The sequence below is a fragment of the Gracilimonas qinghaiensis genome (genome assembly GCF_046602855.1).
In the GTDB taxonomy this organism is placed as follows: domain Bacteria; phylum Bacteroidota; class Rhodothermia; order Balneolales; family Balneolaceae; genus Gracilimonas.
This window is the reverse complement of record NZ_JBKINJ010000001.1, coordinates 2,129,060-2,175,000: the sequence shown is the minus strand read 5'-3', so window position 1 is coordinate 2,175,000 and position 45,941 is coordinate 2,129,060. Positions and strand designations below refer to the sequence as shown.

The 45,941-nt window shown below is 41.9% G+C and carries 39 protein-coding genes and 1 tRNA gene (1 of these 40 cut by a window edge); 29 read left to right on the top strand and 11 right to left on the bottom strand.

Going from position 1 to position 45,941, the window contains the following annotated elements:
- Nucleotides 1-38: 38 nt before the first annotated feature.
- The 10 genes from ACKGJO_RS09645 to ACKGJO_RS09600 all read left to right on the top strand — a co-directional run bounded on the left by ACKGJO_RS09645 (nt 39) and on the right by ACKGJO_RS09600 (nt 7,293).
- Nucleotides 39-770 carry a polyprenol monophosphomannose synthase gene (locus ACKGJO_RS09645; protein ID WP_411323214.1) on the top strand — a complete coding sequence of 244 codons (732 nt, stop codon included), beginning with the start codon at nt 39-41 and terminating at the stop codon, nt 768-770.
- Between the two features lie 68 nt (nt 771-838).
- The gene (locus tag ACKGJO_RS09640) at nt 839-1,795 is read left to right on the top strand and encodes an acetyl-CoA carboxylase carboxyltransferase subunit alpha (RefSeq protein WP_411323213.1); all 957 of its coding nucleotides are present in this window, start codon (nt 839-841) and stop codon (nt 1,793-1,795) included.
- Between the two features lie 3 nt (nt 1,796-1,798).
- Nucleotides 1,799-2,221, top strand: coding sequence for an acyl-CoA thioesterase (locus ACKGJO_RS09635; protein ID WP_411323212.1), 423 nt, complete (start codon nt 1,799-1,801; stop codon nt 2,219-2,221).
- A gap of 11 nt (nt 2,222-2,232) precedes the next feature.
- Nucleotides 2,233-2,709 (top strand): DUF2085 domain-containing protein, encoded by a 477-nt coding sequence (locus ACKGJO_RS09630; protein ID WP_411323211.1) that lies wholly within the window; start codon nt 2,233-2,235, stop codon nt 2,707-2,709.
- Nucleotides 2,702-3,259: a DUF4199 domain-containing protein gene (locus tag ACKGJO_RS09625; RefSeq protein WP_411323210.1), complete on the top strand. Its 558-nt coding sequence runs from the start codon at nt 2,702-2,704 to the stop codon at nt 3,257-3,259. The genes ACKGJO_RS09630 and ACKGJO_RS09625 overlap by 8 nt, the downstream gene beginning before the upstream one ends.
- A 9-nt stretch (nt 3,260-3,268) precedes the next feature.
- Nucleotides 3,269-4,213: a CPBP family intramembrane glutamic endopeptidase gene (locus ACKGJO_RS09620; protein ID WP_411323209.1), complete on the top strand. Its 945-nt coding sequence runs from the start codon at nt 3,269-3,271 to the stop codon at nt 4,211-4,213.
- Entirely contained in the window at nt 4,210-4,503 is a 294-nt protein-coding gene (locus ACKGJO_RS09615; protein ID WP_411323208.1) for a hypothetical protein, read from the top strand. The genes ACKGJO_RS09620 and ACKGJO_RS09615 overlap by 4 nt, the downstream gene beginning before the upstream one ends.
- A gap of 3 nt (nt 4,504-4,506) precedes the next feature.
- Entirely contained in the window at nt 4,507-5,328 is an 822-nt protein-coding gene (locus tag ACKGJO_RS09610; protein WP_411323207.1) for a phosphatidate cytidylyltransferase, read from the top strand.
- The gene (locus ACKGJO_RS09605) at nt 5,315-6,346 is read left to right on the top strand and encodes a dipeptide epimerase (RefSeq protein WP_411323206.1); all 1,032 of its coding nucleotides are present in this window, start codon (nt 5,315-5,317) and stop codon (nt 6,344-6,346) included. The genes ACKGJO_RS09610 and ACKGJO_RS09605 overlap by 14 nt, the downstream gene beginning before the upstream one ends.
- Nucleotides 6,347-6,396: 50 nt before the next feature.
- Nucleotides 6,397-7,293 (top strand): TIGR01777 family oxidoreductase, encoded by an 897-nt coding sequence (locus ACKGJO_RS09600; RefSeq protein ID WP_411323205.1) that lies wholly within the window; start codon nt 6,397-6,399, stop codon nt 7,291-7,293.
- Between the two features lie 9 nt (nt 7,294-7,302).
- On the opposite strand, the gene ACKGJO_RS09595 is transcribed toward ACKGJO_RS09600, so the two are convergent.
- Complete coding sequence (locus tag ACKGJO_RS09595; RefSeq protein ID WP_411323286.1) at nt 7,303-9,954, bottom strand: PQQ-binding-like beta-propeller repeat protein; 2,652 nt, start codon at nt 9,952-9,954, stop codon at nt 7,303-7,305.
- Between the two features lie 105 nt (nt 9,955-10,059).
- Between ACKGJO_RS09595 and ACKGJO_RS09590 the strand changes: the two genes are divergently transcribed.
- The 10 genes from ACKGJO_RS09590 to tsaD all read left to right on the top strand — a co-directional run bounded on the left by ACKGJO_RS09590 (nt 10,060) and on the right by tsaD (nt 26,323).
- Complete coding sequence (locus ACKGJO_RS09590; protein ID WP_411323204.1) at nt 10,060-12,162, top strand: BatA domain-containing protein; 2,103 nt, start codon at nt 10,060-10,062, stop codon at nt 12,160-12,162.
- Nucleotides 12,163-12,172: 10 nt separating this feature from the next.
- Nucleotides 12,173-12,757 carry a hypothetical protein gene (locus ACKGJO_RS09585; protein ID WP_411323203.1) on the top strand — a complete coding sequence of 195 codons (585 nt, stop codon included), beginning with the start codon at nt 12,173-12,175 and terminating at the stop codon, nt 12,755-12,757.
- Between the two features lie 13 nt (nt 12,758-12,770).
- Complete coding sequence (gene hflX / locus ACKGJO_RS09580; RefSeq protein WP_411323202.1) at nt 12,771-14,060, top strand: GTPase HflX; 1,290 nt, start codon at nt 12,771-12,773, stop codon at nt 14,058-14,060.
- Nucleotides 14,061-14,062: 2 nt separating this feature from the next.
- Nucleotides 14,063-14,728 (top strand): CBS domain-containing protein, encoded by a 666-nt coding sequence (locus ACKGJO_RS09575; protein ID WP_411323201.1) that lies wholly within the window; start codon nt 14,063-14,065, stop codon nt 14,726-14,728.
- 37 nt (nt 14,729-14,765) lie between these two features.
- The gene (locus ACKGJO_RS09570; protein WP_411323200.1) at nt 14,766-17,762 is read left to right on the top strand and encodes a tetratricopeptide repeat protein; all 2,997 of its coding nucleotides are present in this window, start codon (nt 14,766-14,768) and stop codon (nt 17,760-17,762) included.
- Nucleotides 17,759-19,045, top strand: a complete 1,287-nt coding sequence (aroA, locus tag ACKGJO_RS09565; protein WP_411323199.1) for a 3-phosphoshikimate 1-carboxyvinyltransferase — start codon at nt 17,759-17,761, stop codon at nt 19,043-19,045. The genes ACKGJO_RS09570 and aroA overlap by 4 nt, the downstream gene beginning before the upstream one ends.
- Before the next feature lie 229 nt (nt 19,046-19,274).
- Nucleotides 19,275-19,709: an Hsp20/alpha crystallin family protein gene (locus tag ACKGJO_RS09560; RefSeq protein ID WP_411323198.1), complete on the top strand. Its 435-nt coding sequence runs from the start codon at nt 19,275-19,277 to the stop codon at nt 19,707-19,709.
- A 143-nt stretch (nt 19,710-19,852) separates the two neighbouring features.
- A complete protein-coding gene (gene dnaK, locus ACKGJO_RS09555) occupies nt 19,853-21,802 on the top strand; it encodes a molecular chaperone DnaK (RefSeq protein ID WP_411323197.1) in 1,950 nt (649 codons plus the stop codon).
- Nucleotides 21,803-22,145: 343 nt separating this feature from the next.
- Nucleotides 22,146-25,223 (top strand): basic secretory protein-like protein, encoded by a 3,078-nt coding sequence (locus tag ACKGJO_RS09550; RefSeq protein ID WP_411323196.1) that lies wholly within the window; start codon nt 22,146-22,148, stop codon nt 25,221-25,223.
- 113 nt (nt 25,224-25,336) lie between these two features.
- Nucleotides 25,337-26,323, top strand: coding sequence for a tRNA (adenosine(37)-N6)-threonylcarbamoyltransferase complex transferase subunit TsaD (tsaD, locus tag ACKGJO_RS09545; RefSeq protein WP_411323195.1), 987 nt, complete (start codon nt 25,337-25,339; stop codon nt 26,321-26,323).
- A 67-nt stretch (nt 26,324-26,390) separates the two neighbouring features.
- Here the strand turns inward: tsaD and rnhA are convergent, their stop codons facing one another.
- Entirely contained in the window at nt 26,391-26,834 is a 444-nt protein-coding gene (gene rnhA, locus ACKGJO_RS09540; protein WP_411323194.1) for a ribonuclease HI, read from the bottom strand.
- Nucleotides 26,824-27,666, bottom strand: coding sequence for an orotidine-5'-phosphate decarboxylase (gene pyrF / locus ACKGJO_RS09535; protein ID WP_411323193.1), 843 nt, complete (start codon nt 27,664-27,666; stop codon nt 26,824-26,826). Before pyrF ends, rnhA begins: the two co-directional genes overlap by 11 nt.
- A gap of 416 nt (nt 27,667-28,082) precedes the next feature.
- On the opposite strand from pyrF, the gene ACKGJO_RS09530 reads away from it, so the two are divergent.
- Nucleotides 28,083-31,415, top strand: a complete 3,333-nt coding sequence (locus ACKGJO_RS09530; RefSeq protein ID WP_411323192.1) for an amidohydrolase family protein — start codon at nt 28,083-28,085, stop codon at nt 31,413-31,415.
- A gap of 293 nt (nt 31,416-31,708) precedes the next feature.
- Here the strand turns inward: ACKGJO_RS09530 and feoB are convergent, their stop codons facing one another.
- The 6 genes from feoB to ACKGJO_RS09500 all read right to left on the bottom strand — a co-directional run bounded on the left by feoB (nt 31,709) and on the right by ACKGJO_RS09500 (nt 37,821).
- The gene (gene feoB / locus ACKGJO_RS09525) at nt 31,709-33,823 is read right to left on the bottom strand and encodes a ferrous iron transport protein B (protein WP_411323191.1); all 2,115 of its coding nucleotides are present in this window, start codon (nt 33,821-33,823) and stop codon (nt 31,709-31,711) included.
- A 228-nt stretch (nt 33,824-34,051) separates the two neighbouring features.
- Nucleotides 34,052-34,276 carry a FeoA family protein gene (locus ACKGJO_RS09520; RefSeq protein WP_411323190.1) on the bottom strand — a complete coding sequence of 75 codons (225 nt, stop codon included), beginning with the start codon at nt 34,274-34,276 and terminating at the stop codon, nt 34,052-34,054.
- Between the two features lie 130 nt (nt 34,277-34,406).
- A complete protein-coding gene (locus tag ACKGJO_RS09515; RefSeq protein ID WP_411323189.1) occupies nt 34,407-35,087 on the bottom strand; it encodes a hypothetical protein in 681 nt (226 codons plus the stop codon).
- A gap of 10 nt (nt 35,088-35,097) precedes the next feature.
- Nucleotides 35,098-36,438, bottom strand: coding sequence for a pyridoxal phosphate-dependent decarboxylase family protein (locus tag ACKGJO_RS09510; RefSeq protein ID WP_411323188.1), 1,341 nt, complete (start codon nt 36,436-36,438; stop codon nt 35,098-35,100).
- Nucleotides 36,438-37,313: a DUF3078 domain-containing protein gene (locus tag ACKGJO_RS09505; protein ID WP_411323187.1), complete on the bottom strand. Its 876-nt coding sequence runs from the start codon at nt 37,311-37,313 to the stop codon at nt 36,438-36,440. The genes ACKGJO_RS09510 and ACKGJO_RS09505 overlap by 1 nt, the downstream gene beginning before the upstream one ends.
- A 13-nt stretch (nt 37,314-37,326) precedes the next feature.
- Nucleotides 37,327-37,821, bottom strand: coding sequence for a phosphoribosyltransferase family protein (locus ACKGJO_RS09500; RefSeq protein ID WP_411323186.1), 495 nt, complete (start codon nt 37,819-37,821; stop codon nt 37,327-37,329).
- 123 nt (nt 37,822-37,944) lie between these two features.
- Between ACKGJO_RS09500 and ACKGJO_RS09495 the strand changes: the two genes are divergently transcribed.
- The 7 genes from ACKGJO_RS09495 to ACKGJO_RS09465 all read left to right on the top strand — a co-directional run bounded on the left by ACKGJO_RS09495 (nt 37,945) and on the right by ACKGJO_RS09465 (nt 44,172).
- The gene (locus ACKGJO_RS09495; protein ID WP_411323185.1) at nt 37,945-38,256 is read left to right on the top strand and encodes a YtxH domain-containing protein; all 312 of its coding nucleotides are present in this window, start codon (nt 37,945-37,947) and stop codon (nt 38,254-38,256) included.
- On the top strand, nt 38,249-39,412 hold the full coding sequence (locus tag ACKGJO_RS09490) for a DUF2851 family protein (RefSeq protein WP_411323184.1): 1,164 nt from the start codon (nt 38,249-38,251) through the stop codon (nt 39,410-39,412). Before ACKGJO_RS09495 ends, ACKGJO_RS09490 begins: the two co-directional genes overlap by 8 nt.
- A gap of 48 nt (nt 39,413-39,460) precedes the next feature.
- Nucleotides 39,461-39,531 (top strand) — tRNA-Gln (locus ACKGJO_RS09485).
- A gap of 103 nt (nt 39,532-39,634) precedes the next feature.
- Nucleotides 39,635-40,567 (top strand): ribose-phosphate diphosphokinase, encoded by a 933-nt coding sequence (locus ACKGJO_RS09480; protein ID WP_411323183.1) that lies wholly within the window; start codon nt 39,635-39,637, stop codon nt 40,565-40,567.
- Between the two features lie 19 nt (nt 40,568-40,586).
- Complete coding sequence (locus ACKGJO_RS09475; RefSeq protein ID WP_411323182.1) at nt 40,587-41,297, top strand: 50S ribosomal protein L25; 711 nt, start codon at nt 40,587-40,589, stop codon at nt 41,295-41,297.
- A gap of 40 nt (nt 41,298-41,337) precedes the next feature.
- Nucleotides 41,338-41,895: an aminoacyl-tRNA hydrolase gene (gene pth / locus ACKGJO_RS09470; RefSeq protein WP_411323181.1), complete on the top strand. Its 558-nt coding sequence runs from the start codon at nt 41,338-41,340 to the stop codon at nt 41,893-41,895.
- 51 nt (nt 41,896-41,946) lie between these two features.
- The gene (locus ACKGJO_RS09465) at nt 41,947-44,172 is read left to right on the top strand and encodes a sodium-translocating pyrophosphatase (RefSeq protein WP_411323180.1); all 2,226 of its coding nucleotides are present in this window, start codon (nt 41,947-41,949) and stop codon (nt 44,170-44,172) included.
- 65 nt (nt 44,173-44,237) lie between these two features.
- Here ACKGJO_RS09465 and ACKGJO_RS09460 read toward each other — a convergent pair whose 3' ends face one another.
- The gene (locus ACKGJO_RS09460) at nt 44,238-44,501 is read right to left on the bottom strand and encodes a hypothetical protein (RefSeq protein ID WP_411323179.1); all 264 of its coding nucleotides are present in this window, start codon (nt 44,499-44,501) and stop codon (nt 44,238-44,240) included.
- Between the two features lie 152 nt (nt 44,502-44,653).
- Here ACKGJO_RS09460 and ACKGJO_RS09455 point away from each other — a divergent pair, with 152 nt between their 5' ends.
- Nucleotides 44,654-45,238, top strand: coding sequence for a DJ-1/PfpI family protein (locus ACKGJO_RS09455; RefSeq protein WP_411323178.1), 585 nt, complete (start codon nt 44,654-44,656; stop codon nt 45,236-45,238).
- A gap of 63 nt (nt 45,239-45,301) precedes the next feature.
- Here ACKGJO_RS09455 and amaB read toward each other — a convergent pair whose 3' ends face one another.
- Nucleotides 45,302-45,941, bottom strand: partial view of an L-piperidine-6-carboxylate dehydrogenase gene (gene amaB / locus ACKGJO_RS09450; RefSeq protein WP_411323177.1) — the end only. The gene runs 869 nt beyond the window's last position; the window shows 640 of its 1,509 coding nt (coding positions 870-1,509); its start codon lies beyond the right edge, outside the window; it ends in the stop codon at nt 45,302-45,304.

Genomic DNA, 45,941 nt, shown 5'->3' with positions numbered 1-45,941 from the left:
AATACAATTATGACCTTAATAAAAGGAAGGGATAGTAAATGATGAAAAATGAATCATTGATTATTGTACCAACATATAACGAATCTCATAACATTGAGCGGCTAATTGACCGCTTAATGGACCTGAAAACCCGTGTGGACGTACTTGTAATTGATGATGGTTCTCCGGATGGGACCGCTGATCATGTTCGTAAGTCAATAGAAAAGTACCCTGACCGAATACAAATTATTGAAAGAGAAGGAAAACTGGGCCTGGGAACTGCATACGTCCGCGGTTTCAGATACGCACTTAGTAAAGGTTATTCATATGTGTGTGAGATGGATGCAGACTTTTCACATGATCCGGATGATGTTGACAGGCTTATTGACGAGGTTCGGTCAGGCAATACCGATGTTGCTGTTGGGTCAAGATATGCGAACGGCATCAGTATCATAAATTGGCCACTTAGCAGGTTGATACTTTCTTATGCGGCCAATATATATGCTCGAACCATAACAGGGTTACCGATCTTTGATACAACTGCCGGGTTTAAATGTATTCATCGAAAAGTGCTTGAAAATATTTCTATCGATCGAATAAAGTCAAATGGGTATGCATTTCAGATAGAACTTCACTTTAGGGCCTGGAAAGCCGGTTTTAAACTGAAAGAGGTCTCTATTGTTTTCAGAGAACGTCAGGAGGGAGTCTCAAAAATGTCTAAGGCCATTGTAAGAGAGGCAATTTGGAGAGTGTGGTCCCTAAAATTAAAAAGTATTTTCGGAAGACTTTGATTAATTCTGAATTCTCACCTCTACATAAGATTATGTATATTAACAGTGATTAATCATTAAAAGCAGCTATGCAATATTTAGATTTTGAACAGCCCATTGCTGAACTAGAAAATAAGATAGAAGAGTTGAAAAAACTCTCAAACGTTAGTGATGGTGTACTTGATAAAGAAATTGAAAGTCTTAATAAGAGAGTTTCCAAACTCCGGTCATCCATTTTTGAAAATCTAACAAGATGGCAAAGGGTTCAATTGGCTCGACACCCGGATCGTCCTTATACACTGGATTATATCTACAAGGTGACTGAAAATTTTGTGGAGTTACATGGTGATCGCTATCATTCTGATGACAAAGCCATTGTAGGTGGTTTTGCAACAGTTGAAGGACAGTCTGTGATGATCATTGGTCACCAAAAAGGGCGTGATACAAATAGTCGTAAGTATCGTAATTTTGGAATGGCCAACCCTGAAGGATATCGAAAAGCTTATCGGTTGATGAAGCTGGCTGAAAAATTTGATATTCCTATTATAACTTTACTCGACACTCCAGGGGCTTTCCCGGGATTGGAAGCTGAAGAAAGAGGACAGGCTGAAGCTATTGCTAAAAACCTCAAGATGATGGCTATGCTTAAAGTGCCTTTTATCACAATTGTTATCGGTGAAGGAGCCAGCGGTGGAGCAATTGGTATCGGTATGGGAAATGAAGTTTATATGATGGAAAATACCTGGTACTCAGTGATCTCTCCCGAGTCTTGCTCATCCATTCTCTGGAAAACATGGGACTATAAAGAGCAAGCCGCTGCCGTACTTAAATTAACGGCACCTGATCTAAAAGATCTCAAGGTCATAGATGGTGTTATTCCTGAGCCTCTAGGTGGTGCACATCGTGACCACGACGCGGCAGCTGACGAAGTAAAGCAGCAGATACTAAAAAGCCTGAAGCGATTGAAAAAACTGAAACCGGAAAAGCTTATCGAGCAGCGTATTGAGAAGTATGCAAGCATGGGTGAGTGGAAAACGGTGAAGTGACCCGTGAAATTTCCTGATAAGCCTCCCATCATTGAATACAAACATGAACTCAGAAGTCGCTATGGCGAGACTGATAGAATGGGTTATGTGTATTATGGCCGGTATCTGGAGTACTTTGAAGTGGCACGTACTGAAATGATCCGCTCTTATGGTCTTTCATACCGGGAGCTGGAAGAGTCAGGTGTCATGCTTCCTGTAATTCACACAGAGATCGAGTATAAGATGCCGATCCTATACGATGAAAAAATGAAGATAAAAGTTATGGTATTTGATACACCGGCGGTTCGTCTTCAAACTTTCTATGAGGTAACTACGTCGGCCACTGATGATGTGCATATTTATGGCGAGGTATCCCTTTGCTTTATGAATGCAGAAACCCGCCGACCATGCAGGGCTCCGGAAAGTTTTATTAACAGCATCACTTAATTTAATTGACTGTGAATAAAACTCACACCCAAAACGGAGGGCTTTATCTTTCTGTTACAGGAGCATCCGTATTATTATTCGTACTGGCTTTGGGACCGGGACTTTACGGCAGCGAATATTCTCATCTTTTTAGCTGGCAGTACAAAGGATTTGATCTTTTGTGCCATCAAATGCCGGACCGTTCTTATCATATAGCAGGCGTTCCAATGGCGGTTTGCAGTCGCTGTATTGGTATTTACGGTGCTTTTGTGGTGGGTTGGTTAGCTTTGCCTATTTTCTCAAAAGTAAGTATTTCCCACAAAACTAGAATTGGCTGGTTAATTGGACTTATTATTTTAAATTTGGTTGACGTAACAGGTAACTTTTTCGAGATGTGGTCGAATACACTTACTACAAGGTTGGTGTTAGGGACATTACTCGGATTATCAGTGGCGGTACTTTTTAACGATGAATTTTTCTCACACAAAAAACGGATCGAATATGGATAATGAACAAAATGCACCAAGTTACTGGAACTCGGTTCTGATCGGGGCACTTACGGTCGCTCTTATAACCGGTGGGCTCGGTATCATTCTCATGTACTACGTAGCAGGGGCTGAACCATCAATGACACTAATGGTGGTTTCAGGACTAACATTGCCATTGACCTGCCTTTTGGGGTTAGTGGGTGGTTTAATTTCTACAAGACATTATGCTAAAACCTATGATATAACTTTTTCAATAGGGCAGGGAGCCATGATTGGTTTATTAACCGGTGCGATTGCTGCAATATTTGCAACGCTGATAAGTCAACTCTGGATGATGATAGATCCTGCTCTGATGGAAAACTTTTATGAAAATATGATCTATTCAATGGAGCAGGTGGGTTTACCACAGGCGCAGTTAAACGATACTATCGACACTATGCAGCAAACCAGAGAGCAACAACAATCATTAAGTGGAATTGTTACAGGATTACTGACAAATGCTGTGATACTTGGAATTGTGAACGCGCTAACAGGAATGGTTGGGGCGAAAATATTTGCCTCCGAAGATTAAATAAATTTGATGGAACAAAATTTAAGTTCAGACCCTGATACTAAGGAAAATCCGAATATTCAGCATAATATACCGTGGGTAGAGAGGAATGGCTTTGCCCATTGGGCCGTGGCATTTGGATGGGTATTGATCGCCCTTATAGCCTTTAATATAGTGGGCGCTATTGTTGGTGTTGCAGGAATACTTCTAACTTCAGAAAACCTGGATCCTGAATCGATGATGCAGGAACTTTCCTCCAACTTTGATATTCTTTTCTTGGCTAATTCATCGGGTCAGATCTTTATTATGGCATTGGCTACCATGTTATTGGTAAAATTGCATGCTGTAAAGGGGAAAAGGCTGGAGTTTCTGCGCTTAAAACTTTCAGCCAACGTATGGCATGTAACAATTGTAGGGGCCATCTTATTTGTAGTGGCTCAGCCGACTATTCTATTTTTAGGATGGCTGAATTCGTTTGTGCCGGTTCCTGATGTGATGGCTGAAATGCAGGAAACCATGGCAGAAATGATAACCACTTTTCTGAAATCAGATAATGCACTTATTCTTGGAGTAATCCATATTGGTTTTGTTCCTGCTATCTGCGAAGAGATCATGTATCGGGGATATGTACAGCGCGCACTGGAAAAAAGCTGGGGAATTATCGCTGCAATTTTGATTTCGGGGGCCTTGTTTGGCGCTTATCACTTACAAATATCCAATTTTATTCCCCTTGCAACACTAGGGGTTTTCCTGGCTTATCTTACCTATGTATCTGATAGTTTGATTCCGGCTATGGTAGCTCATTTTGTGAATAACGGTGGACAGGTGATCGCCAGTAGTTATTACCCTGAGATGCTGGATCAAAAGATATCACCCGAAATGGATATACCGATCTTTTTGGTGGTCATAAGCGTGGCAGCTACAACATTTTTATTATACTACCTACATCAGATAAAAATAAAAGGAGCTGAATGATGGGTTTTTTTTCTGAATCCCCTAAACCGAATGATATTGATAACTGGGTTTGTGTGATGGAAGCAAGCACTGACCTTGAAGTGGAAATGGCCAAAAACTATTTGTCAAACCTTAAAATTCCGTCAAATATCCTCTCTAAAAGAGATTCAGCCTATAGTTTGACGGTGGGTGAAATGGCTTTGGTTTATTTGTATGTACCATTAGAATACAAAGATAAAGCGGTAAAAGCTTTAAAGGATCTTGAAAAGGAAAGTGCGGATTTTAATCCAGAAAATGACTCAGAGGAGTAAGGTTTGAGTGAACTTGCCAAACGTATACTGTTCGCAGTTCCGGCAGCAATCCTGTTCATATATCTTACGTGGATCGGCGGTTGGTACTTTAAGATATTTGTCATTTTGATCGGATACTTCATACAGCAGGAAGTCATGAGATTAATGGATGGGGCAGGGCAGCCAACCGATCAATATTTTCCGTACACGATAGGCTTGTGGGTCATGCTTTATCCGGTGTTACCATATGTTTTCGAGATCGGTTTAAGTATCTTTCTTCTCTTTGTTGCAGTACAAACGTTCCGAGACAATGAGGATAGCATCAGTCAGTTAAGCAGTTCATTCTTTGCAGGACTTTATGCACCTCTCGGTTTGTTAAGCCTGATGCTGATACGTGATACCGGCTCAAATGAGACAGGTTTCGTGCTTACGATCGCTACTATGTTAATGATCTGGGGTGGGGATGTATTCGCTTACTTTGGAGGTAAGAATTTTGGCAAAAATAAACTGGCACCAACTATAAGTCCCAATAAGACATGGGAAGGATTTTTCTTTGGATACCTGGGATGTTTTGTTGGATTGTTGATCGCATTGAAAACCATCCCGATCGAAACTGCACTTACTCTTACGTTGGCATTGCCGCTGGTGCTTTTGGTGGGGACTTTTGGTCCTTTTGGAGACTTGATCGAAAGTAAGATAAAAAGGAAAGCGGGTGTAAAAGACTCATCTAATCTGCTTCCGGGGCATGGCGGATTTTTCGATCGATTTGATGCAGTTATTCTAGCTGCTCCGGCAGTTTATGTTTATATAAAGCTCATTCAGGACTTTGACTATGTTACATTTTGAAGTTTCGTGGGAAGTAATACCGCTTAAATTAAAAGAGGTATTCACTATTGCACGAGGGTCAAAATCTGAGGTGCAAAACGTTTTTCTAAAGATCACCAAAGATGGAATAACCGGATATGGTGAAGCTGGTCCTAACACTCGATATGGGGAAACTGATGAAAAGGTCGTCAATTTCTTTGAATCCTTGCCCAATGACTTTTTTGATGCTCTGACAGATGTTTCCGAAATCAAACCAAAACTAGATAGCCTGAAACTATTAGATATCTTTTCAGCAAGGGCGGCTGTTGAAATGGCTTGGTTAGATTGGTGGGCAAAATCCAGATCCAGACCTTTATGGAAATTGTGGGGTTATCACTCTCCAGTTTGTCCAGTTTCTTCGTACACCATTGGGATAGATTCTATTGAAAAGATGCAGCAAAAAGTGAGGGCAGCTGATAGGTATCCCGTGTATAAGATCAAATTGGGAACTGAGAATGATCATGACATTATTAAGGCTATTCGAGAGATAACGGATAAGCCGCTGCGGGTAGATGCAAATGAAGGCTGGGTTACATTGGAGAAGGCTAAGCAAGAAATTAAGTTTCTTGAATCACAAAATGTGGAATTGATCGAACAACCTATGCCTGCCTCAGAACTTGAGTTGATGAAAGAGTTAAAACAATGGTCGGTATTGCCATTAGCTGCTGATGAAAGTTTTACTGGCACCGAGAATCTGAAAGAAATCGCTGCAGCTTTTGATGTCATAAATATTAAACTGATGAAGATGGGTAGCCTGAATGAGGCAAGGCTGGTCATAAAGGAGGCTAAACAATTAGGTTTAAAGGTCATGATCGGTTGTATGATCGAAAGTTCGCTTGCTAATGCAGCCGGGGCATTATTAGGTCTGGATGCGGATTATGTTGACCTTGACGGGCATTTATTGATATCTAATGATGTTTGTAAAGGTTTGATTATAGATGATTATATGAGGGTCGTTTTATCTGATGGTCCCGGATTTGGAGTTGAATGTGAATGCTAAGAAGATGAAATGTGGTTATACATATACTAATTATAAATAAATAATACGCTATGAATATATTAATTACAGGCGGTACCGGTTTTGTTGGCAATGAATTAAGAAGGATGCTTCTTAAAGAAGGTCATAATCTGGTTATTGTGACCAGAAGTCCAAAAAAATACGAAGATGAGAATGCGCAAAATCAGAAGTTTGTTTCTTGGGAAGATGATCTTGTTGTTGAAATCGAAAAAATGGATGCGGTGATCAATCTTGCTGGGGAGAGTATCTTTGGTCAGCGTTGGACGGAAGAGGTTAAAAAGCGCATCATGGACAGTCGTATTAGAAGCACGGAGCGCTTGGTTGAAGCCATGGAAAAAGCTGGGAACAGGCCTGAAGTCTTTGTTTCGGCATCTGCCTCAGGATACTATGGCGACAGAGGTGACGAGGTGCTCACAGAAAGTGAGTCGCCTTCGGATGATTTTCTTGCCCGCGTGTGCGTACAGTGGGAGAAAGCTTCCCATAAGGCAGAAGAGATAGGAGTTAGGGTTGTAAACCCAAGGATTGGAATTGTACTTGAAAAAGGCGGGGGTGCATTGGAGAAGATGATTCCTGCTTTTCAGTTTTTTTTAGGAGGCCCTATTGGCAATGGAGAACAATATATGAGTTGGGTACACCGCACAGATCTCTGTAAAGCCATCGTATTTCCCCTACATAATGAAGAAATGAGTGGTCCCTATAACGTGAATTCACCAAACCCGGTCACGATGAATGAATTTTCTAAGATATTAGGAGACGTGATGGGAAGGCCTTCAATCTTTCGTGTTCCAAAATTTGCATTGAATATAATTCTTGGAGAAGCTGCAAAGCCGGTAACGGATAGCATTAGAATGCAACCTAAAAAATTACAGGTGGCCGGATTTGAATTCCGGTTTCAAGAATTGGAAGAGGCACTTGCCGATATACTTTAGTTCTTGTTGTTATTGTGCTTCAGCTTGGTCCGTTTCCTGCTTATTAATGGTCCAGGAGCGTAAACCTTCTCTGGTTTGTGCAATCAACTCTTTAAGGCCGTCACCGTTTATATCCGTTATGAGAACATGCTTCATGCCAGATGTAGGGAGGCTGAAAAGTCGCTTATCTGTTAATATCTCCCAAGCAAATAGTCTTCCGAATTCAGCCAGTGCAAGAACCTCCCTGTTCAGGTCAGCATTAATATCTGTTATGATAGGAGAGAATGTTGATGATGCAGGTTGGCCCAGGCTTTTTGTATATCTGAGTTTTCCAGCTTCATTATACAGGAAAATAGAGCCATTTGTGCTTTCAGTTATGATCAAGTCTTCATTATAAAACCCGGTTGAATCTTTGAGCAATACATTGGGTTGTACCTTCAGTGATGATATTTCATTATTGGATACATATAGTGATCGAATGCCAAGTGAATCTTCAGAGATAATTGATGCGAGTGAATCCGCAAAGATCGGATCCGTGCCAATGGAATAGATATAACCATCAGACGCACCAGCTAATACTTGATTCTTATAGTGTAAGGGAGACCCCGTGAAAGGAGCGTTTATGAAAAGCGGGTAACCCGGCCTCGCATTACCATTGCGCAACCAGCTATGAAGTGTGTTTTCAGAAAATGCCCATAATGACCATAAGTCATCAACCAAACTAAAAGAAGGTCTCGTATTAACCACTGCATTTGTATTTTGAGGCCAGCCTCTGACGTTATCCCCCCTGCCGTCCAATACATGAATTTTGCGGTCTTGAGTGGCTACAACGATCTCCGGAACTCCATTTCTGAGAACATCCTGAACCAGTATTGGAGCAGAGATCTGTTCTTCCAATTCTATAGGGAAGCGGGGTAGTAGGTTTCCGTTTTCATTCCATGCAAAGATCTTGGATCCTGCTGCCTGAAGAACGATCTGTTGATTATTACCGTACCAGTCATATAATGTGGGGCTGCCAATAGGTTCTAACCCGTCTGTAGATGTTTCCATGACGATGGTTCCATCCATAGCTAAAGCCAATACACGTCCATTTTGAGTGGATACCACAATCTCATCTGCCGAACTACCTACAAGATCACCCAAAACTGGTGTCCCACTCAGTTCAGAATTAGATAAAGGTACCACCCATAATTCTTCGTAGGGAACACTGACACCTTCTTTGGAAAAAGTATTTAACTTAAGGTCAACTGTGCTGCTGCTCGCTGTAAATGTCATGGCCGTGAGGTCAAAACGGCTGAGTATTCCACCGGCGGTAGTTTCAGATTTCAGGTAGGGAGTGATGTATTGGAGGAATTCGTTAGAATCTGTCCATACAAAACCACTCACGGCTTCAGGCATATTATCTTTCATAGAGGAGTATATATCCTCGTAATAAATAACACGACGACGGATTCGGTCAGAGTTAACGCTTTCAGCTAAGCCTTTTCTCTTTGCGATCACAGCAACATCACTTGAAAAGGTAAGGTAAAAGTCACGGAGGTTACTTAACTCGGAACCGATCAATTCTCCCAAAACACGACTGCTGACCTGATAAGTGTTGTCCTGACGATCAATGAAGCCTCCGGTGTTTAACTCAAACATTTCCTGCCTAAATTTACTCAGGTTGCTGATCTTTCTCATAAACAGATACTCACCCTCCTCTAGTAGCCCGGATTCCGGAAAAGATTCAAAGGCGAATTCAGAAGATAAAGTGTTGGCGATCTCTTGATAACGATCCACATCATTCAAAAGCAGAGAATCCAAAGATGTCATAAAAGAGTCTTTCGGTTTGGCTGGAACGGTGGTAGCGGGCAAACGCATGATGGCAAAAGTAGCTACGTTACTGGCTATGTGTCTGTCGAGAGTGATTGGTTTGTTTTCAAATGAAAAGGCGTCCACTAAAATCGAGCGATTATCCAGCAAAGGAATGGTACCTGTCAATTCTACATTAGCCGTGGTGTCTTCAATAAATTGTGTATTAATGATAGCAGGAGCGGTTCCACTAAAGGAATTCATGAGTCCCGGACGACTGCTTACCTGCGCATATTGCTCGATCCATTTATCAAGCTTAGGGGTATTTAGCACTAATGAACTCTTTGGTGGTTCACTGTTTAGTTTGATCGCAGGCGATTCTCCAACATAACTTCGAATGGCATTTTCTATGAGTAAACTGGATTTGGATAGAATGAGATTATCATGAATCTGAGCTGCGTACAATTCATCTCTGTTAAAGAACAAACGATGAATCGTCATTTCATGAAAGCGATAATTATTCTGTGTGAAAGGCTGATAATAATTTGAAGCCCAATTCTTTAAATTGTTATCACTGAAGTCGATAATGTAAAGCAGTTCTGAGTCTGTGGATGTTACAGGATTTAAAACAAGTGCTTTTATTATAAGCTGTGTATTTAGGTTATCTCCCAGGCCGGCCACCTGCTGAATACCTGATGGAGTCATGTCATCAAGATATGATGCATATTCTTTGGCAATAATATCCTGTACATTTACGGCCTCATCCGGGACGACCACAAAAGTGGAATTCTCAGGAATCAGTTTATACCATTCATTGGTTGGTATGGTAGAACATGCAGAAACAAAACTTAAAATGAAAAAAGTAATTAAGATCTTTGTAAGGCGTTGCATCAATAAGAAAAAATAAGCTGTTTTAGATATTATGTAATGGCTAATTGCAATAACCATAAAAAGTTCCAGTCAGAAAAAACAAAGGTAACATTTTTTGAGCGCTAAATGAGTTTTCTAAATCCATTTTTTTTATTGGCCTTGATAGCCGTGGGCCTGCCACTGGTTATTCACCTCCTGAATTTGAGGAAGCCACAGAAAGTATCATTTTCTGCACTGTCTTTCTTCCGTGAGTTGAAGAACACGACAATAAAGCGGATCAGGATCAAAAAATACCTGTTACTCTTTCTGCGTTTGGCAGCCATTGCGTGTTTCGCCTTTGTTTTGGCCAGGCCGTTTCTTCCGCCGGGTTACTCTTCGGGAAATGCAGGTCAGGCTCCTGCTCTTAACGGAATACTGATCGACAATAGTATCAGTATGTCCAGAATCGGGAGGCAGGGGCCACTCTTTGAGTATGCAAAAGAGATCGTTGGATCCATTCAGGAATCAGCAAGGGATGATGATCGCTTTATTATACAGTTTTCGAATGGGGATGAAGCTACCGGTAATATACTCAGCAGTACAAATGTGGATCGGTTGCTGGCAGATAAAAAAGTGTCTGAATCCGGGAATTTTATTGATTCCCGGCTAAGGATGCTAATGGAAGCCCTTGATAACGCACCATATGAAAATAAGAATTTGTTTTTGATCACTGACACTCAGCGTTCCCAGGTTGAGCCTTTGCAAGGTATTGAATTTGATGAGATAACTATGACCGTGATCGATGTAGGTGATGTCGGGGTTCAAAATACCTATTTGAACGAGATCAATAGTTCTACAAGTATGTTGGGAGCAGGAATGCCATTTAATATTGAGATCGAATTAGCAAATGAAGGGCAGGTCAGTGCAATCAATCAATTTGTTACTATGGAATTTGAAGGTGAAAATGTGGGCCAATTTTCTGTTTCTCTTGAACCTGAAGAACGTAAGACCTTTAGCTTTGATGTGACGCCCGGTCAAGCAGGATCGGCAAGCGGAAAGGTATTTATTGAAGGAGACGAGTTTCAGGCTGATAATATCAATTATTTTACGGTTCAGGTACCGGAAAAAAGAAACGTTTTATTGATACGTAATTCCAATTTCAGAAATAATCGGGTTTCATATACCGCTACAATGCTTCAGGCAGCAGGTGAAAATCATGCACAACTCAGTTATAAAGAAATTGAGCTCGATGAACTGGAAAGTGAAAATCTTACAAATTATGATAGTGTTATCCTGGATGGATTGAATTTGATTCCGGAATACAGCTTTAACCTGCTTGAAGGATTTGTTCAAAATGGAGGGGGACTTGTTTTCTTTCCCTCTGAGAATGGAGACATGATCAACTATAATTTATTTTTTGAAGGATTCAAAGCAGGGGAATTTGCCGGTGTTCTCGGTGATTATGCTTCTTTCCAATCGGTAGCAGAGGCCAATGAGATCCTTCAGGAGCATCCGGTGTTTGAGTCACTTTTCGAACAGGATGATAATGAAGAATTAAGTATCAATACTCCCTCCGTTTTCTATTATCTAAAATTCATAAGCACAGGAACAGGAGTTCATTTTGATCTTTTTACACTGAATAATGGCGACCCGTTGATACATGAAAAACGTTTTGGTGAAGGTGCACTTATCATCTCATCGATCGGCAATGATCCGGGTTGGTCAAATTTTCCGGTTCAACCAGTATATGCTCCGTTCTACTACAGGTTGCTTTTGTATGCTGCCTCTTCAGATAAAGGTGGATTTGTTGGACATACACTCGGGAAGCCTTTTAGCTGGGTTGGAAATATAAATGCCGATGAAGCCGTTATTGAAACAGGCTCGGATCAAATAAGACCTTACGTCGATGTTGTTCCCTCCGGAGTACGACTCCGTTACTCTGCTGAAGAATGGGTTCCGGGATGGGTCACAATTAAGGATGGTGTAAGAGACATTACTCTTTCAGTAAACTTAGATAAATCTGAGAGTACGTTCAATTCCCTAAACAAAGATCAGATGGAAGATTTACTTGATAAGACTAACATTTTATGGGTTGAAGCCGCTGATATTGGTGGAAGTGAATTGCAAAACCAAATTGCCTCAACAGGTTTTGGTCGAGAGATCTGGAGCTGGTTTATGATCGCGGGCTTGCTATTTTTAGTAGCGGAATCCGTGGTGTCAAGATGGTATAAGGCTGAGTCGTTGGATTAAAATTATGGAAATGAATGAAGTCCTAAACATATTTTTCAGGGCAGTGATCTTGTTCTTTACGGTTGCCTCAACCTTGATGGCCGGTTATTCACTTCAGAATAAATTAAGATTGAGAAAGGTGCGCCTGAGCTGGAGAGCCGGAAAGCTGAACGGTTACCCACTCTTTGCGACAGTTTTTCTGGTGCTTATACTGACACTTGTGTCAATTATATTGGCAAATGGATATTCTACCCGGTATGGCATTCTATTTGCATACATATGGATCGGATGCATGTGGTTCATTTCAAGTTATCTTGCTTCAAAATATTATATAACAGACTACGGCATCGTGAAAAATATAAACGATCCCTCACAGACCATTCCGTGGTTTCAAGTACTTGATTATGTAGAACGAGATGGAAAGAATGGAGCAGAATATTTGTTTAATTATTCGGAAATGGATAAAAGCTTATGTGAAGGATATCAGCAGCTAAAGCTGTTTGTACCTTCCAGGCAGCACGAAGCAGTCAAAAAAATTGTATCTTTAAAATTAGGAAATAAGATAGAAGGACATTCCATTCCGGACATTGATCTCAAGAGAATTCAGGAAGAATAAGTAGGTATCACATTTGTTAGACGACGTAAAAAATTCAGATATACAACGAGAACGGGTTGCTTTAGTAGGTCTTTATGGGCCGGAAACAACCAGATTTCAGGCTGAGGAATATTTAGACGAGCTTGAACTTCTCACAGATACAGCAGGCGGTATAACCGTAGAAAAAATCCTGCAAAACAAAACCCATCCTGATCCATCAACTTACATTGGTAAGGGAAAGCTCACAGAGCTTAAACGGATCATGGGTGAAAGGAAAATCGATACCGTCATTTTTGATGACGACTTGTCTCCTACACAATTGAGAAATATTGAGCAAGTAACCGATGCAAAGGTTTTAGATAGAAGCTCCCTTATACTTGATATCTTTGCTTCCAGGGCTAAGACAGCAGCTGCTAAAACTCAGGTTGAACTTGCTCAGCTGCAATATTTACTACCCAGACTGACGCGATACTGGACTCACTTGTCGCGTCAAACAGGTGGAATCGGAACTAAAGGGCCCGGTGAAACGCAGATCGAAACAGACCGGCGCTTGATAGGTCGGCGTATCTCTGTGCTGAAAGAAAAGCTGGATAAATTGAGCAAACAGCGTACTACCCAGCGCAAAGGCCGGGAAGATATGACAAGGATATCTTTAGTAGGTTATACTAATGCCGGCAAATCAACTTTGATGAATGCCCTCACTGAAACGGGTGTGTTCGCAGAAGATAGATTATTTGCTACGCTGGATTCTACAGTAAGGCGCCATGAGCTTGAAAATCATTCTGTTTTATTGTCAGATACAGTAGGATTTATCCGAAAACTGCCACATAATCTGGTAGAAAGTTTTAAATCCACTTTGGATGAGGTTAGGGAGGCTGACATTCTGCTACATGTAGTTGATGCGTCTTCGAAAATGGCAGATGAATACATTGAGGTAGTTGAAGAAACACTCGAGGAAATTGAAGCTACCAATAAACGCACTATCCTGGTATTTAATAAAGTGGACAAAATGGATGCACATCAGGTAGCGGATATGAAGCAGAGGTATCCAAATGCTATATTTGTATCAGCAGAACAGAGAATTGGGCTGAAAGAGCTGGAAAGAAGTATAGAAGATATGATAGAACTTGAATATGATAACCACACGCTTCAAATTCCGGTTTCAAAATACAAAGCAGTTGCTTTTATTCATGAAAACGCGACAGTTGAAAACGAGTCATATGAAGGGACCGATGTAGAAATGACATTTAGCATGTCTGAAAAAGATTTTAAGCAATTATCCCATTTGTTGGATACTATTGGGACCAATGGCGAAGTTGTATAAATATGCTAGTAAAAGAGATTTTAAATACCGATATATCACCACTCAAACTCACAGATAATGTGGCCACAGCTTTAATGAAAATTGAGTTGTTGCATTCAAATAAGTTCTGTGTAGTTGATGAAGAGGATAAGGTGATTGGTATGGCTTCACTTGAAAAACTGATAGAGGTTGTGGATGAAGAGTCTACACTTGATGAGGTGGAATTGGATAAACCATTAACAGTTCCGAAAGATCAGCATTTATTTGAAGCATCCAGGGTTATGTTGGCAAAGGAATTGTTTTTGATTCCCGTCGTAGATGAGGAAATGTATTTTCAGGGCATGATCAAAAAAAGAGATCTTTTATCTGCTCTTGGAGATGCTTTCAATCTTTCTAGCTTTGGATCCGTTATTGCTGTTGAGATGGCTCAGGGCGATTTTACTCTGGCTGATCTTGTCAGGATCATTGAAATGGAGGGAGTAAAAATTCTGGGTGTTGCAGTCCAACAGCCGAGAGCTGAAAATCCATCTTATAGAATTTCATTTAAATTGAATATAGAGGATTCCTCTGCTATAAGTTCGAGTTTGCGCCGTTTTGGATATACTATTATTTCAGAAGCGAACAGCAAAGCACTTGAAAATAATTTTTCTGACAGGGCGGATGAACTTATTCGCTATCTTGACATATAATAAGTAACCATTAACCCAATTTAGTTAATCGAGTTTCATGCTCTCCGTTCCAAAAAGCAGTTTCCTTACCTTTCTGTGTATTATAATAGTAACAGCCAGCTTAAACGCTCAGGATATACAAAGTCCTAACTCTGACCTGTATCAAACAGGGGTTGACCTCTACGAAAAGGGATTATTTGAAGAGGCTGCTGAAAAGCTTGAACAGTTCACACTTAGTTATCCTGAGCATGAACTCACAGTGTCTGCTGATTATTTTTTAACAAGGGCTAAAACAGGTATCGATTCTGCAAATATTGAAACTTACTACCAGAAATTTGTTATAGAGCACACGGGGCATGAATTGTCTGAAAGGTTATTGAGAGATCTTGGTCACCGTTTTACAAACAAAGGGGATTACGAAACAGCTATAAGGTATTACCAAAATGCCGTTGACTCGTGGATGAGTAACAAAGATGGTGCCGAAACCATGTATTGGATAGCAGAAGCTGCAGCTGAAAATGAAGATTATGCGGATTCCAGGGTATATTTTATGGAACTTGCCAACAACTACCCGAGATCAGAGTGGGCTCCCAAAGCCTTATATGCCCGAGGTAGATTGTATCTCAGCCAGGGGCAATATAATGCAGCCTCCCTTGCATTTGAAGTGCTTAAAGAACGATATCCCAATAATGAGATCACCCGGCGGGTAGGTACAGCACTGGGTGAATCCTACTATCAGCAAGGCAAATATGAAGAGGCAATTGATGCTCTTCAATCAGCTTTGCCTTATCTGGATGATGAATCTCTCAGTAAGGCTATCTTTTTGATCGCTGAGAGTCAGAATTACCTTGGATTGTATGATGAGGCCTCCAAAACCTATCTCAGATATATCAACCTTACAAAAGGCACACCTGAAGAAAGAATTGCTCATTATGGATTAGGTTGGGTTTATCACAAACAAGAAATTTACCATTGGGCAGCTGAATCTTTCGGGCGTGCTTCTGTTGGCGAAGATGAATTGGCAAGAAAAGCGCAATACTATAAAGCCGTGAATGAAAAATTAGGTGGGCAATACGGGAAGTCGATCAACTCATTTAGAGATTTTGGTGATCGTTTCAAAATCGGACTCTGGGTTGAGAAGGCTTACTATGAATGGTCGATCTCAGCTTTTGAGGCTTCCCGCTACGCTGAATCTATTGAGGTACTGCTGGAATTGGTTCGCAGCGAGGTAGAGCTGGAAGAACCGGGTAAGATTTATACGATGCTGGGGCAGGCCTTTTTTGCCAACGCAGAATACACCAGAGCTATTCAGGCATTTGAAGAAGCTGAAAAAGTAGCGGATATTGATCCCGCATTAAAAAGGCAAGCAACGTTTCAGAAAGCTTGGATTCTCTACAGAAATCAAGCCTATGAACAGGCTCAGCCATTGTTTGAAACAGTTTATACAGAATCACCAAACTCAGAAACCGGCCGGGAAGCATTGTTCTGGAGTGCTGATAGTCATTATAAAATGAATCAGTTTAATAATGCAGCTCAGCGTTTCAGGATCTACACTCAAAATTATCCGGATTCTGATATGATGGGTGCAGCTTTATATTCTTTGGGATGGAGCCATTTTCAAATGGATCAGTATGAACAGGCGGTGGATCCACTCCGTAACTTTCTTGAAAATTATGAAGCCCCCGAAACTGCACTCTTTCCGTATGATACCGATGTTCAACTCCGTATAGGTGATGCCTATTATGCACTGGGCAGATACCGTGATGCCATTGAAAGTTATAATCGAGCCATTGGTGCAGAGCCGGGTGGGGATTACGCCATGTTCCAGGTGGCCAACAGTTATTACCGTGCCGGCAGAACTTTTGAGGCAGTTTCAAACTTTAGAAAGACGTTACGAATCTATCCATATAGCCGGTTAAGGGAGCAAGCACAATACAATATCGCCTATATCTACCTGAATACGAATAATTATTCGCAGGCAATTGAAGAATTCCAGACCGTGATCAACAAATATCCCGGAACAGAGTGGGCAGCACGTTCACAGTACAATATCGGAGATGCCTTTTATAATGCCGGAGAATATGAACGTGCGATAGCAGCATATCAAAAAGTATTGGAGGAATACCCAAGAAGCGATTATATAATTGAGGCGATCGATGGTATTCAGTTTGCTCAGTTATCAGCTGGAAGAACTGACAGCAGTTCTGCCATTCTTGAAGACTTCCTGAGTGATAATCCGGCGAGTCAAACAGCTGACCAGCTTCGCTATCGACAGGCACTTAACGTATTTCAGAGGGGTGACTACGAAAATGCAATCAATGAATTTCGCCAATATCTGAGGGTAACAAACTCAGAAGACTTGATGCCGGAAGCTTATTCAAATCTTGCAGAATCCTACCGACAAACCGGTCAGATTGATAAGGCTATAGAGACGTACAGAACTATTGTGAATGAATTTCCTGAGCAGGAGATGGCTTCTTCAGCACTTACTTCATTAGGTATGTTGAATTATGAAAAAGGCGCCTATGCTGAATCTCACGCCAACTATGCGGAATTATATGAGAGTTCTCCGCGGTTCAGACAGGATGCTTTAGTTGGAATGGGTCGGGCAAGCCTTGCACGCGATCAAGTTGCCAAAGCGAAAGAAGAATTTGAGTCAGCATTTGAGATTAATCCAAACAGTGAATCGGCTAAAGTAGGATTGGGTAAAGTAGCGATTCAACAAAGTGATTTTGAAACTGCAACATCATATCTTCAGCCCATTGCTGAGAAAAGTACGACTGAGGTGGGGGCCGAAGCGCAGTTCTATCTAGGTGAGATTCTGCAAAAGCAGGAACAGTACAACGCAGCAATTGAAGAATACGGAAAAGTTAGAGTTCTTTTTGAAGCCTTTGATACCTGGGTATCACGTTCGATGTATAATAGCGCTGAATGTCATCTTAGAATAGGTAACAGAGGTGAGGCTGTGACTCTTTTGAATTCCCTCATCGACAGATATCCCGGAACTGAAGCTGAACAAAGAGCACAGGCTCTTTTAGATCAGGCAGACCTATGATCAAATCTGTTAGTGGAGCAGGCTCATTAAAAGGGACACTGAGGCTCCCCCCTGATAAATCCATATCTCAAAGAGCAGCAATATTTTCATTGTTGTATGAGGGTGAATCCAGGATAGGAAATTACTCACAAGCCCAGGATCCACAAAGCACGCTACGTTGTGTTCAGCAGCTTGGTGCAAAGGTTAAAGAAGACTCTGGAATTTTGATCGTTGAAGGGAAAAGCAGAGCCGGAATCGTTGAACCTAAACAAGACCTGGATTGTGGGAACTCGGGTACAGCCATGCGTTTACTTTCAGGTGTATTGGTAGGAGCCGGTATCTCAGCTAAATTGATCGGTGATGCCTCATTATGTGGCAGAACCATGACGCGCATCATTGAACCCCTTGAAGCCATGGGAGCGCATATACTGGCAAGAAACTTAGCTTACGCCCCACTGTTCATTAATCGTATCGATTCGTTGAGGCCAATGGATTTTGAATTACCTGTACCAAGTGCACAGCTGAAATCGTGCATCTTACTAGCAGGTTTGTTTGGTGAAGAGAAAACACGAGTCATCGAAAAGCTGCCAAGCCGAGATCATACTGAGCGACTTCTGGATCTGGATCAAAAAAAAGAGAAGGGAGAAAAGATAATTTCCGCCAGCCTGGCTGATGAAATCCCTGAACAGAGTTACACTATTCCCGGTGATTTTTCTGCGGCCGCGTTTTGGTTGGTTGCGGGTGTTATTCAAGAAGACGCAGAGATCCTGATCGAAAATGTGGGATTGAATCCCACAAGAAATGCCCTCTTGGATATTCTAGGCGATATGGGAGCAGACATCACTATTGAAAACGAACGGATGGAAGGGGCTGAACCGGTCGGGAATATTATTGTGAAAGGTTCTGATCTAAAAGCCATTCAAATAGCCCCTGAGATTATTCCTAACTGTATTGATGAATTACCTATCCTCTCGGTTGCGATGTTATTTGCTGAAGGAACCTCTACCATCTCCGGCGCCGGGGAACTCCGCCACAAAGAAACGGATCGCATCATGGCCATATCCAAAATGCTGAAAGCCGTAGGTGCCAATTTCGAAGAGCAGAAGGACGGCCTCATCATTCATGGTGATCCTGAATTCACTTTCCAATCTGCTGAATTCGACTCTTTTCACGACCATCGTATTGCTATGGCCTCTGCTGTATTATCCCTGAAAGGGAAAGAAGATAGCATGATCAAGGACGCGGAATCTGCTGCGGTTTCCTATCCCGCCTTCTGGGAAGATCTTCACCAGTTAACAGGGTGATAATTCCACAAGGATCCATGTTCAAACTCCCAACTATTTAAAACCACTTCTCAGCGTGACAATGTGTTAATGTGCTCACGTACTAACGAAGGTAGATTAACACTTCAGCACATAAACACTTTCCGCTTCCTGACAATACGTCGGTCATTACGTCATTATTTATAGGCGCTTCTATAGTTGGCATTGGTATTGCTTATCTAAATGTGAATTTGAACAAACCATCACGCACATGGGAGATTTTACAGAATTTGGTATCGAAATTGAGCGGCACCTGTCCAAACTGGGAAAAGACATTCAGCAGTTTGTTGAAAAGGTAGTGCCATTGGCCAATGAAGACAAAGATTTTGCTCCTGATTGCGATATCCTGGAAAGTGGAGATGAGTATAAGATCATGCTTGATCTGCCCGGATTATCGAAAAAAGAAATTGGGATTTCCCTGAAGAACAATGTGCTGACGGTGAAGGGAGAACGTGAAATTGAAGCCGGCGATGGTGAAGAATTCAAGCGGCAGGAACGGCGTCGCGGTGCATTTGCCCGTGCGTTTGCGGTTCCACAAAATGTGAATTCAGCTGAAGTGTCAGCCAGTTTCAGGAATGGCGTTCTAACGATCGGTATGCCTAAATCAGAGGCTTTGAAGGACTCACAGTCCATTCCGGTTAAATAACATATTGATTATCGATATTCGCTACGACGCAGAGCGTTCATAGTGAGTATGATAAATGATCAAGACTCGTACCTGACGCTCTGCGTCGGTACGAAAAAGACAAGAATATTAGAATTAACAAAAAGTAAAAATAGATCAGACCAATGGGAAAAATCATAGGAATTGACTTAGGAACAACCAACTCATGTGTAGCCGTAATGGAAGGCGGTGAGCCGGTGGTTATTCAGAACAGTGAGGGTGGGCGAACTACTCCTTCTGTTGTGGCTTTCTCCAAAGACGGAGAACGACTGGTAGGTGCCCCTGCAAAACGTCAGGCAATCACTAATCCGGATAAAACCGTAGCCTCTGTGAAGCGATTCATGGGACGCATGTTTAATGAAGTAAAAGACGAAACCAAACAGGTTTCTTATAAAGTGGTGAAAGGCGATGACGGCACAGCACGTGTGCAGATCGAAGACCGCAAATATGCACCACAGGAAATTTCAGCAATGGTGCTTCAGAAGATGAAGCAAACCGCTGAAGAATATTTGGGCGAAAAAGTAACGGAGGCTGTAATTACAGTTCCTGCTTACTTTAACGATGCTCAGCGTAAAGCAACACAGGAAGCCGGAAAAATTGCTGGTCTTGAAGTGAAGCGTATCATCAACGAACCAACCGCTGCTTCTTTAGCATACGGATTGGATAAGAAAGATGATGATCAAACTATCGCAGTGTATGACTTGGGTGGTGGTACATTTGACGTATCCATCCTCGAACTCGGTGACGGTGTTTTTGAAGTGAAGTCTACTCACGGTGATACTCACCTTGGTGGCGATGACTTTGACCAGCGTATCATTGATTTTCTTGCAGATGAATTTAAGAAAGATGAAGGCATTGACCTTCGCAAAGATCCGATGGCCATGCAGCGACTGAAAGATGCCGCTGAGAAAGCAAAGATCGAGCTTTCGAGCTCACAGAAGACCAACATTAACCTGCCTTTTGTAACGGCAACTGATTCAGGGCCAAAACACCTGAATATCGATCTGAGCCGTGCAAAATTTGAGCAGTTGGTTGACGATCTGGTAAAACGATCTATCGATCCTTGTAAGAAAGCCCTGGATGATGCCGGAATGAGTAAGTCTGACATTGATCAGGTAATTCTTGTAGGTGGTTCAACCCGGATCCCAAAAATTCAGGAAGAAGTAAAAGCTTTCTTTGGCAAAGACCCAAGTAAAGGGGTGAATCCTGATGAAGTTGTTGCCGTAGGTGCTGCTATTCAGGGTGGTGTGATGTCAGGTGATGTAGAAGATGTAGTTCTTCTCGATGTGACTCCACTTACTCTAGGTATCGAGACCATGGGTGGCGTAATGACTCCATTGATCGAGTCTAACAGCACGATTCCGACCAGCAAATCACAAACATTTTCTACCGCAGCTGATAATCAGTCTAGCGTAGAAATTCATGTATTGCAGGGTGAAAGAGCCAAAGCTCAGGATAACAGAACCCTTGGTAGGTTCCACTTAGATGGTATTCCACCGGCTCCTCGCGGAGTGCCTCAGATCGAAGTTACATTCGATATTGATGCAAATGGTGTATTGAATATCACAGCGAAAGATAAGGGAACCGGAAAAGAGCAAAGTATTCGAATCGAATCCTCTTCAGGTTTAAGTGACGAAGAGATCGAAAAAATGAAGAAAGCTGCCGAAGAGCACGCAGAAGAAGACAAACAGATCAAAGAGCGTGTAGAGAAATTGAATCAGGCAGACAGCCTGGTGTTCTCAACCAAGAAGCAGCTTGATGAATACGGAGATAAAATCTCTGACGAGAATAAGAAAGCTATCGAAGAGGCGGTTGAAAACCTCGAGAAAGCCCATAAGGAAGAAAACCTCGATGAAATCGATGAAGCTATCGAAGCCGTGAATAAGGCTTGGTCAGGTGCTTCTGAAGAGATCTATAAAGCTACTCAGGAAGATGCTGCTGCCGGCGGAGCCACAGGTGCTGACGGTGCCGGTGCTCAACAAGGACAACAGGGAGCCTCTGATGACGCAGAAGGCGGTGACGATGCCGTTGATGCCGACTACGAGGTAGTCGATGAAGAAGACGAAAATAAGTAAGCTGAGTTTTTTCACTTACTAAAGATAAAATTAAGATCCCGCTTCGGTTTATCCGGGGCGGGATCTTTTATTTGAAGAACCTTTCTCTAAGCCTGTAAAGTCGTATGTCAGAAATGCGACTTTACAGGTTTTTTATGTTTTGAATCAAATGTAAAGTAATCCTAAATAATATTAGCATAGAGGGCAAATAAAGACAATCGTTAGATTGATCCTTTTGATCAAATATTTAATTCAATAATTATTATAGTTGATAATTATCAGCAGTATATAAGGAACTTAATAAACTTAAATTTTTTTATGTAGATATGGATTAGCAAAAATCAGAAGTTTTATCATTACCTCGATGTTAATAAAGAAATTGTTTCTTAGTCTATTAGTTATAGCTTCAACACTGATCCCTTTTGCTTTAGAGGCACAGTATTTTGGAAGATACCCGGTTCAGTATGAGGACTTCGATTTCCAAGTCTTGGAAACGGATCATTTTGACATTTATCATTATCCTCAGGAAGCTAAAGCGGTAAAAGATTTAGGACGGCTTTCTGAAAGATGGTATATACGATATTCGGCTATGCTGAATCATAGTTATTCCTCATCAAATCCGCTGATCATTTACGCGAATCATGCTGATTTTCAACAGAATAAAATAGTACCAAGAGTGGGAGTAAGTACGGGTGGTGTAACTGAAGGTCGCCGTAATCGGTTGGTAATGCCTTTTGCGGAAGCCAACCAAAGCACAAATCATGTATTGGGCCATGAGTTGGTACATGCTTTTCAATATGATATTGCTCGTAAAGATGAAATTGGTGGAATTGGGGCTACCAGCCAGATGCCGCTTTGGTTTATTGAGGGGATGGCAGAATACTTGTCAGTTGGTCCGGAGGATAGCCATACAGCTATGTGGTTGCGCGATGCTATTCAAAATGATGATCTTCCAACCATTCAAGATTTGTCTAACTCACGAGAATACTTCCCATATCGATATGGCCACTCCGTTTGGACTTTTGTTGCCGGCCAATGGGGAGATGAGATCGTATCAAAATTGTATGTAAATTCAGCAAAGAATGGAATTAGAACTGGCATAAGTCAAACGCTGGGTATTTCGAGAGATTCTCTATCAACTTTATGGCAGCAAGCTATCCGCGAAAAGTATGAAGATGATATTCAGGCACGGACCAACCCCACGAATGTGGGTAAACTGGTACTTGGGGAAGAAAAAAATACAGGAACCATTAATGTATCCCCGTCTCTTAGTCCGGACGGTGAATACATAGCCTTTATTTCAGAGAAGAATATTTTTTCAATTGAACTTTTCCTAGCCAATGCGGAGACAGGGAAGATCATTCGGAAGCTGACTTCTACCAGTTTAGATCCGCATTTAAGTGCTCTGCGATTTGTAGAATCCTCCGGAAGTTGGTCACCCGATGGTGAGAAATTTGCTGCAGTTGTTTTTGCTGAGGGAGATAATCAGATAGTAATCATTAATGTGGATAACGGTAAAATAAACCGTAGGCTTAAGTTTGGTGATGTAGATGCTATCACAAATCCTTCTTGGTCGCCGAATGGTGAAAAAATAGCTTTTTCAGGTTCAGATGGGGGTTATACGGACTTATACCTTTACGATCTTGAAAATGACTCCCTCCAGAATTTAACCGATGACGGATACTCGGATCTTCAGCCAACTTGGTCGCCGGATGGTGAAAAAATAGCTTTTGTCACAGATCGTGGACCAGATACCAATTTTGATGAACTGATATTTGGGGAAACGAAGATCGCAGAGATGGAAGTAGAAACAGGTGAAATTAGGCTGATACCCACATTTGAAAATGCCAAACATATTAGCCCGCAGTATAGCGCAGATGGAAATTCGATCTATTATGTATCTGACTTTCAGGGCTTTAGCGATGTTTACCGATATGATATAATTCAGGGAGTCAGGTATCAGGTAACTAATGTATCAACCGGAATTTCCGGCATAAGTAAGTTATCTCCAGTAATTACTGTAGCTGCTAATACCGGTGATTTAATGGCTACGGTATTCAATGAGTCAAACTACAGTGTGTATAGTATTAGTGAGAAGAAAAAAGAAGGGGAGATCGTTGATGAACGTCCCGGAGTTGAAACTTCGGTGATGCTGCCCGGCAGTGGCATGGATGATAATCAAATGGTGTTGTCTTATTTAAGGGATCCCATTACAGACATACCCTCCGATACGGCTTTTGGTCTAAGGGATTATAAACCCACTTTAATGCTCGATTACATAACAGGTGCGGGAGGAGTAGGTATTTCCAGCCAGTTCGGAGCCGGTGTTGCCGGTGGTATAAGTGCAAGTTTTAGCGATATGTTGAACCAACATCAGCTTTTTACTTCGCTTCGGTTGCAGGGGCGTATTCAGGATGCAGCTGCACAAGCTGCATACCTAAATAGGGACAATCGTTTTGTTTGGGGTGGGTCTGCCAGTCACCAGGTTTTTAGAAACTCTCGAAGAGGCATAAGTCGAAATGACACTACAAATATAAATGGCCAGCAGGTAGTAGCTCCGATATCAGTAATCAACCTTACACAAAGAGTATTCAGTGAACGGATTTCCGGGTTGGGATTATATCCTCTTACGAATACCCAGCGATTTGAGTTTTCCGCAGGGTACACACACCTATGGTATAGAACAGAACGCAGGCAGGTTTATCTAAATGAATTGGGTCAGCCATTTAAGCGCGATATATCTGACGCAGATATAGCCGAACCATCACCCTTGAATTTATTCAATGCATCTGCAGCTTATGTTGAAGATAATTCTATAGCAGCCTTTACAGGGCCGATTAATGGTCACCGTATGCGTTTTGAGGTTGAGCCGACAACAGGTTCGCTAACTTATGTAAAGGCCCTCGCAGATTATCGGAAATACTTCTATATGGAGCCACTAACTTTGGGGGTAAGGGCGTTGCACAGTGGCCGATATTTTCAGGATTCGGAGGATAATCGGCTTAGCCCTAATTATATAGGCAATCCAAGGCTGATCCGTGGATACAGTTTAAATTCCTACTCTGCGCAGGAATGCGGCGATTCACCGGGGGATGGCTGTCCGGAATTTGAGCGGCTTTTTGGAAGCCGTTTAGGTATAGCGAATATAGAACTTAGGCTGCCGGTACTTGGAATTGAAGATCTTGCTCTGTTTAGATCGCAAATTTTTCCAAGTACGCTTTCTGCATTCTTTGACGCCGGAGTAGCCTGGAGCGATACGCGTGCTCCTGATTTCAAATGGACAACGGATGAAACTTCAGACAACATCCCGGTATTTAGTTCCGGGTTAAGTCTTAGAGTGAATTTTTTGGGCTTTCTGATAACTGAATTCTACTATGCCGTCCCATTTCAAAGACCCGACAAAACCGGTGTATTTGGCTTTCAGATATCACCGGGATGGTAGTTTTTATCATTATAAAAAAGTTTGATAAAACAGATCAGTGATCCTTTGTTTGCTGCGGATCATTTGCATTGTGTTTGAATGTAGATTAAGCCCAACATTCGTATATTTACGGCATGAATATTTTAGCTATCGAATCTTCTTGTGACGACACTTCTGCATCGGTTTTGACTGGTGAGGGCATTCAATCAAATATCATTGCCTCACAGTCAATACACCTCCAGTTTGGGGGAGTGGTGCCGGAATTAGCATCCCGCGCTCATCAAAAAACAATTACCCAAACGGTTCAGCAAGCATTAGAAGAAGGGCAGACTTCTTTAGATCATATTGATGCTATTGCTGTTACTCAGGGGCCGGGACTTCTGGGATCTCTTTTAGTAGGAATCTGTTTTGCCAAAGGATTAGCTCTTTCCCGTGATATCCCACTTATTGGGGTGAACCACATGGATGCTCATATATATGCTAACTTCATCGATCATGAACCTGAGTTTCCGCTAGTTGCCTTAACTGTTTCCGGTGGACATACACAGCTTGTACACGTTAAATCCCCATTCGAGCATAGGATCATTGGTAAAACCCGTGATGATGCGGCCGGAGAGGCATTTGATAAGATCGGTAAGCTTCTTGGGTTACCTTACCCTGCAGGTCCGCATATGGATAAGCATGCAAAAAAAGGGGATCCAAAGTTTCACAAATTTCCACAAGCTTTGCTTAAAGAAGGACTCGATTTTAGTTTCTCCGGCTTAAAAACCAGTGCATTGTATTATTTGCAGGATAAAGAGAAAGAATGGATACAGGAGCACCTGAATGATATATGTGCCAGTGTATCTTTTGCGATCGCAGAGGTACTGGTGAAAAAATTAAAACGAGCTATAAAACAAACGGGAGTGAAAACGGTATTGCTGGCCGGCGGCGTTTCGGCCAACTCCATGCTTCGGGAAAAGTCCGTAAAGATGGCAGAGGAAATGGACGTTCAGCTCTATTCCCCAAAAATAAGCTACTGTACCGACAATGCCGCTATGATCGCCGTCACCGGAAAGATGAAGGCGGATATGGGCCAATTTGATGATCTGGATCTGGTGCCTTTTGCATCACTGACGTGAATGTTGAATGCTTAATTTTAAATGTTAAATGATGACGCTTCTCATTTAACATTTAAAATTGTCTCACTTAAAATTTCAGAGATTCAGCGACTGCAAGCTGATCTGCCCGTTCGTTTAATTCGATACCGGCGTGTCCTTTTACCTTCACCCATACTACTTCATGTGGTTCCATGGCCTTCAGCATTTTCTGCCAAAGTTCTTTGTTCTCCACCGGCTTTTTGTTGGATTTTCGCCAACCGCGTTTTTGCCAGTTTTTGATCCATCCCTGTTCAAATGCATTGATGATCAACGCACTGTCACTATGGATCTTTACCAGACACGGTTTCTTTAATGCCTTCAGAGCCTCAATAACAGCCTGCATTTCCATCCGGTTGTTAGTCGTCTGAGGATCCCCTCCGGAAAGCTCCTTTTCGGTTCCATTCCACCTGAGAATAGCTCCCCATCCACCCGGACCGGGATTGCCACTGCAAGCTCCATCTGTGTAAACTATGACTTCCGGTTTATTGGACATATTGAGCCGTTATCTGACTTAATTTTTGTTTCATGGTTTTTGCGGCATCGGCAACATGTTCAGGCCAGTCACTTTCGTCTTTTCCGGCATAAATAATTCCGCGGCTTGAGTTAATAAGTGGGAGACCCTGGTGTTCTTTTAGTGCGCGTGAAAGTTCATTAATCGAGCCGCCCTGTGCTCCGACACCCGGTATCAGTAAAGCTCCTTCTGGATGATGTTTTAACACAGATTCAGCTTCATCAGCCTGAGTAGCTCCAATGACCATGCCGAGATGAGATCTCGATAGATCGGATCGTTTATTCAGCTCCTTGGCGATAAACTGACTCATCATGTCAAATCCTGAAAATGGTTGCTTCAAAAAATCATTCGCGCCTGTATTTGAAGTAAGTGTGAGAACATACACTCCTTTCATTTCATCTTTGGAAAAAGCATTAAGAGTTTCAAATCCCATCAATGGGTTTAAGGTGATGGCATCCACATTAAACTTACCCCAAAATGCTTTCTTATAATGTTCGGCTGTAGAACTGATGTCGCCTCGTTTTGCATCTGCAATTATAACCTTATCCTTCGGAATATGTTCGATCACTTCTTTAAAAACAGCCAATCCATTTGGTCCCAAGGCTTCAAAAAATGCCAGGTTTGGTTTATAAGCTGCACAATAATGAGCCGTATAGTCGATCACAAGTTTACAAAAGTAGGTAACCTGTTCTTCAGTTGTCTCGAACTGGTCTTTTACACGGTTTGGAAGCAGATCTAAATTTGGATCTAAACCCACACAAAGGGTAGACCCGGTTTTTGAAATAGATGTTTGAAGTTTTTCTAAAAATGTCATAGATGAAAATTTTTTGGGAAGATAACATTTCTCGCATCTAATATTTTGGTTGATAATGATGCGATTGAGTACAAATTTCACATTGATTGTTATTGAGAACCCGTGCCGGTAGAAAATTGGGCACAGTCATCTATAGGGTGAATTGGCTGGCCAAACTCCGATTTAGGATCTTGCCTTTATGTATAATCGGGGCGGAGTTTCTATTGCCAACCCTTCTTGAAAGCCCGTTTAATCAAAGATATCATTAGTGCTCTTTCCGAAGGCGATCAGAAGACTATCAGAAGACTATATTGAGGTGCATTTTTTAGTAATATTGCATTATAGAAGACTTGTTTATACTTGTAAAAGCATTGGGTGGCAGGTCCAATTTTTTTAGTTTATCCTGATATGCGTAACCATTCACTAAAAAAGTTGATATGAAACTATTTGATACCATCTCTTTAGCCACTAAACTGCTTTTTATCGTGCTTTTTGCAGCTTCAACAACAGAAGCTGTTTTAGCACAAAATGACGATACGGATCCTGATTCAGCAGAAACGGAAGAGTTCAATGAACTTCCTTTGGAATCTGCCCGTGAATTTTCATTTGATCTTGCTGAAGGCTCCTGGATCTCACTCGATGTTAGTCCCGATGGCCAAACCATTGTTTTTGATTTTCTCGGAGATCTGTACACCATTCCGATGAGTGGTGGAGAGGCAACTCAGATCACTGAAGGAATGCAATTTGATAGTCAGCCCCGGTTCAGTCCGGATGGTTCTAAGATCGCTTTTATTTCGGATGCTTCGGGTGGTGAGGGAGTATGGGTCTATAATGTAGAAACAGAAGATACTGAGCAGCTTACGAAAGGCAAGGACAATGAGTATCAGTCGCCCGAATGGACACCGGATGGTAAATATGTGATCGCTTCCAAAGATGATCCCGGTAACCACAAGATTTGGTTGTATCATATTGATGGAGGATCCGGAACACCATTGGTTGACGAGCCCGGAAATCTCCGCATGACCGAAGGCGCTTTTGGTGCGGATGAACGCTACGTATGGTTCTCCAGGCGAACAGGAACCTGGAATTACAATGCCTCGCTACCACAGTATCAAATTGCGACCTATGATCGTGAGACGGGTGAAATCACTACACAAGCCGATCGATATGGATCTTCATTTCGTGCAACGCTTTCAAGTGATGGTAAATGGTTAGTATATGGAACCCGTCATGATGAGCATACCGGATTGGTGAAACGTGATCTTGAAACAGGAGATGAAAGCTGGTTAGCCTATCCGGTTCAACATGACGATCAGGAATCGCGTGCTTCGCGGGATGTCTTGCCGGGTATGTCCTTCACTCCGGACAATAAACATGTTGTAACTTCTTACGGTGGAAAGATCTGGAAGCTTCCTATTGATGGTGGTGATGCTGTTGAAATACCGTTCAGGGTTAGAGGAACGATCGAACTGGGGCCTGAACTTGATTTCGATTATCCAATTGAGGACACCCCTAAGTTTGAGGTCACTCAGATCAGGGATGCAGTACCTTCACCTGACGGACATAAAATTGCCTTCACTGCACTAAATGAAATTTATACCATGGAGTTGCCGGATGGTGAACCCCGTAAATTGGTAGATCTGGATGAAACCCAGGCTCAACCCATTTGGTCTCCCGATGGCGAGTGGATCGCTTTTGTGACCTGGACACCTGAGACCGGTAAATTGTATAAAGTCCGCCCGAATGGCAGACGCCTTCAGCGATTGAATGAGGAAGAAGGGGTGTTTCAGGATCCTGTTTGGAATAATGCGGGTGACCGAATTGTAGTCATCAAAGGTCAGCCACAGGATTTTCGTAATGCAACACAAAGGTCCGCCTTTCAGGGAACAAGTGACCTGATCTGGATCGATTCCGATGGTAGTGAGAATAATTTCATCACCTATACCAATGGGCGATCTAATCCACACTTTGTGAAAGGATCTGACCGGATCTACCTCTCAAGCTGGGGAGGATTGACGTCCATCAGGTGGGATGGAACCGATGAGAAGGAACACCTTGAAGTGAGCCGAAGCGGTGGCGGGAATGCATCATGGATACGTATGGCACCTGAAGGTGATCGGGCCTTGGCACAGATCGGAACCGATCTTTTTGTTGTGACCGTGCCTCAGGTTGGAGGTGAAGCACCAGATATTAGCGTAGGAGGCTCTTCAAGTGCATTTCCAAGTCTGAAATTAACTGATATTGGTGGGCAATTCCCTGCATGGGCTTGGGATGCTAATAAAATTCATTGGTCCATTGGTAATGCTCATGTGATCTATGATCTTGTAGCACAAGAAGCCTATAGTGATAGTTTGGAAGCTGCTAAAGAAATGGAAGAAGAGAAAGAGGGTACCAAGTCTGATGATGATGAAGCGGATGAGGAAACTGAAGACGAAGAGGATGAGAAGAAAGATGAAGGGTACAAGCCTCTGGAGATCCGGATCAGTGTAATGGCCGACCGTGATATTCCTGAAGGAATCCTGGTACTTCGAGGGGCAAAAGTTATCACAATGAATGGTAATGAGATCATTGAAAATGCGGATCTTGTGATCGAAAATAATCGCATCAAGGATGTAGGCATCCGCGATGAAGTAACTATTCCTTTCGGTGCTGAGATCAAAGATGTATCCGGAAAAACGATCATCCCAGGATTTGTGGATACTCATGCTCATTTCCGTCACCCGGTAAATTTACACCGAGGCGAGTTTTGGAGTTATATGACGAATTTAGCGTATGGTGTCATCACTACAAGAGACCCTCAGACTGCGACTACCGATGTATTGACGTATCAGGATCTGGTTCATGCCGGAAAATTATTGGGTCCTAGAGTGTACTCTACCGGTCCTGGAGTGTTCAGCAGCGAGAATATCAAAGACCTTGATCATGCCCGTGAGGTGATGAAGCGGTACAGTGATTATTATGATACCAAAACTATAAAAATGTATGGAGCAGGTAATCGTGAACAGCGTCAGTGGATCATTCAGGCCTCAAAGGAAGAAGAGTTGATGCCTACCACTGAAGGATCCCTAGATTTCAAGGAAAACCTGACTCAGGTGATTGATGGTTATCCAGGACACGAGCATTCATTCCCGGTATTTCCACTTTATAAAGATGTGATCGATCTGGTGGCATTTTCCCGAACAGTTTACACCCCAACCCTGCTGGTTGCTTATGGTGGACCATGGGCAGAGAATTATTACTATGCTACTGAACGTCCACATGATGAGTCAAAACTGCAGAGATTCATGCCACATGAAAATCTGGATGAACGAACCCGTCGCAGAAATGCAGGATGGTTTATGGAAGAAGAGCATGTTTTTGAAGAGCTGTCAGTTTTCGTGAAAGATCTTGTGGAAGCCGGTGGCCGAGCAGGAGTAGGCAGTCACGGACAGCTTCAGGGGCTTGGTTACCACTGGGAGCTTTGGGCTATGCAGGCCGGTGGTATTTCCGAGCATGATATCCTGAAGGTTGCAACAATTCAGGGTGCTGAGGCAATTGGACTTGATACCGATATTGGAACCATTGAAAAAGGGAAGTTAGCTGATATGTTGATCCTAAACAGTGATCCGCTGGAAGATATTCGCAATTCAAAAGATCTGGAATTTATCATGAAGAACGGATATATGTACGAAGCGGAAACGCTCAATGAGGTATTCCCGAATCAGAAAGAACTGCCAACATTCTGGTGGCAAAATACGGATCCGGCAGGAGTGCCAGGAGTAAATAGGTAGTGTTTAGGTGCCACGTGCCACGGGATGGTGTTAAGGTGTTACCGTTTAATTTCTCGGCAACACGTTAACACCTATGTACCGTAACCCTATAGCACAGACTCAGGGTGGACTTTCTAAATTGGTGTCATAAGGATATACAAGATAAAAACATTTATGAATCAGCCACATTTGAAGTATGATCCACAGTTTTTCTTTTGGTTTACCTATCGAGATCCGTTTCCGAATTATCTTTATGAGAATATAAACAGTGCTTAGTATTAATAATGAAATGCAATTGGGGGTTTGGATATGCATTAGAATAACAGGGCAATTTGATAGGTAATAAAAGAAGAAATGTAAGCGAGGCCTGTCATGTACACTAACATGATTATTGGCCATGTCCATGAGTTTGTTTCACGACGCACAATAGCCAATGTGCTCATGCACTGCATAGCCAAAGCAAAAAAGACCATAAGGGATAGTGCTGTAGCTGTACTATAAACAGGTTTACCGGTTTCATAGTCAACATCATTAACTAATTTTTGTTTTAAAGTAGTTACTTCGCCGGCGCCTCCTTCGATACTGTAGATAGTATTAAGTGTTCCTACCATCACTTCGCGAGCTGCAAATGAGGTTATGAGTCCAATCCCAATTTTCCAGTCAAAACCAAGGGGTTCTATAGCCGGTTCTATGAAATGCCCAAACTTACCTGCGTAGCTGTTTTTAAGCTGATAGGCTTCTTCGTCTATCTGAGGAGAGAAGGATGTTTCGGTTACGTTTTCTGAAATATTTACATGGTCAGGTATTTCTGTTTTAGGGAATGAAGCTAAAAACCACAGTATTATGGAGATAGCAATGATAATTCTACCTGCTTCCGTTACAAACACTCTGCCACGGTCAAATACGCTCTGGAAAACAGAGGACCATTTGGGCATTTTATAATCTGGAAGCTCCATAATAAAGGGACTCTTTCTCCCTTTTATGAGAAATTTATTCATCACCAAAGCAGACAAAGCAGCTATCACAATGCCAAAAAAGTACAGGCCGAAAAAGGTTACTCCCTGCAGATCAATAAACCCTATAACGGGAGTTTGCGGAATGAAAGCCGCGATCAATAATGCATAAACGGGTAAGCGAGCCGAACAAGACATGAACGGTAAAATCATCATGGTAATAATGCGATCACGCCAGTTTTCAATATTTCGGGTAGCCATAATACCCGGAATTGCACAGGCAAATCCTGAGATCAAGGGGACTACTGAGCGGCCGTGTAGTCCAATTTTTGACATATAACCATCCATAATAAAAGCTGCGCGAGCCATATAACCACTGCCTTCGAGAATTGAAATAAAGAAGAAGAGGAATACAATTTGAGGTAAAAAAATGATCACGCCGCCTAACCCGGCAACAACACCTTCTACCAATAAATCACTAAGCATTCCTTCAGGCAAATTGGTTGAAAGCCAGTTTCCTGTATTAATAAAAAGAAGGTCAATCATATCCATAAAAGGAGTAGCCCAACTAAAGATGGCTTGAAACATAAGAAGGAGCAACATCAGAAATATGATAGGCCCGAAAATTTTATGGGTCGTAACGGCATCAATTCGGTCAGTAGTGGTAATGTTGGATTCATTGATACGTTCAATAACTGAGTTTGTACAACTACTGATGTAATCGTACCGGTTCATGACCTCCAACGCAGCCGGATTTTTACCTGCTCTTATTATAATATCATGCGCCCTTCGAATTGTATTATCAATGGGTTGGTTATTCTTTGGTGCTTCTTCCGCCTTGCTGATCAAGCGAAGGGCTTCAAGGAAATAGGCTGTTCTTGGGAGTTTGGTATGCGGTTTTATCCAGTCATTTATAACAAAATCGACAGCTTTTTTTAAGACGGGATCAGGGTCCCATTGGATTTCTTTGGGTGGTGTCAACCGAGATTTTTGAATGGTTTCTTTAACATGATCGATACCATTCTTATTTTTTGCTGAAATGGAAACTAAGGGAATACCGAGTTTTTTTTGAAGCTCAGCCGAGTCGATGCCTATACCTTTTGCCTTGGCTACATCCATCATATTGAGCACTAAAATGGCAGGAATTCCAAGGTCAAGAACTTGGGTGGCTAAAAATAAATTCCTGTCCAGATTACTCGCGTCAACTATTATTAACACAAGGTCCGGCTTATCCTCATGTTCAAATTGACCGGTCAGAGTCTCACGTGTCACCCGTTCATCCAATTTTTGGCTATGCAGGCTATACGTCCCCGGAAGGTCAATAATGGTATGTTTAGTGCCGCCGATTTCAGCAAATCCTATTTTACGCTCAACAGTAATGCCAGGATAATTCCCAATTTTTTGTTTGAGGCCTGTAAGGCCGTTGAAAACGGTAGTTTTCCCGGTATTTGGATTGCCAACTAAAGCAATATTCATTGAGTATTTATCCAACTATAGACCTCGAGGATTCAATTTCTATCCAATTGCTTTTTTGGATTTTAAACTTCACAAAAAACTAAGTAAGCTACATGTAAATCTTTAAACGCGGATTTGTAAGCATTGGGTATTTGTAAATTTGTGGAGCTAAATAGCCGGTTATATCTATTAGTTAGCACCCATCAATATCCTATTCTTCACAAGCTATTGTGCTATAAAATGGTAGAATCACTGAGGAGTAATGAGGATGGTATTTGCCAGACTTTCGCTGATTGCCAGGCGTGTATCTCCAATTTTTAGAATTACCCGTGAGTTATTTGATAATACTTCTCCAATAACACCTTCAAAACAGCCTAAGTCTTGTAGCAGACAGGTATCTTCATGGCTGCATTGCATACATTTTACGGCTATCCGTTCACCTTTTTTGGTGCTGTTGATCGGTTTCATCTCCATATTACCTCACAAGCTGTTTCTTATTTATAAACAGTTTAAATAAACAAAGGAAACATGAAAATTTTATGAAGATAAATAAGCATATAATAGAAGGTGGAATGATTAAAAGATCAGTAGGATTAACCGGGTGTCATAAAACAGTTTCAGGATGAACCTCTTCAAAACCATGGGGGGGACGATCAAGTGTCCAGGTTTCGAAATAAAAATGCCGCTCAGTATTGAATTTTTTCCCGTTGATGCTGAAAAAACGAAAATGGCCCGGTACTAATTTCTGGAGTGGAAAAAACATATCACGATATACGTTTTTTTTAGAGAACATCTGAAGATCAAAACCATCTTTTGATTGAACTTTGTAAAGAACGATATGGTCGTCCTCGATAGCTTTCCTCAGGGCACCCTTGTAGTGACTATTATTGGAATTATCATTGGAATTATTATTGAGATGAAGTTCAGATATGTTATATCTAAACTCCGTTTCATCGGTAAGAATAATAGTTTCACCAATATTCAGATCTTCAATTGCTTGCCTAAATGAAGAAAACTCAGATTTTTGAGTGAATGCCCTCTTATCATGAAAAGCTGATTCAAGTGCACTGATGAGTTCTTTGTAAGATGAAAGAACATTCAATCCAAAGCGCTCGTCATTCAGGTCTGTTCCTGTAAAGTAGAACCTTGAGTAGGTAGGATCAGGTTTCATGAAATCTTGCAGGGAAGATTCTCTTTTTTTGGGATTCTCGCGTGTACTCTCCTGATCCAGCTTGTCAAGCCGCTGATCGTGATGGAAGATGAGTTTGAAAATATCTGTAGTCATGTAAAAAATATTAGCAACAGTTTTCGATTCTACTGAATAATTCTTTAACAAAGTTATCATGTTCCGGTTTCATGAAGACACTTCTCAAGATGGTTACGTCTTCAGCATCAACTTCGAAATCCGGATGGCGTTTAGTAAAGCTCTTTGCAGATATTTTATACAATGAAAGGTAAAAAGACCGGTCACTCATTCCTTTCTGAAATATTTCTTTGGAACGTTCTGAGATCTCTGAAAGAGTTGAGGCTTCTGTCGGAAAATAGCCAATGATATCAAGTTCCGGTTTTTTATACGATGTTAGTTTTGAGCTGGAATTTGTCAGTTCATACATCGTCAAGGCAGCAGATCTGCAGTTTGATAGAATAGGGCCGAATCCGGTCTTTTCCTCTAATGGGAATAGTTGCAATGTTGTCCAGAAAGCAACGGCAGAAGCACCGGCGCGGGAACACTCCAGACTGATTTCTCCGAGGTGCAGATCATCAGAAGTAAAGTAGGTATAAGGAGAGTCATGCTTATAGAATTTTCCGACTTCAGGGTCCTTAAACAATACACATCCGCAACCGTAGGGTTGAAGTCCGTGTTTATGTGGATCTACGACGATGCTGTCTGCTTCCTGCATCCGCTGCCAGGCAGTGCCATTGATCAGTTTAGAATCTTTAAGAGTCCTGAAAAAACCTCCGTAGGCAGCATCAATATGAACACGAATGCCATGCTTTTTGGCCCAAGGTAATATTTGATCCAAAGGCTCAACATCACCAAGTCCTGTAGTACCCAGCGTAACTACCATTGTGCCGATGTCTTCAGGATCAACAGCATCGAGATCAAAAGTTCCATCATCTAAAACGGGGATCTTCAACCCCTCTACTCTAAGTACAGAACACATGCGTCCATGCGTGTAATGAGCCTGATCAGAAAAAGCGATTTTTTTTTTCGGATGGGACTCGCGGGCTATCCAAAGGGCTTCAAGGTTAGCAATGGTTCCGCTTGAAGTAAGGTGTCCCAGGTATGTGTTTTCGTATCCAAAAAAACGAGCTAGCGATGCAATGACTTCCTTTTCCATTTCAGAAGAAGGCGGACCTCCGTCAAGTGCGTGATTGTTTGGGTTGATAGACATAGCTATTGCATAAGCTGCCCAGGCTAAAGGATGGGGAGGTTTGAGCATCTGTCCTGCATACGAGGGATGCTCAAAAGGATAATTGCATTTTAGTCGCTCTATTAGACGCGTGAAAACTTCATTTACTTTTTTCTCAGGAACAATCAGAGAATCATCCGGTTCCCAGTCGCCAAACGAATCGATCCACTCGTTAAGTGATCTTATGCCTTTTTGGAGTGATTTTTCGGAGAGATTGTCCATTAGTATAAGCTGACCGAGATTCCTGCTGAAAGGACCTGCTTCAACTGAATGTCACTTGAAAAGTCATTATCGTACCTCAGTTCAAACTGAAAAGATGCACTAATGAGGCTGTTGATTTTTCCAACAAGTTCATTACCCCACATAACATCTGTTTCATCAATTGGTATCAAAAAGTTGGTGAAAGTTTCCAATCCACTTGTGTAGAGAATGTTTTCAAATATTTCTTTCTCGTAATAAATACCGGTCGTCAAACCACCCTCAGATCTGAAATTTTCGCCCGGATCAAGACCATATTCGGGCGCAAGGGCATCGTCGGTGACAAATGTCTGTTTCAATCCAAGGCCTGATTCAAATATTATGGATGGGGCAGGTTTGTAAGATAAACCAACGCTTTCAGAAAGATAGCCCGGAGCCATAAAATTAGAGATCAAAATATCCGGATCGGTGTCGGTTTCACCATATTCAAAACCACGGTCAAACTGTGTTCTAAAAACAACGGTAGCATAACTTGAGAGAGAGCCGTCATCTCTGAATTGATAATTAATCCTGTTTGTGATAGAGATCAGGTCATCAGTTTTACGGACTCCTTCGTCTTTCACTTTGGATTGTCCATACTTTAAATTGGTCCTGAAACCATAGCTATACTGATCCTTTCTATACATTACTGTGTATACAGAAGAAGCTGTTCCGCTGAGAGTGCTAACACCACCTTGTGACCAATTGCTGTAGGCAGCCTGCGAGCCATTCATATTTGCCACCCAAGATTGAGTCCACCCGTTGAGGGTATCAGGAACTGATACATTTTGGGCCTCTGCAGAAATGCTGAAGAACAACAACAAGGTTAAGAAGGTTAAATTATTTATCGGTTTACTCATGGTCTCTATTAAGTTAATTTTTGAAAAGAACAGCTTCTTTTAGTTTAGAATCTTTGAGCATTACTTCAATATGTTCACCTGACTTGGTAGGAACCGTCATGCCGGTAAGATCTGCAGATAAAGGAAATTTTCTATGCCCTCGATCTATTAGAACAGCGATCCTGATAGATTCCGGGTCATGAATGGAAGCAACAGCAGAGAGTGCTTCAAACATGGTTTTGCCTGAAAAGATCACGTCATCTACTAATATGACCTGTTTATCACTGCAATCAGGTAAGGAAATGCCAGGATTACTGTCTGCTACATTGAAGTTGTGAACTTTCATATCTTCATCAATGATCTCAGAGATATCTCCAGCGAGTTCGTTGGCCGTTGCTAAACCCCGTTTATTCAATCCAATGATCACTAGTTTTTCACTAACAGGCGATTTCTCCAAAATTTGAATTGCCAAACGTTTTAACGTTCGTTCAATTCGTGCCCGATCCATTAAGGTGTATTGCTTGCTCATAATTCAATTTTAAATTTGGACAAAGGTAATGTTTTCTATCCTTAGTGTTAAAATCATTACCAAAAATAAGAGGAAAAATTGCTACCTTAACAGTGTTAATCTTAACTTAATTCAGGGAGAGATATGAAACGAGGAATTGGAACATTATTAGTCGGAGCAACCGCGTTTGCCGGCGGTGTACTTACAGGATTGCTATTAACCCCAAGAAGTGGCAAAGAGAATTTGAAATGGGTTAAAGATCAGAGTGAAGAAACAGTGGAATGGCTTGAAACCACCGGTCGAAAGATCAGAGAAGATGGAGAAAAGAGAATTGATCGTTTTTCAGAGGGAATTAAAAAAACAATGAAAGATTCTTTACCAGATCTATATGAAGCCACGGAAGATCTTGAATTTTCAGAAGATGAGGAGATAGAAGAAATCACTAAGAATGGCTGAGGCACAATTTCAATATTCTGAAGCCTTTCTTCAATGGATTTGGGAGAATGGGCTTTTCGATCATGCCGGGTTGCAAACCGATTGTGGTAAATCAGTTCAAATATTGGAAGTTGGTGAGCTTAATAAAACCAATGGTCCTGATTTTAAGGCATGTCGTATCGCCATCGATGAATTGACATGGCATGGTGATGTTGAATTACATCTCCGGAGTAAAGATTGGTACGCGCATGGTCATCATGTGGATGAAAATTTTAATTCGGTATTCTTACATGTAATTGTCGGGGGTAATAATGAGTCTGTTAAGACCCAAAACGGAAGCAGTCCATATACTCTCAATTTAGAACCCTACCTCTCAAGTAACCTAAAGGTCTTTTTAAAGAGTTTTGAAGATGAAAAGACTTTACCGTGCACCGGTAATATGAATTTCATTTCTGAAAAGGTATTTATTAAGCAGCTTGAAAAAGCTCATTCAGAATACCTGGAAAAGAAAACGGATGATTTTCTGTCTTTATACGATCCGAATATTTTGCCTTCAGCAGCCTGGAAGAAAGCGTTGGCACTCTCTGTTTGGGATGGTTTGGGAATTACTCATAACCGGAAGGCAATGAAAGTAACAGGAGAGAGGTTGCTTGCCAGTTGGGATGGGGTTTTAATTGATGAAGGTATTGAGCTTGCTTTAAACGAAGCAGGGCTTACTGATAATTCTGATATCAAGTGGAATTTAAAATCTGTAAGACCGGCAAATCATCCGGAAAAGAGAATACATGAAGCTGTTCTTATAACCTTTGAAATTTTGAATACACCTTTTGAGAATTTTCTTGGTAGAAACAGTGTAGGTCTCTGGTCAAAATGGTGCAAAAGTAGTGATCTCAAAAGCTCATCCAGGATGAAAATATTATTCGGAACTGTTTTTCTTCCCGGTCTCTATGTATTAGGTATGTTGTTTGCTCATGAGTATTTGAAAGACAAAGTTCGCACAACATGGAGCGATCTTAAAACCCCAATTCCACAAACACTGTTAAAAAAGTTCAAAGCTCTTCCTATTAAAACTGAAAATTATAGCAAGAAATTAGGTTCTATTCATCAATTGAAATCATATTGTAAGCCAAGGATGTGTTCTGAATGTTTTGTTTTAAAAAATGCGATTCAGTCTTGATTGCTTTTAAAGTGATTTCTATCTTTGGAGTCTGTTAATGATATGAAATGCCCGGTCGTCTAATGGCAGGACACCTGGTTTTGGTCCAGGCAGTGGGGGTTCGAATCCTCCCCGGGCAACAACATTTATCAAAAGGATGACTGTAAGGCCATCCTTTTTGTTTATTGATCAATAATCGGAAGATCATATCTTCATAAATAACCTGAATAGAAAGCCTGCATAGTGGACACTCCTCTGGCGATATTTTCCGGCACAAGTAACCCGGCTTTAGCAAGAGCAATTGCTGAAGAGTATGGAACATCATTGGGTGATGTGACCATTAAGAAGTTTTCTGACGGGGAGCAATATGTTAAGTATGAGCAGAGCATCAGGGGTGAGGATATCTTTGTTATTCAGTCCACCCCGCCGCCCGGAGATAATATCATAGAATTGCTTTTGCTGCTTGATGCTGCTAAACGCGCTTCTGTGAAAAGAGTGACAGCAGTAATACCTTACTTCGGTTATGCCAGGCAGGACCGCAAAGATCAGCCACGGGTGTCAATCGGTTCCAAGCTGATGGCAAATTTGTTAGTTAAGGCCGGTGCAGATCGAATTCTTACAATGGACCTGCATGCTGCTCAGATACAAGGTTTTTTTGATATCCCACTGGATCATCTATATGCCAGCAGGGCTTTTATTGATCACTTTACCTCAAATTCGATAGACAACCTCGTAGTTGTTGCACCGGATGTTGGCAGTCTTAAAATGGCAAGGGCTTACTCCAAGAAATTGGATGCAACTCTGGCATTTATTGATAAAAGACGACCAAAAGCTAATGAATCGGAGATCATGAATCTGATCGGTGAGGTAGAGGGAAAGAATGTGTTAATAGTCGATGATTTGATCGACACTGCCGGAACACTTACAAATGCTGCAGCAGCTCTTAAAGAAAGAGGGGCTCTGAGTATTAAAGCTATTTGTACACATCCGATTTTATCGGGACCGGCATATCAGCGAATAGAAGATTCGCCAATTGATGAGTTGTTAGTAACTGATACTGTTCAGCTTCGCCAGCCCTCTGATAAGATAAAGGTTCTGAGCGTCGCGAACATTTTTGCTGAAGCTATACAACGTATTCACACTAACGATACTATCAGTGCACTGTTTGATAATTAATGATTAAGGTAAACGCATTATGGCATACCCAGAATTAGTAAAACTTGAAGGAACAATTAGAGAGACCAGTAAGCAAGCAAATAAAGTGCTTCGCGAAGAACTTCGTGTTCCTGCGGTACTCTATGGACCGGAAATTGAAGAGAATATCCACTTTTCTGTTGATGAATTGGAATTGGAAAAAATTCTCAGGAAACCACAATCCAAGCTCCAGGAGCTCACTGTAAACGGTAAAACGTACAAAACTCTTTTGAAGAGGACTGAGTTTGATCCTGTGACAGATCGCATCGTTCATGCAGATTTCTACGTGTTGTCTGACAATCATAAAGTAACACTGCGTGTTCCGGTTAAGATCACCGGCAGTGCAAAAGGTGTTGTCGAAAATGGTGGTCGTGTTTTCAAACCAATGAACTTTGTAAGAATCCGAGTACTGCCTGAAGCAATTCCTGCAGAATTTGAATTAGACATCTCACCGCTTCAAATCGGGCAATCACTTCACATATCAGACCTCGATTTGGAAGGTATTATTCCATTGGATGATATGAGTCGTACGATTGTGACCATTCGTCCTCCAAAAGGAGCCGATTTTCTCGAAAATCTTGTATCAGGTGTTACTGATGAAGCTGAAGAGGAAGTGGTTGAAGGCGAAGAACTTGCTGAAGGCGAAGAACTTCCTGAAGGCGAAGAGCTTCCTGAAGGCGAAGAAGGTGAAGAAGAATCAACTGAGGAATAAGTCCGAAGTTATTCACTAAACTAAACGTGTCCCGAAAACGATGTCCATTATAGTAGGATTAGGAAATATTGGACAAGAGTATGAGGGGACACGGCATAATATAGGATTTGAAGTTGTTGAAGCATTAGCTGACACACTTTCCATTACATTTGGCCCGGGTGACGGGCCTTTTGTGGTTGCAGAGGGCAGGCACAGAGGTAGAAGTGTTATGCTTATAAAGCCTACCACTTATATGAACAAAAGTGGACTGGCTGTGAGGAAGGCTCTCTCAAAATACAAGACTGATAAAGAAAATTGCCTGATCATTTATGATGATCTGAACCTCGATGTAGGGGATGTCAGGCTTAAAGCTACGGGTAGTGCCGGTGGTCACAATGGAATACAAAATATTATTGATCTGTTGGGGAGCAGAGAGTTTCCCCGTATCCGATTTGGGATCGGTAACGATTTTCCAAGAGGTAAACAGGTCGATTTTGTATTATCACCATTTAAAAAAACGGATCAGAAATATTTAGAAGAGGGCCTTCAAAAAGCCCATGATGCATCACTTTATTTTGTTCGCGAAGGCATCAATAAAACCATGAATCACTTTAATTAACTAATAGGTCTTGAACAGACTTATTGAACTTAAACTACGTAACGGGAAACAATGGATACAATAATCTATTTTATACCGGTGGCCGGAGTCATTGCACTTCTGTACACCATCTTTAAAACAGCCTGGGTAACAAAGCAGGAGATAGGAACTGAGCGCATGGAGCGCATAAGCAAAAGTATTGCAAGTGGTGCCATGGCATTCTTGAAAGCAGAATACCGGGTACTTGCAGTATTTGTACTTGTTGTGGCTGTAATACTTGGCTTCAGTGCAGATCCTACCACATCAAGCTGGATGGTAGCTATCTCATTTGTTGTTGGTGCTATTTGTTCAGGTCTTGCCGGTTTTATCGGTATGAAAGTTGCAACCAAAGCAAATGTTAGAACCACACATGCTGCACGAACAAGTCTTGGTAAAGGCCTTGAAGTTGCTTTTGCCGGTGGATCCGTAATGGGTCTTGGTGTTGTTGGTCTTGGTGTCCTTGGGTTGAGTTTGTTGTTTATTATTTTTGGAATGCATTTTGGACTTGAAGGCGCCGGTGCCGTTAATAAGGTATTGGCTGTTGTAACCGGCTTTTCTTTTGGTGCATCATCTATTGCCCTTTTTGCACGTGTTGGTGGAGGTATCTACACTAAAGCTGCTGACGTAGGTGCTGACCTTGTAGGTAAGGTTGAAGCCGGTATTCCTGAAGATCACCCGCTTAACCCTGCTACTATTGCTGATAATGTTGGTGATAATGTAGGCGATGTTGCCGGTATGGGTGCTGACCTTTTTGAGTCTTACGTAGGATCTATTATCGGTACTATGGTACTTGGCGCTGCTTTTATAGCCGGAGCAACTATTGATGGTGCTGCTTGGTCAGATGCATTCAACGGTCTTTCCGCAGTAATGCTTCCATTGGTTCTTGCCGGCGTTGGTATTTTGACTTCTATACTTGGAACATTCTTTGTACGTGTTAAAGAAGGTGGAGACCCACAAAAAGCTCTTAACCTCGGTGAATTTATTTCAGCTGCTGTAATGCTTATAGCGTCCTATTTGATTATTACCTGGATGCTTCCTGAAACATGGACGTTCAACGGAGAAGTTTATAACAGCATGGGAGTTTTTTGGGCTACAATATTTGGCCTTGCTGCAGGGCTTGGCATTGGGTTGATCACGGAGCATTATACCGGAACCGGAACAAAGCCGGTTTGGTCGATTGTAAAGCAATCAGTTACCGGATCTGCGACAAATATCATTGCCGGACTTGGTGTTGGAATGATCTCAACTGCGATACCTATTCTAATTATTGCCGTTGCCATCATCGGTGCATACGAATTTGCAGGATTGTACGGTATTGCGATTGCAGCTGTTGGAATGCTTTCAAACACGGGTATCCAGCTAGCTGTTGATGCGTACGGACCAATTTCGGATAATGCAGGTGGTATAGCTGAAATGGCTGAACTGCCGGGAGAAGTTCGCGAACGTACAGACAAACTAGATGCTGTAGGTAATACAACCGCAGCTATAGGTAAAGGTTTTGCGATCGGTTCTGCCGCTCTAACAGCACTGGCTCTTTTTGCAGCCTTTATTACTGCATTTGAGGCTGTGAACCCGGGCGTAGAGGTTATTATCAGTGTAACTAATCCTTCTGTAATGGCTGCCTTATTTGTAGGCGCAATGTTACCATTCTTATTCTCTGCACTTTCTATGAATGCAGTAGGACGTGCTGCAATGAGTATGATCGAAGAAGTACGCCGTCAGTTTCGTGACATTCCTGAATTGACTAAGGCTCTTGCTGCAATGAATCGCAACGAAGGAAAGAAATTAGCTGACTGGTCTGATGAAGACCGGACTACTTTTGAAGCTGCTGACGGTAAAGCTGAATATGAAAAATGTGTTGAGATCTCAACTCAGGCTTCTATTCGTGAAATGGTAATTCCAGGACTTCTAGCCGTGATTGTTCCCGTTCTCTTCGGTTTTGTTCCCGGATTTATCAGCGACAGCCCGACACTAGGTGCTGAAATGCTAGGCGGACTTCTTGCAGGTGTAACTTCTGCTGGTGTTCTTATGGCACTCTTCCAGTCTAATGCCGGTGGTGCTTGGGATAACGCCAAGAAGATGATCGAAGAAGGCGTGACCATTGATGGTGTAGAGTATGGAAAAGGTTCTGAGCCTCACAAAGCAGGTGTTGTTGGAGATACTGTAGGTGATCCGTTCAAGGATACTTCAGGACCGTCTCTGAACATCTTGCTCAAGCTTATGTCAGTAGTAGCGCTTGTAATTGCTACCATGATCTAAAGCTTAGCTAAGCAAATAATTGAAAGCCTCGTGCATAACTTATGTATGGGGCTTTTTTTATGGCTTCAATTTTTGAATAACGTTTTCCAAAAAGTCTCTCCGAACTTATAAGCCAACCATCCAAAGGAAAGGATACCAAAACCAAGAGCGATCCAGGTATAGCTCTCAACTTCATAGAAGCCATACCTGAAGATTCTGATTCCGGCAAGTCCAAAGAAGATCAAGCCAAACAGCAATCCAAAAATGCCATGAATCCGCCTTCTTGTCCGATCTCTTTTGTGTTCTTCTTCTGTGGGTACATTTATTTTGATGGCATAAAATCTTATCACACAATTTTCCCGTAGCTCCACGATGCATCGTGGAGCTACGGGAAGGACATTGGGTAATTTATTAAAAATCTGGATCTGAACAGCTACAAAAGAACCTTTTAAACCTGAAATCCATTGTAATAGGACAACCGAAACAAAAAAGGAGTACAATTATGACAGGTAAAAAAATATTGATGATCGTAGGAGATTATGGAGAAGACCTAGAGATCATGGTACCGTTTCAAGCATTACAGATGGTGGGGCATGAAGTCCATGCGATATGTCCCGATAAGGAGAAAGGTGATACATGCCCAACTGCTGTTCATGATTTTGTGGGAGATCAGACATATAAGGAGCTGCAGGGTCATAATTTCACCTTGAATTATGATTTTGACAATGCAGATCCTGCAGATTACGATGCATTGGTTCTACCGGGTGGAAGAGCCCCTGAATATTTACGCCTAAATGATGAAGTGATCTCAAAAGTGAAGCATTTCCTTGATGAGGATAAACCCATTGCAGCGATCTGCCATGGACTTCAGATATTTGCCAAGACCGGAGGAATTGAAGGAAAAACACTAACAGCCTATCCTGCATGTGGACCAGAAATGGAGGCTTGTGGTGCCAATTACAAAGAAGTTGAAGCAACAGAAGCGGTGGTTGATGGAAACCTGGTTACTTCACCCGCATGGCCGGGACATCAAAAATGGCTGGCTCAGTTCCTGAAGGTCTTAGGAACTGAGATCACACATAATTAAAAAAGTATCAGAATAACAAAGTAGGGACACATAATTTGTGTCCCTACATATTATAATATTTTGTTATACGTCGAAGTCGATACCCTGAGCCAATGGAAGGGAGTCGCCCCAGTTCATAGTATTTGTTTGTCGGCGCATATAAGCTTTCCAGGCATCAGAACCAGATTCACGTCCGCCGCCTGTTTCTTTTTCACCGCCAAATGCACCGCCAATTTCAGCACCGCTGGTTCCTATATTAACATTCGCAATACCGCAATCGGATCCGCGGGCACTTAAGAAAGTTTCAGCTTCACGCATATTCAGGGTGAACATCGCTGAACTCAGTCCCTGTTTTACACCATTGTGTAGAGCTATAGCTTCATCAAGCTCTTTATATTTAATTAGATATAGAATAGGTGCGAAGGTTTCTTCCTGAACAATATCATAATGATTTTCGACTTCAGCCAGTGCAGGGCGAACATAAAATCCATCTTCATCCAACACATCACCGCCATAAATAACTTTACCACCTTCTTTTTCAATTTCTTGAAGGGCGTTTTGCATGTTTTTTATAGCATCTTGGTCGATCATTGGTCCTACCAGTGTATTTTCTTCCAGCGGATCTCCTATGGTTATATTGTCATAGATATTCATCAGGCGTTCTTTAACCTGATCATATACAGATTCATGGATGATCAATCGACGTGTACTTGTACAACGTTGT

Coding starts and splice junctions, on each gene's coding strand:
- ACKGJO_RS09645 (WP_411323214.1), top strand. CDS start 39: ATGATGAAAAATGAATCATTGATTATTGTACCAACATATAACGAATCT.
- ACKGJO_RS09640 (WP_411323213.1), top strand. CDS start 839: ATGCAATATTTAGATTTTGAACAGCCCATTGCTGAACTAGAAAATAAG.
- ACKGJO_RS09625 (WP_411323210.1), top strand. CDS start 2,702: ATGGATAATGAACAAAATGCACCAAGTTACTGGAACTCGGTTCTGATC.
- ACKGJO_RS09620 (WP_411323209.1), top strand. CDS start 3,269: ATGGAACAAAATTTAAGTTCAGACCCTGATACTAAGGAAAATCCGAAT.
- ACKGJO_RS09615 (WP_411323208.1), top strand. CDS start 4,210: ATGATGGGTTTTTTTTCTGAATCCCCTAAACCGAATGATATTGATAAC.
- ACKGJO_RS09605 (WP_411323206.1), top strand. CDS start 5,315: ATGTTACATTTTGAAGTTTCGTGGGAAGTAATACCGCTTAAATTAAAA.
- ACKGJO_RS09600 (WP_411323205.1), top strand. CDS start 6,397: ATGAATATATTAATTACAGGCGGTACCGGTTTTGTTGGCAATGAATTA.
- ACKGJO_RS09595 (WP_411323286.1), bottom strand. CDS start 9,954: ATGCAACGCCTTACAAAGATCTTAATTACTTTTTTCATTTTAAGTTTT.
- ACKGJO_RS09590 (WP_411323204.1), top strand. CDS start 10,060: ATGAGTTTTCTAAATCCATTTTTTTTATTGGCCTTGATAGCCGTGGGC.
- ACKGJO_RS09585 (WP_411323203.1), top strand. CDS start 12,173: ATGAATGAAGTCCTAAACATATTTTTCAGGGCAGTGATCTTGTTCTTT.
- ACKGJO_RS09575 (WP_411323201.1), top strand. CDS start 14,063: ATGCTAGTAAAAGAGATTTTAAATACCGATATATCACCACTCAAACTC.
- ACKGJO_RS09570 (WP_411323200.1), top strand. CDS start 14,766: ATGCTCTCCGTTCCAAAAAGCAGTTTCCTTACCTTTCTGTGTATTATA.
- aroA (WP_411323199.1), top strand. CDS start 17,759: ATGATCAAATCTGTTAGTGGAGCAGGCTCATTAAAAGGGACACTGAGG.
- ACKGJO_RS09560 (WP_411323198.1), top strand. CDS start 19,275: ATGGGAGATTTTACAGAATTTGGTATCGAAATTGAGCGGCACCTGTCC.
- dnaK (WP_411323197.1), top strand. CDS start 19,853: ATGGGAAAAATCATAGGAATTGACTTAGGAACAACCAACTCATGTGTA.
- ACKGJO_RS09550 (WP_411323196.1), top strand. CDS start 22,146: ATGTTAATAAAGAAATTGTTTCTTAGTCTATTAGTTATAGCTTCAACA.
- tsaD (WP_411323195.1), top strand. CDS start 25,337: ATGAATATTTTAGCTATCGAATCTTCTTGTGACGACACTTCTGCATCG.
- rnhA (WP_411323194.1), bottom strand. CDS start 26,834: ATGTCCAATAAACCGGAAGTCATAGTTTACACAGATGGAGCTTGCAGT.
- pyrF (WP_411323193.1), bottom strand. CDS start 27,666: ATGACATTTTTAGAAAAACTTCAAACATCTATTTCAAAAACCGGGTCT.
- ACKGJO_RS09530 (WP_411323192.1), top strand. CDS start 28,083: ATGAAACTATTTGATACCATCTCTTTAGCCACTAAACTGCTTTTTATC.
- feoB (WP_411323191.1), bottom strand. CDS start 33,823: ATGAATATTGCTTTAGTTGGCAATCCAAATACCGGGAAAACTACCGTT.
- ACKGJO_RS09520 (WP_411323190.1), bottom strand. CDS start 34,276: ATGGAGATGAAACCGATCAACAGCACCAAAAAAGGTGAACGGATAGCC.
- ACKGJO_RS09515 (WP_411323189.1), bottom strand. CDS start 35,087: ATGACTACAGATATTTTCAAACTCATCTTCCATCACGATCAGCGGCTT.
- ACKGJO_RS09510 (WP_411323188.1), bottom strand. CDS start 36,438: ATGGACAATCTCTCCGAAAAATCACTCCAAAAAGGCATAAGATCACTT.
- ACKGJO_RS09505 (WP_411323187.1), bottom strand. CDS start 37,313: ATGAGTAAACCGATAAATAATTTAACCTTCTTAACCTTGTTGTTGTTC.
- ACKGJO_RS09500 (WP_411323186.1), bottom strand. CDS start 37,821: ATGAGCAAGCAATACACCTTAATGGATCGGGCACGAATTGAACGAACG.
- ACKGJO_RS09495 (WP_411323185.1), top strand. CDS start 37,945: ATGAAACGAGGAATTGGAACATTATTAGTCGGAGCAACCGCGTTTGCC.
- ACKGJO_RS09490 (WP_411323184.1), top strand. CDS start 38,249: ATGGCTGAGGCACAATTTCAATATTCTGAAGCCTTTCTTCAATGGATT.
- ACKGJO_RS09475 (WP_411323182.1), top strand. CDS start 40,587: ATGGCATACCCAGAATTAGTAAAACTTGAAGGAACAATTAGAGAGACC.
- pth (WP_411323181.1), top strand. CDS start 41,338: ATGTCCATTATAGTAGGATTAGGAAATATTGGACAAGAGTATGAGGGG.
- ACKGJO_RS09465 (WP_411323180.1), top strand. CDS start 41,947: ATGGATACAATAATCTATTTTATACCGGTGGCCGGAGTCATTGCACTT.
- ACKGJO_RS09455 (WP_411323178.1), top strand. CDS start 44,654: ATGACAGGTAAAAAAATATTGATGATCGTAGGAGATTATGGAGAAGAC.